The 53,587-nt window shown below is 69.4% G+C and carries 59 protein-coding genes (2 of these 59 cut by a window edge); 28 read left to right on the forward strand and 31 right to left on the reverse strand.

Going from position 1 to position 53,587, the window contains the following annotated elements; translation table 11 throughout:
- The 4 genes from AC07OQ_RS04355 to AC07OQ_RS04370 form a co-directional block, all read right to left on the reverse strand.
- Positions 1-1,155 carry the 5' portion of a TonB-dependent siderophore receptor gene (locus AC07OQ_RS04355; protein WP_495051864.1) on the reverse strand. It extends 1,020 nt beyond the left edge of the window, so the window shows 1,155 of its 2,175 coding nt (coding positions 1-1,155); it begins with the start codon at positions 1,153-1,155; the stop codon falls past the left edge of the window.
- A 201-nt stretch (positions 1,156-1,356) separates the two neighbouring features.
- A complete protein-coding gene (locus AC07OQ_RS04360; RefSeq protein WP_495051865.1) occupies positions 1,357-1,677 on the reverse strand; it encodes a hypothetical protein in 321 nt (106 codons plus the stop codon).
- 83 nt (positions 1,678-1,760) lie between these two features.
- A complete protein-coding gene (locus AC07OQ_RS04365) occupies positions 1,761-2,456 on the reverse strand; it encodes a dienelactone hydrolase family protein (protein ID WP_495051866.1) in 696 nt (231 codons plus the stop codon).
- 207 nt (positions 2,457-2,663) lie between these two features.
- A complete protein-coding gene (locus AC07OQ_RS04370) occupies positions 2,664-3,329 on the reverse strand; it encodes a hypothetical protein (RefSeq protein WP_495051867.1) in 666 nt (221 codons plus the stop codon).
- 172 nt (positions 3,330-3,501) lie between these two features.
- On the opposite strand from AC07OQ_RS04370, the gene AC07OQ_RS04375 reads away from it, so the two are divergent.
- The gene (locus AC07OQ_RS04375) at positions 3,502-3,939 is read left to right on the forward strand and encodes a hypothetical protein (protein WP_495051868.1); all 438 of its coding nucleotides are present in this window, start codon (positions 3,502-3,504) and stop codon (positions 3,937-3,939) included.
- 23 nt (positions 3,940-3,962) lie between these two features.
- Here the strand turns inward: AC07OQ_RS04375 and AC07OQ_RS04380 are convergent, their stop codons facing one another.
- The 4 genes from AC07OQ_RS04380 to AC07OQ_RS04395 all read right to left on the reverse strand — a co-directional run bounded on the left by AC07OQ_RS04380 (position 3,963) and on the right by AC07OQ_RS04395 (position 8,497).
- Positions 3,963-6,053, reverse strand: a complete 2,091-nt coding sequence (locus AC07OQ_RS04380) for an FUSC family protein (RefSeq protein WP_495051869.1) — start codon at positions 6,051-6,053, stop codon at positions 3,963-3,965.
- 81 nt (positions 6,054-6,134) lie between these two features.
- A complete protein-coding gene (locus AC07OQ_RS04385) occupies positions 6,135-7,463 on the reverse strand; it encodes an HD-GYP domain-containing protein (RefSeq protein WP_495051870.1) in 1,329 nt (442 codons plus the stop codon).
- A gap of 151 nt (positions 7,464-7,614) precedes the next feature.
- Positions 7,615-7,899, reverse strand: coding sequence for a LysR family transcriptional regulator (locus AC07OQ_RS04390; protein WP_495051871.1), 285 nt, complete (start codon positions 7,897-7,899; stop codon positions 7,615-7,617).
- Between the two features lie 94 nt (positions 7,900-7,993).
- Entirely contained in the window at positions 7,994-8,497 is a 504-nt protein-coding gene (locus AC07OQ_RS04395) for a DUF2306 domain-containing protein (RefSeq protein WP_495051872.1), read from the reverse strand.
- A 248-nt stretch (positions 8,498-8,745) separates the two neighbouring features.
- Here AC07OQ_RS04395 and AC07OQ_RS04400 point away from each other — a divergent pair, with 248 nt between their 5' ends.
- The 4 genes from AC07OQ_RS04400 to AC07OQ_RS04415 all read left to right on the forward strand — a co-directional run bounded on the left by AC07OQ_RS04400 (position 8,746) and on the right by AC07OQ_RS04415 (position 11,838).
- On the forward strand, positions 8,746-8,973 hold the full coding sequence (locus tag AC07OQ_RS04400; protein WP_495051873.1) for a YMGG-like glycine zipper-containing protein: 228 nt from the start codon (positions 8,746-8,748) through the stop codon (positions 8,971-8,973).
- A 24-nt stretch (positions 8,974-8,997) separates the two neighbouring features.
- Positions 8,998-9,177 carry a hypothetical protein gene (locus tag AC07OQ_RS04405; protein WP_495051874.1) on the forward strand — a complete coding sequence of 60 codons (180 nt, stop codon included), beginning with the start codon at positions 8,998-9,000 and terminating at the stop codon, positions 9,175-9,177.
- A gap of 47 nt (positions 9,178-9,224) precedes the next feature.
- Positions 9,225-11,159 (forward strand): AsmA family protein, encoded by a 1,935-nt coding sequence (locus AC07OQ_RS04410; protein WP_495051875.1) that lies wholly within the window; start codon positions 9,225-9,227, stop codon positions 11,157-11,159.
- A gap of 109 nt (positions 11,160-11,268) precedes the next feature.
- On the forward strand, positions 11,269-11,838 hold the full coding sequence (locus AC07OQ_RS04415) for a hypothetical protein (RefSeq protein ID WP_495051876.1): 570 nt from the start codon (positions 11,269-11,271) through the stop codon (positions 11,836-11,838).
- Positions 11,839-11,897: 59 nt separating this feature from the next.
- Here AC07OQ_RS04415 and AC07OQ_RS04420 read toward each other — a convergent pair whose 3' ends face one another.
- The 5 genes from AC07OQ_RS04420 to AC07OQ_RS04440 all read right to left on the reverse strand — a co-directional run bounded on the left by AC07OQ_RS04420 (position 11,898) and on the right by AC07OQ_RS04440 (position 14,558).
- The gene (locus AC07OQ_RS04420; protein WP_495051877.1) at positions 11,898-12,377 is read right to left on the reverse strand and encodes a YqcI/YcgG family protein; all 480 of its coding nucleotides are present in this window, start codon (positions 12,375-12,377) and stop codon (positions 11,898-11,900) included.
- Between the two features lie 23 nt (positions 12,378-12,400).
- Positions 12,401-12,556 (reverse strand): hypothetical protein, encoded by a 156-nt coding sequence (locus tag AC07OQ_RS04425; protein ID WP_495051878.1) that lies wholly within the window; start codon positions 12,554-12,556, stop codon positions 12,401-12,403.
- A gap of 61 nt (positions 12,557-12,617) precedes the next feature.
- Entirely contained in the window at positions 12,618-12,860 is a 243-nt protein-coding gene (locus AC07OQ_RS04430; protein ID WP_495051879.1) for a hypothetical protein, read from the reverse strand.
- 37 nt (positions 12,861-12,897) lie between these two features.
- Positions 12,898-13,062: a DUF1328 domain-containing protein gene (locus AC07OQ_RS04435; protein WP_495051933.1), complete on the reverse strand. Its 165-nt coding sequence runs from the start codon at positions 13,060-13,062 to the stop codon at positions 12,898-12,900.
- Between the two features lie 128 nt (positions 13,063-13,190).
- Positions 13,191-14,558: a CHASE3 domain-containing protein gene (locus AC07OQ_RS04440; RefSeq protein WP_495051880.1), complete on the reverse strand. Its 1,368-nt coding sequence runs from the start codon at positions 14,556-14,558 to the stop codon at positions 13,191-13,193.
- 39 nt (positions 14,559-14,597) lie between these two features.
- Here AC07OQ_RS04440 and AC07OQ_RS04445 point away from each other — a divergent pair, with 39 nt between their 5' ends.
- A complete protein-coding gene (locus AC07OQ_RS04445) occupies positions 14,598-15,230 on the forward strand; it encodes a response regulator (protein ID WP_495051881.1) in 633 nt (210 codons plus the stop codon).
- 2 nt (positions 15,231-15,232) lie between these two features.
- Here the strand turns inward: AC07OQ_RS04445 and AC07OQ_RS04450 are convergent, their stop codons facing one another.
- The 6 genes from AC07OQ_RS04450 to AC07OQ_RS04475 form a co-directional block, all read right to left on the reverse strand.
- The gene (locus tag AC07OQ_RS04450) at positions 15,233-15,616 is read right to left on the reverse strand and encodes a response regulator (RefSeq protein WP_495051882.1); all 384 of its coding nucleotides are present in this window, start codon (positions 15,614-15,616) and stop codon (positions 15,233-15,235) included.
- 213 nt (positions 15,617-15,829) lie between these two features.
- On the reverse strand, positions 15,830-16,909 hold the full coding sequence (locus tag AC07OQ_RS04455; protein WP_495051883.1) for a porin: 1,080 nt from the start codon (positions 16,907-16,909) through the stop codon (positions 15,830-15,832).
- Between the two features lie 232 nt (positions 16,910-17,141).
- Complete coding sequence (gene ribA / locus AC07OQ_RS04460) at positions 17,142-17,765, reverse strand: GTP cyclohydrolase II (protein WP_495051934.1); 624 nt, start codon at positions 17,763-17,765, stop codon at positions 17,142-17,144.
- Between the two features lie 151 nt (positions 17,766-17,916).
- On the reverse strand, positions 17,917-18,513 hold the full coding sequence (locus AC07OQ_RS04465; protein WP_495051884.1) for an RBBP9/YdeN family alpha/beta hydrolase: 597 nt from the start codon (positions 18,511-18,513) through the stop codon (positions 17,917-17,919).
- A 10-nt stretch (positions 18,514-18,523) separates the two neighbouring features.
- Entirely contained in the window at positions 18,524-18,742 is a 219-nt protein-coding gene (locus AC07OQ_RS04470; protein WP_495051885.1) for a TOBE domain-containing protein, read from the reverse strand.
- A gap of 83 nt (positions 18,743-18,825) precedes the next feature.
- Positions 18,826-19,779: a CysB family HTH-type transcriptional regulator gene (locus AC07OQ_RS04475; protein ID WP_495051886.1), complete on the reverse strand. Its 954-nt coding sequence runs from the start codon at positions 19,777-19,779 to the stop codon at positions 18,826-18,828.
- A 159-nt stretch (positions 19,780-19,938) separates the two neighbouring features.
- Between AC07OQ_RS04475 and AC07OQ_RS04480 the strand changes: the two genes are divergently transcribed.
- Positions 19,939-21,123 (forward strand): MFS transporter, encoded by a 1,185-nt coding sequence (locus AC07OQ_RS04480; protein ID WP_495051887.1) that lies wholly within the window; start codon positions 19,939-19,941, stop codon positions 21,121-21,123.
- On the opposite strand, the gene AC07OQ_RS04485 is transcribed toward AC07OQ_RS04480, so the two are convergent.
- From AC07OQ_RS04485 to AC07OQ_RS04495, 3 genes are all read right to left on the reverse strand, one after another.
- Positions 21,124-21,525, reverse strand: coding sequence for a DoxX family protein (locus AC07OQ_RS04485; RefSeq protein WP_495051888.1), 402 nt, complete (start codon positions 21,523-21,525; stop codon positions 21,124-21,126).
- 176 nt (positions 21,526-21,701) lie between these two features.
- A complete protein-coding gene (locus AC07OQ_RS04490) occupies positions 21,702-22,178 on the reverse strand; it encodes an outer membrane lipoprotein (protein ID WP_495051889.1) in 477 nt (158 codons plus the stop codon).
- Between the two features lie 114 nt (positions 22,179-22,292).
- The gene (locus AC07OQ_RS04495) at positions 22,293-22,850 is read right to left on the reverse strand and encodes an HNH endonuclease (protein WP_495051890.1); all 558 of its coding nucleotides are present in this window, start codon (positions 22,848-22,850) and stop codon (positions 22,293-22,295) included.
- 265 nt (positions 22,851-23,115) lie between these two features.
- On the opposite strand from AC07OQ_RS04495, the gene AC07OQ_RS04500 reads away from it, so the two are divergent.
- From AC07OQ_RS04500 to AC07OQ_RS04540, 9 genes are all read left to right on the forward strand, one after another.
- A complete protein-coding gene (locus AC07OQ_RS04500; RefSeq protein WP_495051891.1) occupies positions 23,116-23,850 on the forward strand; it encodes a TetR/AcrR family transcriptional regulator in 735 nt (244 codons plus the stop codon).
- A 21-nt stretch (positions 23,851-23,871) separates the two neighbouring features.
- Positions 23,872-25,662, forward strand: a complete 1,791-nt coding sequence (locus AC07OQ_RS04505) for an acyl-CoA dehydrogenase C-terminal domain-containing protein (RefSeq protein ID WP_495051892.1) — start codon at positions 23,872-23,874, stop codon at positions 25,660-25,662.
- A 51-nt stretch (positions 25,663-25,713) separates the two neighbouring features.
- The gene (locus tag AC07OQ_RS04510) at positions 25,714-26,154 is read left to right on the forward strand and encodes a DUF2147 domain-containing protein (protein ID WP_495051893.1); all 441 of its coding nucleotides are present in this window, start codon (positions 25,714-25,716) and stop codon (positions 26,152-26,154) included.
- Positions 26,155-26,177: 23 nt separating this feature from the next.
- Positions 26,178-26,987 carry an alpha/beta hydrolase family protein gene (locus tag AC07OQ_RS04515; protein ID WP_495051894.1) on the forward strand — a complete coding sequence of 270 codons (810 nt, stop codon included), beginning with the start codon at positions 26,178-26,180 and terminating at the stop codon, positions 26,985-26,987.
- 20 nt (positions 26,988-27,007) lie between these two features.
- Entirely contained in the window at positions 27,008-29,404 is a 2,397-nt protein-coding gene (locus AC07OQ_RS04520) for a 3-hydroxyacyl-CoA dehydrogenase/enoyl-CoA hydratase family protein (RefSeq protein ID WP_495051895.1), read from the forward strand.
- A gap of 24 nt (positions 29,405-29,428) precedes the next feature.
- On the forward strand, positions 29,429-30,643 hold the full coding sequence (locus AC07OQ_RS04525; protein ID WP_495051896.1) for an acetyl-CoA C-acyltransferase: 1,215 nt from the start codon (positions 29,429-29,431) through the stop codon (positions 30,641-30,643).
- A gap of 61 nt (positions 30,644-30,704) precedes the next feature.
- Complete coding sequence (locus AC07OQ_RS04530) at positions 30,705-31,562, forward strand: alpha/beta hydrolase family protein (RefSeq protein ID WP_495051897.1); 858 nt, start codon at positions 30,705-30,707, stop codon at positions 31,560-31,562.
- Between the two features lie 11 nt (positions 31,563-31,573).
- Positions 31,574-32,095, forward strand: a complete 522-nt coding sequence (locus AC07OQ_RS04535; RefSeq protein WP_495051898.1) for a DUF1569 domain-containing protein — start codon at positions 31,574-31,576, stop codon at positions 32,093-32,095.
- Between the two features lie 49 nt (positions 32,096-32,144).
- Positions 32,145-32,909 carry an enoyl-CoA hydratase gene (locus tag AC07OQ_RS04540; protein WP_495051899.1) on the forward strand — a complete coding sequence of 255 codons (765 nt, stop codon included), beginning with the start codon at positions 32,145-32,147 and terminating at the stop codon, positions 32,907-32,909.
- A gap of 18 nt (positions 32,910-32,927) precedes the next feature.
- On the opposite strand, the gene AC07OQ_RS04545 is transcribed toward AC07OQ_RS04540, so the two are convergent.
- Entirely contained in the window at positions 32,928-33,557 is a 630-nt protein-coding gene (locus AC07OQ_RS04545) for a phage tail protein (protein ID WP_495051900.1), read from the reverse strand.
- A gap of 6 nt (positions 33,558-33,563) precedes the next feature.
- Positions 33,564-34,394: a hypothetical protein gene (locus AC07OQ_RS04550; protein ID WP_495051901.1), complete on the reverse strand. Its 831-nt coding sequence runs from the start codon at positions 34,392-34,394 to the stop codon at positions 33,564-33,566.
- A gap of 150 nt (positions 34,395-34,544) precedes the next feature.
- On the opposite strand from AC07OQ_RS04550, the gene AC07OQ_RS04555 reads away from it, so the two are divergent.
- The gene (locus AC07OQ_RS04555) at positions 34,545-35,342 is read left to right on the forward strand and encodes an SGNH/GDSL hydrolase family protein (RefSeq protein ID WP_495051902.1); all 798 of its coding nucleotides are present in this window, start codon (positions 34,545-34,547) and stop codon (positions 35,340-35,342) included.
- On the opposite strand, the gene AC07OQ_RS04560 is transcribed toward AC07OQ_RS04555, so the two are convergent.
- The 4 genes from AC07OQ_RS04560 to pcaB all read right to left on the reverse strand — a co-directional run bounded on the left by AC07OQ_RS04560 (position 35,290) and on the right by pcaB (position 39,798).
- On the reverse strand, positions 35,290-35,688 hold the full coding sequence (locus tag AC07OQ_RS04560; protein ID WP_495051903.1) for a hypothetical protein: 399 nt from the start codon (positions 35,686-35,688) through the stop codon (positions 35,290-35,292). The genes AC07OQ_RS04555 and AC07OQ_RS04560 overlap by 53 nt on opposite strands.
- A gap of 179 nt (positions 35,689-35,867) precedes the next feature.
- Entirely contained in the window at positions 35,868-37,403 is a 1,536-nt protein-coding gene (locus AC07OQ_RS04565) for a fumarate hydratase (protein ID WP_495051904.1), read from the reverse strand.
- 7 nt (positions 37,404-37,410) lie between these two features.
- Positions 37,411-38,388, reverse strand: a complete 978-nt coding sequence (locus AC07OQ_RS04570) for a tripartite tricarboxylate transporter substrate-binding protein (RefSeq protein WP_495051905.1) — start codon at positions 38,386-38,388, stop codon at positions 37,411-37,413.
- Positions 38,389-38,421: 33 nt separating this feature from the next.
- Positions 38,422-39,798, reverse strand: a complete 1,377-nt coding sequence (pcaB, locus tag AC07OQ_RS04575) for a 3-carboxy-cis,cis-muconate cycloisomerase (protein WP_495051906.1) — start codon at positions 39,796-39,798, stop codon at positions 38,422-38,424.
- A gap of 118 nt (positions 39,799-39,916) precedes the next feature.
- Here pcaB and AC07OQ_RS04580 point away from each other — a divergent pair, with 118 nt between their 5' ends.
- A complete protein-coding gene (locus tag AC07OQ_RS04580; protein ID WP_495051907.1) occupies positions 39,917-40,642 on the forward strand; it encodes a GntR family transcriptional regulator in 726 nt (241 codons plus the stop codon).
- Between the two features lie 24 nt (positions 40,643-40,666).
- On the opposite strand, the gene AC07OQ_RS04585 is transcribed toward AC07OQ_RS04580, so the two are convergent.
- A complete protein-coding gene (locus AC07OQ_RS04585; RefSeq protein ID WP_495051908.1) occupies positions 40,667-41,809 on the reverse strand; it encodes an NAD(P)/FAD-dependent oxidoreductase in 1,143 nt (380 codons plus the stop codon).
- A gap of 9 nt (positions 41,810-41,818) precedes the next feature.
- Complete coding sequence (locus tag AC07OQ_RS04590) at positions 41,819-42,226, reverse strand: acyl-CoA thioesterase (RefSeq protein ID WP_495051909.1); 408 nt, start codon at positions 42,224-42,226, stop codon at positions 41,819-41,821.
- 130 nt (positions 42,227-42,356) lie between these two features.
- Here AC07OQ_RS04590 and AC07OQ_RS04595 point away from each other — a divergent pair, with 130 nt between their 5' ends.
- The 6 genes from AC07OQ_RS04595 to AC07OQ_RS04620 all read left to right on the forward strand — a co-directional run bounded on the left by AC07OQ_RS04595 (position 42,357) and on the right by AC07OQ_RS04620 (position 48,478).
- Positions 42,357-44,120 (forward strand): ABCB family ABC transporter ATP-binding protein/permease, encoded by a 1,764-nt coding sequence (locus AC07OQ_RS04595; RefSeq protein WP_495051935.1) that lies wholly within the window; start codon positions 42,357-42,359, stop codon positions 44,118-44,120.
- A 66-nt stretch (positions 44,121-44,186) separates the two neighbouring features.
- The gene (locus AC07OQ_RS04600) at positions 44,187-45,104 is read left to right on the forward strand and encodes a LysR substrate-binding domain-containing protein (RefSeq protein ID WP_495051910.1); all 918 of its coding nucleotides are present in this window, start codon (positions 44,187-44,189) and stop codon (positions 45,102-45,104) included.
- Positions 45,105-45,356: 252 nt separating this feature from the next.
- Positions 45,357-46,250, forward strand: a complete 894-nt coding sequence (locus AC07OQ_RS04605) for an amino acid ABC transporter substrate-binding protein (RefSeq protein ID WP_495051911.1) — start codon at positions 45,357-45,359, stop codon at positions 46,248-46,250.
- A 129-nt stretch (positions 46,251-46,379) separates the two neighbouring features.
- Complete coding sequence (locus AC07OQ_RS04610) at positions 46,380-47,069, forward strand: amino acid ABC transporter permease (RefSeq protein WP_495051936.1); 690 nt, start codon at positions 46,380-46,382, stop codon at positions 47,067-47,069.
- Positions 47,066-47,731 (forward strand): amino acid ABC transporter permease, encoded by a 666-nt coding sequence (locus AC07OQ_RS04615; protein ID WP_495051912.1) that lies wholly within the window; start codon positions 47,066-47,068, stop codon positions 47,729-47,731. Before AC07OQ_RS04610 ends, AC07OQ_RS04615 begins: the two co-directional genes overlap by 4 nt.
- A 12-nt stretch (positions 47,732-47,743) precedes the next feature.
- Entirely contained in the window at positions 47,744-48,478 is a 735-nt protein-coding gene (locus tag AC07OQ_RS04620; RefSeq protein ID WP_495051913.1) for an amino acid ABC transporter ATP-binding protein, read from the forward strand.
- A gap of 84 nt (positions 48,479-48,562) precedes the next feature.
- Here AC07OQ_RS04620 and AC07OQ_RS04625 read toward each other — a convergent pair whose 3' ends face one another.
- Positions 48,563-49,435, reverse strand: coding sequence for a DUF4394 domain-containing protein (locus tag AC07OQ_RS04625; protein ID WP_495051914.1), 873 nt, complete (start codon positions 49,433-49,435; stop codon positions 48,563-48,565).
- Between the two features lie 122 nt (positions 49,436-49,557).
- Here AC07OQ_RS04625 and pyrC point away from each other — a divergent pair, with 122 nt between their 5' ends.
- The 4 genes in view from pyrC to AC07OQ_RS04645 are tightly spaced (at most 31 nt apart) and all read left to right on the forward strand, a layout consistent with a single transcriptional unit that may run on beyond the window.
- Positions 49,558-50,601 carry a dihydroorotase gene (pyrC, locus tag AC07OQ_RS04630; protein ID WP_495051915.1) on the forward strand — a complete coding sequence of 348 codons (1,044 nt, stop codon included), beginning with the start codon at positions 49,558-49,560 and terminating at the stop codon, positions 50,599-50,601.
- On the forward strand, positions 50,586-51,311 hold the full coding sequence (locus AC07OQ_RS04635; protein WP_495051937.1) for a DUF3025 domain-containing protein: 726 nt from the start codon (positions 50,586-50,588) through the stop codon (positions 51,309-51,311). The genes pyrC and AC07OQ_RS04635 overlap by 16 nt, the downstream gene beginning before the upstream one ends.
- A 31-nt stretch (positions 51,312-51,342) precedes the next feature.
- Entirely contained in the window at positions 51,343-52,701 is a 1,359-nt protein-coding gene (locus tag AC07OQ_RS04640; protein WP_495051916.1) for a S1 family peptidase, read from the forward strand.
- Positions 52,677-53,587, forward strand: the 5' portion of a protein-coding gene (locus tag AC07OQ_RS04645; RefSeq protein WP_495051917.1) for an FHA domain-containing protein. The gene runs 73 nt beyond the window's last position; only the first 911 of its 984 coding nucleotides appear in the window; its start codon is at positions 52,677-52,679; its stop codon lies off the right edge, out of view. Before AC07OQ_RS04640 ends, AC07OQ_RS04645 begins: the two co-directional genes overlap by 25 nt.

Genomic DNA, 53,587 nt, shown 5'->3' on the forward strand with positions numbered 1-53,587 from the left:
GGTGTTGGTGATGCGGCCGGTGTCGTCGGTGGCGTACCAGATGCGGTTCATGTAGCGGCCGTTCGGGTCCGGCGCGCCGGTGGCGTCGGCGTAGCCCAGCCACCAGGCGGCATACATGGTGCGCATCCGGCCGTCGATGCGGTCGTGGCGCAGGCGGTGGCTCAGCTTCCACTGCTCGTTCAGGCGCTGTTCCCATTCATAGCCCAGGCGCTTGCGCTCGCCGCCGTAGCGGTCCCAGTCGGGCTCTCCGATGAAGGTGTGCGGCGACAGATAGCCGTGCGGGCCGGGGCGCAGCGTGCCCTCGATCGGGAAGAAGGCATTGGTATTGCCGGTCTCGTCCTTCTGGTATTCGCCGTAGACGGTCAGCTTGCTGCCGGCCGCCGGCTGCCAGCTCAGCGAGGGAGCCAGGAAGCGGCGCTTGTCGAAGGCATGCTCCACCTGGGTGTCGCTGTCCTTCACCAGGGCCACCAGCCGATAGGTCAGGCTGGCGTCGCTGTTCAGCGCGCCGCCCAGGTCGGTGTAGATCTGTTTGTGGCTGTCGCTGCCCAGCTGGATGCCCAGCTCGCGCAGGCTCTCCGCTTGCGGCCGCTTGGACACCAGATTGACCACGCCCCCGGGGCCGTTCTGGCCGGCCACCACCGAGGCCGGGCCGCGCAGCACCTCGATGCGTTCGAAGGCATAGGGCTCGTTGCGCACCACGCCGTACCAGCCGGTCAGCGGCAGGCGCAGGCCGTCCAGTAGCGTGGAGCCCTCGCTGCCGCCGCGCAGCGAGAACCAGTCGCCGCGGTTGTCCAGGCCATACATCTCGGAGCGCACGCCGGCGCTGTAGCGCAGCACCTCCTGCATGGTCTGCGCGTTCTGGTCGCGGATCTGGTCGGCCGTGATCACCGAGATGGATTGCGGCACCTCGTTGAGCGGCGTGTCGGTCTTGGTGGCGGTGGCGCTGCGCTTGGCGGCATAGCCGAGCACCGGGCCGGTGGCGCTCTCGGTCTCGGCGGCGGCCTTGGCGCGCACCACCGGCAGGGCATCGGCCATGGCGTCCTGGGCCTGGGGCGTTTGCTGCGCCCAGGGCGTCAGCGGGGTGCCGCACAGCAGCAGGGCGGCGGCAAGGGCGCGGGCGTGCGGGCGCGGCGCGGGCAGGGGGTAATTCGTCATCGTGAGGAGCTCCGGCATCAGGGCGGACGGCGCGGCAGCGCGGGGCTGCGGTGCCATGGCGACTTGGCTGGCGAAGAGCTGGCTCACGGCCCGGACGCGGGTCCGGGCTCGGCGCAGGATCTTATTTGAGAATGATTCCTATCACCTGTTTTGCGGCAAACAGGGTGGCGCGCGCCCAACAGTGGGGCGCGGGGCTTCGACTCAGCGGCGCGCGCGTTCGATCAGCTGCCGGGTCAGCAACTCGGCCTCGGTGGCCGCCTCCAGCGGCGAGCGGCACAGGCCGGCTTGTGCGTAGTTGAGGTTTTCGTACAACTCGGCGGTGGCCGGCGCGAGGGCCAGCAGCCGGTCCAGGTGCATGTCGGATTCGGCCAGTTCCAGCATCTGGCCGACGCGCAACGCCACCTCGCGGTACTGCGCCGCGCTGGCGTTGCCGGCCTGGCGGTCCAGTCGTTCCAGCAGCGCGGCCATCGCGGCCAGGCTGTGCAGCCGCTGCGGCAGTTTCAGTTGGCTTTGGGCTTGCATGATCGGTGACCTCTCTGTCACTCCACATGGGGCCGCCGCGCCGGGCTTCAAGGCTCCCCGGCCTGCGCCCGGCATTGCCCGGATCAAAGCAGGTGCTGCTGGAAAAAGCTCTGCGTGCGGGCATTGGCCAGCGCGGCCGCCTCGGCGTCGTAATGCTGGCCCTGGTTGCGCGCGAAGGCATGCTGGCAGCCGGGATAGGTGTGGATCTCGATATTGGGCTTGCCGCCCAGCGTGGCGCGGATCTGGGCCTGGGCCTCGGCGGACATGTACTCGTCCGCGCCGGCCAGGTGCATCAGCAGCGGGCTCTGCATGTCGCGGCCCTCCTCGACATAGCGTTCGGTGCCGCCGCCGTAATAGGCCACCGCCGCGTCCGGGGCGTGGCGCGCCGCGGTGCGGAAGCTCATCAGCCCGCCCAGGCAATAGCCGACGATGCCGACCTTGCCGGTGCTGCCGGGCAGGGTGCGCAGGAAGTCCAGGGTGGCGGCGGCATCGGTGACGCCGGCGTCGAAGTCGAAGGCCTGGTAGAGCGCGAAGCCCTTCTGCCATTCGGCCTCGCTGCCGTCGGTCAGCTCGACCCCGGGTTCGAGGCGCCAGAACAGGTCGGGGCAGGCGGCCAGGAAGCCCTGGGCCGCGAGCCGGTCGCAGGTCGCGCGCATGTCGGCGTTGATGCCGAAGATCTCCTGCATGACGGCGATGGCCGGCGCTCGCGCCGCGGCCGGACGGGCCAGGTAGGCGCCGAAATTGCCGGCCGGCGTGGTGATGGTGATGCGTTCGCCCATGGCTGTTTCCCCTTGCTCGCGGATGAGTAAAGGGCCCTAGCATGCCGCGAGTCGCCCGGGCGCGCCATCGGTACCGCGGGAGGGCCGGGCCTTGTCCCAAGGAGTGAGTCGCTGCTCGTCCGCATCGTGGCCGGGCCGCGGGCGACCATCATGTCCGCCGCTCCCGTTCCCGCCGCGGCCCGGCTTGGAAGCGCTCGCCTTCGCGCGCTAGCCCGCGGCCAGCGCGACCGGGCGGGTGCGCCAGCGCCGCGCATAGCACCACAGGCCGTAGGCTGCGATCAGCGGCAGGCTCATCTCCAGCGTTTCCTCCAGCGCGGAGACCAGCGCATGGATGCTCTCCGAGGTATGCACCCCCCAGTCCTCGGCCAGCAGGTTGATCGCGCGGTCCAGGACCTTGGAGACGATCAGCATGGCGAAGAAGACCTGGGCCACCGGCCCCAGCCAGGCCTGCAAGGGCTGGCGCAGCCAGTGCCAGGCGGCCAGCACGACCAGGGCCAGGATGGCCAGGGCGATCAGCTTGGGCAGCCAGGGACCGGGGTGCAGGTAGTAGCTCACCTTGAAGATGCTGACGCCGGTCCAATGCTTGTGCCAGTCCATCTCGCGCGCGGCGGCGGCCAGCAGCAGCACCGTGACGGCCAGCCAGCCGCGCCGCTCTTCGCGCGGCGGCGCTGCCAGCCACATGGCCGCGGCCAGCGCCATATAGCCCCATTCGCTGAGACGCTCCACCGGGCCGCCCTCGACCATCACCCGCATCACATCGGCGGGAGCCAGGGTCAGCCACAGCAGCAGCGAGGAGAGAATCGCGATCAGGGGCGGCAGCAGGGCCGGCCAGGCCTGTTGCAGTGAAAAGGGGGGCTTGCGGAGGGCGTGCATCGTGAGCATCTTTCTTGCGGGAGGGCATTGTCGGTAGAAACCGCCGTGCCCGCAGGCCCTGGGGTCTTGTTCCGATCTGCCTCCAATGGAGTAGCCATTGTCCGTCTCTTGGCGGACGTCGTCGGGTCGGCCGGCGCCCATAGTCGCTGCATCGCCCCGTCAGGAGTCTGCCATGCAGCATGCCGAAGCCCCTACCCCGGCCCATCGTCCCTTGGCGACGCCCTCGATCGCCCCGCTGGGCGAGGGTCGACGCCGCGGCGATGGCCGTGCCGGCGCGGTCAGCGACGCCGCCTTCGTGGCGCTGATGTGCGCGTTCCGCCGGACCGGCGGCCTGCTGCGCGAGCGCGAACTGGTCCGGGCGCCGGATTGGGCGCGCATGCTGTGGTTCGAATGGGAGGGGCAGCGCTGGCTGCCGATGTTCCAGTTCCGGCGTCCGAGCATGGAGCTGCGGCCCGAGCTGGAGGCGCTGCTGCAGGCCCTGCCGCCGGGTGCCTGGCCGCGCCTGAGCTGGTTCGCCGAGCCCAAGCCCTGGCTGGACGACGAACGCCCGGCCGACTGGCTGGGCCGCGCGCCCGAGCGCCTGCTGCACGGCGCGCGCGAGCTGCACTGAGCTAGGCTGAATGTCGATTCAGCCTAGTCGCGGCGCAGGGCCCGCTGTGCCGCGTGCGCCGCCGCCCGCACCTGGCGGCCGTCGTGCACGCTGACCTGCAGGCGGCGCAACAGCCAAGGCAGCAGGTCCTGGGCCGGCGGCCGCTGCGGCAGCAGCTCCAGGCCAGGGGCGGCCGGCGCGGCATCGGCGGCCGGCGGCGCGTCGCCCGCTAACGCCGCCTGCAGCGCGGCGTCGGCCTCGCGCAGCGCCAGCGCGGCCGCCGGATCGGCCAGCTCGGCGCCGCGCCGCGCCAGCATCAGCCGCACCATCGACAGATGCGCCATCAGGCGCTGGCCATGGTCCAGCAGGCCGGCGATCTCGCGCAGCGGCAAGCGCACATGCTCGGGTTCGGCCGCGCCGCGCTGCAGCGCCGCCCCCAGGGCACCGAGCGCGTCGTAGGCCTGGCGGCGCGCCAGACGCTGGCGGGCGGCGCCCTCGCTGGCCAGCGCCTGGTGCGCGTAGGCGCGCAGCGCCGCCAGCGCGCGCTCGATGACCCGCGGCAGCAGGCGGCGCTCCCAGGAGGGCAGGACGAAGCTGAAGGCCCAGGCCAGCAGAGCGCCCAGCAGGGTGTCGGCCAGGCGCTCGACCACGGGGAAGCCGGCCTCGGGATGCACCAGGTGCTGCTGCAGCAGGGCCATCACGGTGGCGGCCACCGCGGTGACCAGGTAGCGCTCGAGCGCGAAGCCATGCGCCAGACCCACCGCGGCCAGGAACACCAGGCTGGTCCAGGCATCGCTGGGCAGCTGGGCCAGCGCCAGCACCAGCAGGCAGCCCAGCAGCGTGCCGCCGACGCGGGCATTGCGCCGCGCCAGGGTCTGTTCCAGATTGCCGCGCAGCACCACGGCCACGCTCAGCACCAGCCATTGCGGATGCGAGGTCCAGGGCAGGGCCAGCGCGATCGCATAGGCGCTGCCCAGCGCCAGGCCGAAGCGCAGCGCATGGCGCAGCACCGGCGAGGCCTGGCTCAGGTGATCGCGCAGGGCCGACAGGGGCCAGCCCTCGGGCGCGACGAACAGGCGCAGCTCCTGGTCAGACAGCGGCAGCCTGGCCGGCGCGCCGTCCAGCAGGGCGTGGATCTGGCGCAGGTCATCGTCCAGATGGCGCAGCCGGTCGGCCAGCGCCGGCAGCAGGCGCGCGCGCGGGTCGGCAGCGTCCATGCTCAGCGCTGCCAGCAGCGGCGCCGGCTCGGTGTCGGCCGGATCGGCATGGCCTCCCTGCAGCCGCATGACCGCCCGCTCCAGCCGCTCGGCCAGCAGCGCCAGCCGTGCGGCGACGGCGGCGCGCACCTCGCGGGCCAGCGCGTCGCTGCCCAGCAGCTCCAGATCGAGCCGGCTGGCCAGCAGGATGTCGCGCAGGTCGATGACGCGCAGCAGCATCGCGCTCTCGCGGCGCGCGCGCGGCGTGTCCGGCGCGGCGAACAGCAGGTCGCGGGCGCTCTGCAGGCGCTCGGCGAGCTGGGCTTCTTCCCGCAGCCAGGTGGGCAACTCCCGGCCCTCGGCCGGCGAGGGCGCCAGGTCCAGCAGCGCGGCGCGCGCCCGCAGCAGGCGCGCCGTGGCCGCCAGCGCCGCCGCCAGGGCCAGCCGGCGGTAGCGGCGCTGCAGCAGCGCCAGCACGATCTGCGACCAGGCCAGATAGGCCAGCGCACCCAGGGCGTGCCATTGCGCCAGACGCAGCGCCTCGGCCAGCGGATCGGAAGCCGGTGGATGCGCCATCGTGAAGACGATGGACAGCACCGCCGCGAAGGACAGCGGCCCGGCCCGCGGTCCCCAGGCCAGGCTCAGCATCGAAACGAAGCCCAGCAGGGCGATCGCCAGGCCCACGGCCGCCGGCCAGGGCCGCAGCGCCGCGATCAGCAGCGCGGCCAGGGTGCCGGCCAGGCCAGCGGCCAGCACCCGGCCCCAGCTGCGCGACAGGGTGGTCGGCAGATCGGCCAGGCTGGCGAAGATCGCCCCGCTGACCGCCAGTTGGGCGATCTGCGCGCCGGCCAGGCCGGTGAACAGCAGCTGCAGCAGGCCGATGCCCAGGGCGACGGTGAGGCCGTTCAGGACATGGGCGGGCAGGCGCGGCGTGAGCATCGGGCGGGCGCGGGTGGCGGTGCCGCCAGCATAGCCCGGTCGGCGCCGCCGCTCGGCCGCTACTCGGGCGCTACTCGGGCGCTATTCGGCCGCGGGCGCAAGGCCCAGCGACCGCATCACCTCGGTCATCAGGGCCAGATCGGCGTCGCCCAGCAGGCCGGCCCGCAGCAGCGCCTCGCGCTCCAGCTCGCGCAGGCGCCAGCCGAATTCCCGCGCCAGCACCTGCAGCTCCAGATGCGCCTGCGGGTCGCGCAGGGCCTTCAGTTCGGCGACGATGCGCCGCGGGCTGGCGGCGAAGTCGAGCCCGCTGCTGGAGAACGCGGCCTGGATGCGCTGCATGCGCGCCACGGCCTGCTCGAAGATGCGGCGCAGCGCCGGGCTCGCGCCCTCCAGCCGGGCCGCGCCACCGGCGCGCAGCTCGCGAAAGCGCGCCAGCGTCTCCATCACCTGCTCCAGCTCGGCGAGCGCCTCGTCCAGGGCCTGCGGGGTGTCGGGCAGATCGCTGAACTGCTCGACGTCGGCCTGCGCGAGCACGGTCTGCAGCGGTACGCCGAACTCTCCGGGCATCAGCTTGCTGACCACGCTGGCGCGGGCCAGCGGCGCCTGACCGCTCTCGATCAGTCCCATCAGCCATTCGGAGGTGGCCAGGATCTGGCCGTCGAGCGTGAACTGCGCGTCGGCGATGCCGCGCGGATAGCCGAAGCCGTCGAGTCGCTCATGGTGGTTCAGCACCGCTTCCGCCACGACCCTGCCGGCGCCCTGCATCTCGCGCAGCACCCGGTAGCCGATGACCGGATGGCTGGCGATGTGGCGCCAGATCTCGGGGCGCATCGGCTGCTGGGCCCGCAGATGCTCCGGGTCGATGTAGAGCTCGCCGACATCGTGCAGCAGACCCGCGATCGCGAGCAGCCGGTGCTGCTCGAACTCGCCGGGCATCAGGCGGCGTGCCAGCGCCAGGCAGAGCATGGCCACGCCCACGCAGTGCGGCAGACGATCGCGCTGGAAGTCGGCATACAGGGTCAGCAACGACTGCACCGGCACGGACAGCGGCAGGCCGGCGAGGGTGGCCGCGACCGGCTCGGCGCGCTCGTGCCGGCAGATGCTGGCGAGCAGCGCGTGACGCTCCAGCAGGTCGGCCGCGATGGGCTCCAGGCTCTGCGGCATCACGCCGTCGACGATGCGCACGCAGTCCTCCAGCGGCTTGGCCAGCTTGTGCAGCAGCAGCTGTTCGCGCATGCGCGGGCCGATGCGGGCGCCCTTGGCCAGCAGCTTGACGCCGCTGCCGCTGAGGATGTCCTCGCTCGCCTGGACCTCGCGGTGCTCGGCGGTCTGCGCCATATGCTGCAGGTAATGGGGGTTGGCGCGGTCGCGCGCCAGCTCGAGGTCCTCCGGGATCGGCGTCGCGTCCATCCTCAGTCCCTTCTCGGTCCCTTGTCTCGCAGATCGTGTTCGTCCCCCGAGACCGCGGTGCGACGGCGCGGAGCGGGGTGTCTTGTCCTCAACGGCTTGTGTCCGCCCCGGCAGACCGATGCGGGTCCGCCTCGGGTCGCGCTCGCGGGCATCAGTGGGCGGAATCACCGCGCCGGGGATTTGATGGGCTCAGGCCGAGACCGATTCTCGCCGGAAAGCAGCGCTCGGTGGCCTTGCGGAGGATGCGTGCGCGCTCGTAGTAGATCGAACCCTCGCCGGTCACCATGACCTTGCGGGTGCTGCGGTTCAGCAGCCTGCTGCCCGGCTCCTGCTCCAGGGTCTGGATCGGCCGGGTCACGGTGGCCTTAGGCAGGTCCAGCGATTCCGCCGCGCGCACGAAGGTGCCGGCCTCCGCCACCCGCACGAAGGCGCGCATCGCGGCGCATGCGCGCCTCTTCCGAATGGACTTGCGAATGGAGCGCCCGGGGCCTGACATGCGATGGCGCCGAGCCGCCGGCCAGCGATCCGTTCTAGACGAAGGCCGTGCCCTGGCGGCGCGCGCGCTTCATGCGCAGCACCTGCAAGGTGGCGCCGACCAGGAACAGCAGGAACAGCCCGCCGGCGATCGGCTGCAGGCCGGGGTCGTCGGGGCCGCTGAACAGCGGCTTGCCGACCGGCAGCCGGATCGTCGTCTCGGTGACGCCGGGAATCATGTGGAAGAAGAAGGTGGCCGAGTAGCCCACCACCTCCACATAGGGTGCGGCGGCACCGAACAGACCCAGCCGGCCGGCGCTCCAGGCCGCGGCCAGCACGAGCAGCGTGACGATGCCCAGCACATGGGCCTTGCCGAAGCCGCCGTGGTTGAAGATGCCGAAGCCGGTCAGGCAGGTCAGCAGGGTGGCGATGACATAGATCCGGCCCAGGGTGTTGCCGGAAATGATCTGCCGGTCGCGCAGCAGCGCAATCAGGCCCGCCGCCACCGCGACCAGGCTGATGGCGGTGTGCAGGGTGCCCAGGGGGGACAGTCCGAACATGGCGCTCTCCTTTGAATTGAAGGTCCGGGCCGCAAAGCGCGGCGTGATTCGATGTGGCCGATTGTTGGGCAGGCCGGCCGTCCCGTCATGTGCCCCCTTGGGCTGTTCCGGCTCTCCCCGGCGAGAGAGAGGGTTAGCCCGGATTGTCTGTCGGCGCAGTCCGACAGCGCCCCGCGCCTTCGGCCGATTCCCGCCCTGCCGTCCGGCGGCCAGACTGCAGTCATCCCTTATCGGACCAGGAGTCCCTCATGAACAGCAAGCTCATTCGACTTCCCTTCGTCTGCAGCGTCGCCGTACTGACGCTGGGCCTGAGCGCCTGCGCCAGCATGAGCCAGCGCGAGGTCAGCACCGCGGTCGGAACCGCTGTGGGCGGCGTGGTCGGCGCGGCCGCCACCGGCGGCAGCACGGCCGGCACCGTCGGGGGGGCGGTGGTGGGCGGGGTCGTCGGCAACGAACTCGGCAAGAAGCGCCGCTGAATATCTGCCTGAATAGGAGTTGCCATGAACGCACCCGGCCCTCATTGGAACCCCTTGCAGTCCTGGCCCTTGGCCGAGCCGCCATCGTCCTGGTCCTTGCAGACCGATCCGGCGAGCTCCGATCCCCCGCTGGGCTACGAGGGGGCGTTTCCCTTCCTCGCCACCGCGGATGAGGCCGGCGGGGCCGCCGCATCCGGCGACTGAGCGCCGGCTCGCGGGCCGGCCGATGAGTCTCAGCCCCGACCGACGCCATGAAGCGCCTTGTCACCCTGGTGCTGCTGCCGGCCCTGCTGCTGGGCGCCGGCCTGGCCTTTGGCGAATGGCGCGGCTGGCCCTGGCTGGCCCAGCCACTGGCCGAGCAACTGGCAACACGTCTGGGCCGCGAGGTGCGGTTCCTGCCCGAGGGCGAAGCGGCGCCGCTGCGGCTGAGCCTGTGGCCCGGGGTGCGCTTGCGTGCCGGTCTGCTGCAGATCGGCGGCCCGTCCTGGCGGCCGGATCCTCCGACGCTGGAAGCCGAAGGCGTGGAACTGCAGTTGCGCTACAGCGACCTGTGGGACTGGCAGGGACGGGGCACGCTGACGGTGGCCGCCCTGGGTGCCCGCGAGCTGCGCGCCGATCTCTATCGCGACCCCGATGGCCGCGCCAGCTGGGAGCTGCAAAAGCCCGGTGAGGCGAGGCCGCCCGACCGCGCAGCCCCGCCCCTGCTGCGGCTTGAAAAGCTGGCGCTGGAGCATGGCCGGGTGCGTATCGACGACAAGCCCCTGGTGATGGCGGCCGGCATCGACTTCAGCGTGTCGGCGGCCGGCCTGACCGCGCGGGCCGAGGGTCGCTACCGCCACAAGCCGCTGACCGCGACCCTGACGAGCTCACGGCAGCTGCCCTGGGTGAATGGCGGCGAGGGGGCGGTTCCCGTGCAGCTGAGCCTGCGCACCGAGAGGGTTGCCTTCGATTTCGATGGCAGCCTGCGCGAACTGCCGGGACTGCAGGGGCTGAGCGGCAGCTACCGGCTGGACGGGCCGTCGCTGGCCGCGATCGGCGATCCGCTGGGCGTGACCCTGCCGAGCACCGCGCCCTTCCGCGCCCATGGGCTGCTGAGCCACGATGGCGAGCGCTGGCAGACCGACGTGGTGCAGGCGCTGCTGGGCCGCAGCCGGCTCAACGGCAGCTTCGTCTACCGCAGCGACGGGCCGCGGCCGCGGCTGAGCGGCCGGCTGGGCGGCGCCTCGCTGTGGTTTGCCGATCTGGGCCCCACCATCGGCGTGCCCGCCGAGGCCCCGCCCAAGCCGCCCGGTGCAAGGCTGCTGCCCGACCGGCACTTCGATCTGCCTGCGCTGCGCGCCATGGATGCCGACGTGGCGCTGGCATTGCAGCGCCTTGACCTGGGCCAGGCCTTTGCCGAGACGGTGGCGCCGGCGCGCGGCCGGCTGCGCCTGGAGGACGGGGTGCTGACCTTGGAGCAGCTCGACCTGCGCACCGCGCGCGGCCGCATCGGCGGGCGCATCGAGCTAGACGGGCGCGACGCAAGGCGCGCGCTGTGGCGCACCGAACTCGACTGGAGCGGGCTGCAGCTCGAGCGCTGGCTGCGCCAGCAGCGTCCGCGCAACCAGCCGCCCTATGTGGCCGGCGAGCTGAACGGCAGGCTGCGGCTCAGCGGCCAGGGCCGCTCCACCGCGGAGCTGCTGGCGTCGGCCGAGGGCCGGGTGCTGGCCTATCTGCCGGGCGGCACGCTCTCGCACCTGGCCATCGAGGCCGCGGGCATCGACGTGGCCGAAGGCCTGGGCGTCTGGTTGCGCGGTGACGACGCGCTGGCGCTGCAATGCGCGGTGGCCGATCTGCGCATCAGCCAGGGCCGGGTGCAGCCGCGCGTGCTGGTGCTGGACACGCCCGACTCGACGCTGTGGGCCGAGGGGCAGCTTTCGCTGGCCAGCGAGCAACTGGCGCTGCGCCTGCAAGTGGCGCCCAAGGACTTCTCGCCGCTGTCGCTGCGCAGCCCGATCCGGGTCGACGGCCCCTTAAGCGCGCCGCGTCTGGCGCTCGAGCCCGGCGGCGTGGCGCGTCGGCTGCTACCCGCGGCGGTGCTGGCCGCGGCGGTGAGCCCGCTGGCGGCGGTGCTGCCGCTGATGGACATGGGCAGCGGCGCCACCGAGCTGCAGCAGGCCTGCCGGCGTCTGCTGCCCCGCGGTTGAGGGGGATGGGATGCCGTCGGTCCAGTTTCACACGGTCATGCCTCCTGCGCCGCTGGTACCGCGAGACGGCGAGCGTTAAGCTTTCTGCATCGATTTCCGGACTGCCACCATGGACGTTCGCCCCGTCAAGCGCTATGTCGGATCCTGCCTTGTGGGACTGCTGGGTTGCGCTGGTGTGGCGCTCGGACAGGGCGCGGCCGACGATGCGCTCCCGCCCGTGACGCTGCAAGGCAGCGCGGCCTTGGCCGCGCAGACGCCGATGGCCGTGAATCTGCAACAGAGCTTGTGGGCGCGGCGCGGTGCGTTGTCGCTGGGTCTGCAGGCGCGCGGCCAGGCGAGGCGGGCCGAGAGCGATGCCGGCCCCGGTGCGCTACCGCCTCAGCCCTGGCACAGGCCGCCGACCAGCCTGCATATGGGCTTGGCCATGGACCTAAGTCGGCATGCCCGCATTGAGCTGACCACGCCGCTGGAATCGGCGCCCGTCGCGGCGGCGGCCCTGCCCGGCGCCGCCCAAGCCGAGGCGCAGGGCCTGCGGGTCAGCCTGCAGTTGCATCCCGCGCCCAATCCGACGGTCAGCGCGCTGCGAAGCGGGCTGCGGCTGGAGATCGACAGCCATAGCCGCTTCATGCTCAAGCCGCGTGGCGGCGGTCTCGCGCTGTACTACCACAGCTCGTTCTGAGAATTGGAAGCGCCCGCTGCCGCGGGCGCTTGGGGGTGGCGCGGGCCTGCAGCGCTTGCTCAGGCGTGCAGACGCTGGAACAGCAGCACCGGGCAGGGCAGCACGCGCGACAGGCGGCCGGCGTCGGGGTGCAGGGCGGTCAGGTGCAGTTCGTGATCGAGCACGCGCAGACGGAACTCATCGTCCTCTTCCGCCGCATCGCCCGCGGCAACCTGCAGCGTGCGGATGCGTGGCTCGATCTCGCTCATCAGCCCGAGATGCTGCTTGATCGTGCGCACAAAGCCGCGCTCGCTCGCTTGCGGCGGGCATTCAAACACCGCGGCAAAGGCCTGGGGCTGCTTGCTGCTGGCGAACTCCAGCAAATCCTCGGCCAGCGCGCGGGCGCTGCCGTCATCGCTGACGCATTGGTACAGGCGCATGCGGCAGGCCTCGGTATGGCCCGTGGCCAGACTGATGCGGTCATGCAGGTAGTGGCGCATCGCGGGGCTCAGCGCCTCGGTGCAGGTCGGCTGGCGCAGATCGTCCGGAATGACTGGCATGGCAAGGTCCTGGGCCGGGAGGGTCAGAATTCGGCGGCCACGGCCACCAGGGTCAGTTCGCTCAGATCGCCACTGAGCAGCACCGGCTCGGAACTCGGCTGCAGCGGCAGCAAGGCCAGGCTGATGGCGCAGACCAGCGGATAGATGCCCAGCTGAAGGCGGGGATGGGGGTGCTTCATGATCGGCTCCACGAAGGGTCCTGCGCTGCCGCCCGGCCGGGGCCGGGTGGGTCTTCCGAGCTCAGTGATGCAGACGCGAGCGCAGCACCAGCCCCAGTGCTGCACTCAACACGGCCCCGGCGGCGACGGCCAGCAATACCGACTTGACGGGTGCCCGCTCCACATAGGCCACGCCGCGCTGGCCGGCATGCTGGGCGCCCTGCAGCAAGGCTTCGGAGCGCTCGCGCATGCCGTTCAGACCGCGTTGAGCCAGATCATGCACCTTCTCGACGACAGCGGTTTGGGTATGGACATCGGTTTTCATGATTTTCCTTTCTTTACTGTTCGCTGTACGGACGGCGTCAGCCCCGGCGAACCAGGCCGACGATGAAGCTGACCAAGGCCATCAGCACGAACAGGAAAAACAGCACCTTGGCGATGCCGACGGCGCCGGCGGCGATGCCACCGAAGCCGAACACGGCCGCAACCAGGGCGATCAGGAAGAACACAAGGGCGTAGTGCAGCATGGTGAAGTCCTTGGTTGAAGGCGGCGGCGCCACCATGGTTCCACTCTAAGAGCCGGGCCCGGGTCGGTCCACCGGCCGGCGGCGCGCGCCGCTGTGAGGCGCGTCCGCCTGGCCGCGTAGGTGCGGGCCTACAGGGTTTTCAGGGGCAGCCGGGCGATCAGGCGGGTGCCTCGACCCGGCGCGCTCTCGACCCGGAAGCTGCCGCCCTCGGAGGCGACGCGATAGCGCATGCCCAGCAGGCCGTGACTGGAGTGGGGCTGCAGCGCGGGGTCGAAGCCGCGTCCGTTGTCGCTGACCTCGACCAGGGCCTGCGCGCCCTGCGCCTTCAGCAGTACCCGCACCTCGCTGGCCTGGGCGTACTTGGCGATGTTGGTGAAACCCTCCTGCACCAATCGGTAGACCGTCAGCTCGGCGCGCGGCGTCAGCGGCACGGCCTCCAGCTCGCTGTGCACCTGCACGTCCAGGCGCTCGGCGAACTCGCGCGCCTGAATCTCCAGCGCCGGCAGCAGGCCCAGGTTGGACAGCGAGGAAGGCCGCAGGTCCTCGATGATGCGGCGTTTCAGCGCGATGCCGCTGTTGAGCGTGTCGGTCAGGTGGGCCAGGCGTTCCAGCGCCTCTGGTCCCAGACCGACGAGCTTGGGCTTGATGCGGGCGGCGTCGAGCTTGGCGGCGGTCAGCAGCGCGCCCAGTTCGTCGTGCAGCTCGCGCGCCAGGCGCTGGCGCTCGTCCTCGCGTGCGCTCTGCAGATGCTCGGCCAGCTGGGTCAGCTCCTCGGTGCGGCGCCGTACCTCGACCTCCAGGTGGTCGCGCTCGGCCTCGATGGCGCGGGCCTGCTGTTCGCGCTGTTCGTCCAGGGTCCGGCCCTGGCGCACGTAGAGGGTCAGGCCCAGCAGGCTCAGCGCCGTCAGGGTGGCGACGCCGATGCGGCTGAGCAGCAGCGCGTCGATCACGGCCTGCAGGCCGTTGACGATGCGCTGGTTCTCCAGGTGCAGCAGCTGTTCGGCGCCCGCACGGATCAGCTCCATCTGGTCGCGGCCCAGGCCCGAGCCGATCAGGTCCAGCGCACTGTCGGCGCGGCCGGCGTCCTGGCGCTTCAGCACTTCGGCCAGCTCGCCCATCTTGGTGCCGACCGCCAGCTCCAGCTGCTGGTGCAGCTCCTTGGCATGGCGATCCTGCAGGCTCTCGTAATGCTGGCGCAGCGCCCGCAGCGAGCGGTTCAGGTCCTCGTTGGCCTCTTCGTAGGGCGCCAGATATTCGCGCCGGCGCGTCAGCAGGTAGCCGCGCTGGGCCGATTCGGCGTCGACGGTGCGCTGCTTGACGCTGAAGATCAGCAGCCGGGCGCGCCCCATCTGGGTCAGGTCATTGAGGGTGTCGCGGGCCCGCGTGTAGCTGCTTTCGCTGATGCTGAGCATCGCGGCTGCGGCCAGCACGGCGGCCGGAAAGATGTAGGCACTGCGTCGCAGCCGCTGGGACCAGTCGATTTCATTCCTGTTCATGGCCTAAACTTCCCCGATCCTGACTGAGTGACCCAATCCATGATTCGTGTCGCCATCGTTGATGACCACGCCATTGTGCGTGCCGGGTTGCGCCAGTATCTGGCGGAACAGGTGGATCTGCGAGTCACCGGCGAGGCGTCCAACGGGCGCGAAGCGCTGGAGCTGCTGCGCGGCGGCGATCTGGATGTGCTGGTGATGGATCTGTCGATGCCCGAGCATGGCGGGGTCGACGCGCTGGCCGCGATCAAGGCGCGCGCGCCCGATCTGCCGGTGCTGATCCTGTCCGGTTTTCCGGAGGCGCATTACGCGACGACCCTGCTGCGCCAGGGCGCGGCGGGCTATCTGAACAAGGAATGCGATCCCGAGGACATCCTGACGGCAATCCGCACGGTGGCGCGCGGGCGGCGCTACATCACGCCGGCGGTGGCCGAGCTGCTGGCCGAGGGGCTGAGCGGCGATACCGACAAGCTGCCGCACGAGCAGCTGTCCGAGCGCGAGCTGCAGGTCTTCCTGCGCCTGGCCAAGGGCGAGACGGTCAGCGCGATGGCCGACAGCATGTGCTTGAGCGTGAAGACCGTCAGCACCTATCGCAGCCGGGTGCTGGAGAAGATGAAGCTGGGTTCGAACAGCGACCTGACCTACTACGCGCTGAAGAACGGCCTGATCCAGTAGCCTCACTGCGTGGCGCTGCACAGGCCGCGACAGTAGTCCAGCAGTTCCTCGATCTCACTGGACTTGTCGAACACCTGGTCGGCGCCCATCGCCAGACAGCGCCGGCGCACGTCCGGTGTGGCGTAGTTGCTCAGCACCACCCGCTTGGCGCCATGCTGCTGCGTCGCCGCATGGGCGAGCACGCCCATGCCGGAGCCGCTCTTCAGGAACAGGTCGATCAGGACCAGCTCGCAGTCGTTGTCGGGCTGGGTCAGCCAGTCGCGAGCGCCCTGCTCGGTGTCGGCCCAGGCCAGCACCTTCAACGGCAGCATCTCTTCCAGAGCCGCGATCAATTCGGCCCTTATCGTGGGGCTGTCTTCGACCAGAAAACATCTCAGCGCGCACATGGCAATCTCGGCATCGCGCTGGAGCGCGCGTCTCGAACATTATCCGGAACTGCGGCGCCTTCGCCAGCGGGCGGCGCTGATGCGCCGGTAGGACGGCACCTACAGCGCGCCGCGGGCGGAAGAAAAAAACCCACCCCGTCAGGGGTGGGTTGGAAATGGATCGCGACCGCTCAGACCGCGAACCAAGGAGACTGCTCTCTGGTTGGCGGCCCGTCAGAAGCTGTGGCGGATACCGGCCACGACTTCGGTGAGGTTGCGGTCGGTGGCCGAGGTCAGGCCGGCCGGCAGGCTGCTGGCGGCACGGTTGCTGTAGCCGATGCCTTCGTTCTTGAAGCGCGTCAGCGAGGAGTACAGGTTGGTGCGCTTGGACAGGTCGTACTGGTAGCCGACGCCGAGGGCCTGGGTCTTGCCATCGGCCAGCTTGCCGTCGGTCTTGCTTTCGACGTACTGGGTCTTGAACAGGTGCGAGCCGAGGCGGTAGCTGGCGCCCAGCCAGTAGCCGGTGCCGTCCTTGTCGGCGGTGCCGCGGTCGTTGACCTGCAGCACGCCGCCGTTGAAGCGGTAGGCGCCCCAGTTGTAGGCGGCCGCGGCCGAGACCGTGCGGATGTCCTGGCCGATCACCTCGGCCTTGTCGTCCACCAGGGACAGCATCGCGTCGAAGCCACCCTGGGTGTAGCGGCCATAGATGTCGGCGACGCGGTTGTCGGTCGTGCCGCCGGCCACCTCGCCCATGCCCCACAAGGCACCGGCGCTGAAGCCGCTGTAGTTCTCGGATTCGAACTTGACCGAGTTGTTGACGCGGGCCGGACCGCCGTTGCCGGTGGCCGAGTTGGTGCTGCCGCGCACCGGCTCATAGCCGCCGAAGCCGCCGATCACGTTCGTGCTGGCGCCGAAGCTGTTGTTGGAGAACTGGCTGAAGTCGCTGGTCAGCGTGTAGACGCTGCCGTACTGGCGACCCAGCGAGACCTTGCCGTAAGGCGTGGCCAGGCCGACGAAGGCCTGGCGGCCCCAGAAGGCGCCTTGGCCGGTGGTGCCGTCGTCGAGGTTGATGCCCGACTCCAGCACGAAGAAGGCGCGCAAACCGCCGCCCAGATCTTCGCTGCCACGGATGCCGAAGCGCGAGCCCGACAGGCCGCCCGACTGCACGCGGGTCAGCTTGGAAGCGCCGTCCAGATACTGCACATTGGCGTCGACGACACCGTACAGCGTGACCTGGGTGCCCGAGGACTGGGCGACGGCGACGGAACTGGCTGCCAGAGCCAGCGCAGAGAGGGCGAAAGTCTTGTACTTCATGAGCTTGTCCTTCGATTTGTTGCGAGCCGCCGATGGGTCGGCTCTTGGCGCGCAGGTGTCCTCTGACCCCCGCGGCGCAAATTAGATCGCCTAGGGTTAACCCAGATAAGCCCGGAAATTCGGAATGCAGCGTTCCAAATTCAGAGTCAATAAAGAGGCTTGAAATGGAATAAGGCGTCCCATTGGAACGATATTCGCACACATTGCCCCAAAACGGGACATATTGGGCCGCTCAGGGCAGCATGTGCAGCTGGTGGCCCAGCTTCTCGCGCTTGGTCTTGAGGTAGCGGCCGCTTTCCTCGTTGGACTCGACCTCGTGGCGCTCCCGGGCCACCACCTCAATGCCCAGCTCGTGCAGCGCGGCGACCTTGAAGGGGTTGTTGCTCATCAGACGCACCGACCGCACCTCCAGATCGCGCAGGATGTCGGCGGCGGCGTCGAAGCGCCGGCTGTCGATCGGCAGGCCCAGGGCCAGATTGGCCTCGACCGTGTCCAGCCCCTTGTCCTGCAGCGCATAGGCACGCAGTTTCTGGCCCAGGCCGATGCCGCGTCCTTCGTGGCCGCGCAGATAGATCACGATGCCACCCTCGGCCTCGATGCGCTCCAGGGCCAGCGCCAACTGCTCGCCGCAGTCGCAGCGCAGCGAACCGAGGATGTCGCCGGTGAAGCATTCCGAATGCATGCGCAACAGCACCTCGGGGCGCGCCACCTCGCCCTTGACGATCACCACATGCTCGTCGGGATGGTCGGCCGCCTGATAGACATGAACCATGAACTCGCCATGCTTGGTGGGCAGGCGGGCCGTGGAGACGCGTTGCACGGAAGCGGGCGCGGCGGTGGTGGAGTCTGAGGGCAGGGTCACGCTGGGCAGGGTCTGGCAGTGGCGCGCCGACGCGGCGCGCAGGGCAGCTATGGTAGCGCCGCCCGCTGTTCCGTGCCCATGCTGCCCGATCCCGTGCCGGCCGGGTCCGAGCTCGGTCTGCCCGGCATCGTCGTCCGCTCCTTGCTCAGATGGCGAAAGACCATTCGAAGAAGCTGGCATGCGTGGGGCGGTGCTCGCGCGCATGGCGGGCGCGCGCGGCCTCCACCCAGCGCTTGGCCAGCGGGAAGGGGCCGAAGCCCGATTCCGCATTGATATGGCCCACCGGCCCCAGGTTGCTGAAGCCGGCGCCCCAGCGCTGGGCCCAGCGCTGCGCGCTGGCCGCCGTCATCCAGGGGTCGTTCTGGCTGGCGATCAAGGTGCTCGGCACCGGCAGGCGCTGGCGTGGCAGCAGTTCGGCCAGGCCGAACTTGTCGGGCTCGGCCGGCGCGACGAACAGCGCCAGCCTGATCGGCGAGTCGGGATGGTCGGCGTGGTCGGCCAGGTGCCGGGCCAGCGCCAAGCAACCGAAGCTGTGCGCCACCGCGATCCAGGGGCCGGCGGGCGCGGCATCCAGCGTGGTCTGGATGCGCTCGGCCCAGCGCGTCAGATCGGGCCGGCCGAAGTCGCGCTGCACGACGCGTCGCGCGTCGCGGTACTGCTGCTGCAGCCAGCTCTGCCAATGCGCCTCGCCGCTGTCGCGCAGGCCGGGGATGATCAGCAGACGGGGCGCCTGGTAGGCCATGGCTGCTGCCTCAGAGCGTGGCGATCGAGACCTCGGTCGACTTGACCAGGGCGATCACTTCCTTGCCGGGAACGAGCCCGAGTTCCCTGACTGAGCGGGTGGTGATGACCGAGGTGACGATCAGGCCGGCCGGCGTGATCACGTCGACCTCGGAGACCACCGGCCCCTCGATGATTTCCTTGACCGTGCCGCGGAACTGGTTGCGCACATTGATGGCGGTGATGCTCATGGATTGCCTTTTTCGTTGATGACAGCGGGAAGTTCAATGTAGGCCGGCGGCCAGCCGCGAAAAACGAAGGCTTTCGCGCGAGCTCATGCGAAATCCGCAGATGCGCCGGCGAGCCGGGCCTGCTGCACCGCGTCGCGCGTCAGCGGCGGCGCAAAGGTCTCGATGAAGCTGTAGATGTAGTCGCGCAGATAGGCGTCGCGCCGCACCGCCAGCCGTGTCATGTTGTCGGCAAACAGGTGGCGCGCGTCGATCGCGGCCAGGTGCTTGTCGCGCTCCTCGTCGTAAGCGATCGCGGCGACGATGCCGACACCCAGGCCCAGGTCCACATAGGTCTTGATCACGTCGGCATCCATCGCGACCAGCACCACGTTCAGCGCCAGCCCGGCGCGCCCGAAGGCCGCGTCGATGTGCGAGCGGCCGGTGTAGCCGCTCTCGTAGGTGATGATGGGGAACCGGGCCAGGCGCTCCAGGGTCAAGACCTGGCCCTGCGCGGCTTCCCGGGCCAGCGCGTGCTCGGGCGGCACGACGACGCTGTGGGTCCAGCGGTAGCAGGGCAGGGCCACCAGCTCCTCGTACTCGGCCAGCGCCTCGGTCGCCACGCCGACATCGGCCTCGCCGTCCAGCAGCAGCTTCGCCACCTGCTGCGGCGAGCCCTGCTGCAGGTGCAGCGTGACGTCGGGATGCGCGGCGCGGAAGTCGCGCACCACCGGCGGCAGCGCGTAGCGCGCCTGGCTGTGCGTGGCGGCGATGCGCAGGCTGCCGCTGCCGGCGCGGGCGAAGTCGTCGCCGGCGCGCTTCAGGTTGTCGGCCTCTTGCAGCAGGCGCTCGACGATGGGCAGCACATGGTGGCCCGGCTCGGTCAGGCCGGTCAGGCGCTTGCCGGTGCGCCTGAAGATCTCGATGCCCAGCTCGTCCTCCAGTTCGCGGATCTGGCGGCTCACGCCGGGCTGGGAGGTGTGCAGGGCCTGCGCCACCTCGGTCAGGTTGAAGCCGCGGCGCTGGGCCTCGCGGACGGATCGCAGTTGCTGGAAGTTCACGAGGAAGGACGTGGTTTGTTATGCGTTTTCCAATTATTGGAAGCCGCTCCCGCCTTGTCCTCGAAGGAATTCTGCAAACGATATGCGGGGATGCGCGGGCGCACTGCGCCCATGGCCCTGGATTCGCAAGGCATGCGCCGGCCCACTAGCATCGTGCGAATGAACCTGCCGCTGCCCCGCCGTGCCATCACCTGCCTGTCCTTCGCCGCCTTCGGCAGCGGTATCGCCCTGCGCATCAACGACGCGCTGCTGCCGCGGCTGGCCGGTGACTTCGGCATCGGCCTGGGGCAGGCGGCGCAGGTGATCAGCTGGTTCGCGATCGCCTATGGCCTGGCCCAGCTGCTGTTCGGCCCGCTGGGCGACCGCCTGGGCAAGTACCGCGTGATCGCCTGGGGCACGGCCGCCTGCGCCCTCAGCTCGGCGCTGTGCGCGCTGGCCGGCAGCTTCGAGATGCTGCGCCTGGCGCGCGTGCTGGCGGGCGCCACGGCGGCGGCCATCATCCCGCTGTCGATGGCCTGGATCGGCGATGTGGTGGACTACGACAGGCGCCAGCCGGTGCTGGCGCGCTTCCTGATCGGCCAGATCCTGGGCCTGACGGTGGGCGTCTGGTTTGGCGGCTTCGCGGCCGACCATCTGGGCTGGCGTACGCCGTTCTGGGGCCTCACGGGCCTGTTCGCGCTGATCGCGCTGCTGCTGCTGGACACCGAGCGCCGCCTGCCGCCCGAGGCCAAGCTGCGCCGCGTCGTCGCGGGCTCGGCGCTGAGCCGCATGCTGCGCGAGTTTGGCCAGATCCTGGCACTGCCCTGGGCGCGGCTGATCCTGGCCACGGTGTTCCTGGAGGGCCTGTTTCTCTACGGCCCCTTCGCCTTCATCGCCTCGCACCTGCACGGGCATTTCGGCCTCAGCCTGTCGCTGGCGGGCGGGCTGGTGATGCTGTTCGGCCTGGGCGGTTTCGTGTTCGCGATGGGCGCGGCACGCATCGTGCCGGCGCTCGGCGAGGTGGGGCTGGCCCGCTGGGGCGGGGCATTGCTGTTCCTGGCGCTGCTGAGCCTGGGCCTGAGCCCGGTCTGGTGGTGGGGCGGACCGGCCTGCCTGCTGGCAGGCCTGGGCTTCTACATGCTGCACAACACCTTGCAGCTGAACGCGACGCAGATGGCACCGGCCCAGCGCGGAGCGGCGGTGTCGGCCTTCGCGTCCTGCTTCTTTCTCGGCCAGTCGGCCGGGGTCGGCCTGGCCGGTCAGGCGGTGGGTTGGCTGGGCACCGGCTGGGTGATGGGGCTGGGCGCCACCGGCGTGCTGGCCGTGGCCCTGCACTTCGCCTGGCGGCGCCAGCACAAGGCCTAGCTATCGCTTGTCGAAGCTCCAGGCACCGGGCCCGAAGGCGGCCAGCAGCAGCAGGCCGCCGGTGACCGCGATGTTCTTCATGAACAGCAATTGCTGCACCATCTGCTGCTCGGGCGGCTTGGCCCAGTAGCCATGGAACAGGAAGCTGGCGGCCAGCGTGAACAGCGCCAGCGCCAGCGCGGCCCAGCGCGCCTTGAAGCCCACGATCAGCGCCAGGCCGGCCAGCAGCTCGAAGGCGCCGACCAGCATGGCCAGCGGCGGGCTGGCCGGCAGACCGGCGCTGGCCATGAAGGCGGCCGTGCCTTCGGCACCGGTGATCTTGCCGGGACCGGCCAGCACGAACATCAGGGCCAGCAGGATGCGGCCGAGCAGGCCGAACAAGGGGGTGAGCGATGCGGGCATGCCGTTTCCTCGATCGAGTGAAGGTGGCCCAGCATAGGCCAGCGGCCGGCAAGACGGTTCCGGGCTAACCCAAAGAAGAGAGGCTTGGCGGTGACGGATGCGAGGCACGGCATCGCGCCGCAGCGCTCAGGCATCCGCCGAGCCCGCTGTCCGATCGAAGCGCCGGACGGGGCGGATCAGTTCTTGTAGCCGGTGACGGCCGGGGCACGGCTGACGCGGGTCTTGCCGCCGGTGGTGACCAGGATCACGGCCTCGCCGGGGGCCAGATTCTCGTTGCCCTTGGCCTGCACGATGGCGCGCCGCTCGCCATTGCGCAACTGCACCATGATCTCGACCGCCTCTTCCTTGGTGACGCCACGCTCGATGGCATTGCCCAGGGCCGCGCCGGCCACGGCGCCCAGCACGCCGACCACCAGGTTCTCGCGATGGCCGCCGACGCTGGAGCCTGCGACCGCGCCGACCACGCCGCCGGTCACGCCGCCGATGCCGCTCTGCGAGCCGTCCACCGTCACCGGGCGCACCGACAGCACGGTGGCGTCCTGCACCTGGGACATGCGCTGCGCATCGCCGCGCTGGATCACGTCGGGGCTGGTGGTGGAGCAGGCGGCCAGGGCGGCCACGCTGGCGGCAATCAAAAGCTTTTTCATCATCATCAATTCACTCCTCGGGCGTACAGCATGCCCAACGAATTGGATTGTGACGCCGTTGACAGCGACCCGCTTGCGCGCAACAAGTCTTTACAGCCGGGCTTGGTGGCGCACTCCGGCTCAGGCGTGCAAGCGGCTGGAGCGCGGCACGCAGGCCAGCAGGAATTCCATCTGGTCGGCCAGGATGCGGCGACCGCGCAGGATCATGTCCTCGTGCAGGCTGGGCACATAGGGCAGGTAGAGCAGGCTCATATGAGCCTCCTCGGGCAGACGGCTGCCCTTGCGGCCGTTGCAGCCGCGACAGGCGGTGATGCAGTTCATCCAGCTGTCCAGGCCGCCGCGCGAGGTCGGCACGATATGTTCGCGGGTCAGATCATCGGCCGGATAGCTGTGGCCGCAGTAGGCGCAGACATGGCGGTCGCGCGCGAACAGCTTGGGATTGGAGAGTGCCGGCGTCAGGCGCCAGGCACGGCTGGGCACGGCGCCGCGTACCGCGATGATGGGGTGCACCTCGATGCGCGACTGCAGGCCGGTGCGGCGCTGCAGGCCGCCGCGCATCACATGGCAGGGGTTGCCCAAGGTCCAGGCCACGCCGTCGCTGGCGTAGATCACGGCGGCTTCCTTGGTCGTGATCCAGGCTTGCGGCCGGCCGGAGACATCCAGTTGAAGAACATCCACAGCATTGACCTCCAGCCCGCAGGGTACTGCATCAATGCGTGGGGACTCAAGCGGGTTAGCAGAATTCATGCCCGCTGTGCGACCGGCGCCACGCCGTCAACAGGCGGTCATGCGCCGCGGCCAGAGTGACCGCCCGAGCCCGGATTTCTAGGCGGGCACCCCTAGAAAAACCCCTGGTAGCTTGGTACGACTTTTCTCGGAAGTCTGCAAAATAGAACGACCGTTCGTTTTATTATTCGCTTCTCCAAGTCCGCCGAGTTCCATCGTGTCAGCCCTGCCCGATCCGTCGATCAAGACCCCTGTCGAGTCGCGCCGCAGCATCCGCACCCTGCAGAAAGGCCTGCAGACCCGTGCCGTGATCCTGGAGGCCGCGCTGGGCCTGGCCTCGCACATGGGGCTGGAAGGCTTGTCGATCGGCGCCCTGGCCGACGTGACGAAGATGAGCAAATCCGGCGTGTTCGCCCATTTCGGCTCGCGCGAGGAGTTGCAGATCGCCGTGGTGATGGAATACCACGCCAAGTTCGAGGAGGAAGTCTTCTTCCCCGCGATCCGCGAGCCGCGCGGCCTGCCGCGCCTGCTCGCGCTCTACGAACGCTGGGTGCGCCGCGTCTCGGTCGAGATCGACTCCGGCTGCATCTATATCAGCGGCGCGGTCGAGTTCGACGACCGGCCCGGCCCGGTGCGCGATGCCCTGGTGACCATGGTCAAGGCCTGGCATGCCGCGCTTGAGAAGGCGATCGTGCTGGCCAAGGATGCAGGCCACCTGCAAGCCGGTGCCGACGTGGACCAGATCCTGTTCGAGCTGCATGGGCTGATCCTGTCCCTGCACCATGACGCGCGCTTTCTGCGCCGCCCCGGGGCGCTGGCGCGCGCGGGCGTCGGCTTCGAGCGCATCGTGAGCTTCTACGCCACGCCCGCCGGCCTGCAGGCCGGTGCGGCCTTGCTCACCCAGAAACCCGCGGGCGGCGCTTCGGCTTCAAAGAAGCGCGCCCACCCCTGAAATCAAACCTAGGAGTAAGACATGCCCCAGTACAACCCGCCGCTGCGCGACATGAAGTTCGTGATGCACGAGCTGCTGAACGTGGTCGACGAGCTGAAGATGTTGCCCAAGCATGCGGACATCGACGAGGACACGATCAACGCGGTGCTGGAAGAGGGTGGCAAGTTCGCCGCGGAAGTGCTCGCGCCGCTGAACCTGTCGGGCGACGCCGAGGGCTGCACCTTGGACAAGAGCACGCATGAGGTGAAGACCCCCGCCGGCTTCAAGGCGGCCTACCAGCAATATGTGGAAGGCGGCTGGCCCGCGCTGTCCTGCGACCCGGCCTTCGGCGGCCAGGGCCTGCCGGTGATGCTGAACCAGGGCCTGTTCGAGATGCTGAACTCGGCCAACCAGGCCTGGACCATGTATCCGGGCCTGAGCCATGGCGCCTATGAGGCCCTACATGCCCATGGCACGCCGGAGCAGAAGGCGACCTACCTGCCCAAGCTGACCAGCGGCGAGTGGACCGGCACCATGTGCCTGACCGAGCCGCATTGCGGTACCGACCTGGGCCTGCTGCGCACCAAGGCCGAACCGCAGGCCGACGGCAGCTACCGGATCACCGGCCAGAAGATCTTCATCTCGGCCGGCGAGCACGATATGGCCGACAACATCATCCACCTGGTGCTGGCCCGCCTGCCGGACGCGCCCGAGGGTTCCAAGGGCATCTCGCTGTTCGTCGTGCCCAAGTTCCTGGTCAATGCCGACGGCTCGCTGGGCGCGCGCAACCCGCTGCATTGCGGCGGCCTGGAGCACAAGATGGGCATCCACGGCAACGCCACCGCGCAGATCGTGCTGGACGGCGCCGTCGGCACCCTGGTGGGCCAGCCGAACAAGGGCCTGGCCGCGATGTTCGTGATGATGAATGCCGCCCGCCTGGGCGTCGGCAACCAGTCGCTGGGTCTGACCGAGGTGGCCTACCAGAACGCCGTCGCCTACGCGAAGGACCGCATCCAGATGCGCGCGTTGTCGGGACCGAAGGCCCCTGACAAGCCGGCCGACCCGATCATCGTGCACCCCGATGTGCGCAAGATGCTGCTGACCGCGCGCGCCTATGCCGAGGGCGGCCGCGCGCTGGCCACCTATGTGGCCATGACCCTGGACAAGGCGCTGAGCTCGGACGACGAGGACGAGCGCCGGTCAGCCGATGCCGAGGTCGCGCTGCTGACCCCGATCATCAAGGCCTTCATCACCGACAACGGCTGGATCGCCACCTCGCACTGCATGCAGGTGTTCGGCGGCCATGGCTTCATCCACGAATGGGGCATGGAGCAATATGTGCGCGACGCGCGCATCAACATGATCTACGAGGGCACCAACACGATCCAGTCGCTGGACCTGCTGGGCCGCAAGATCCTGGCCAACAACGGTGCCACCCTGAAGAAGTTCGGCAAGAAGATCGCCGCCTTCGTTGAGGAAGAGGGCACGAACGAGGCGATGCAGGAGTTCGTCAACCCGCTGGCCGACATCGGCGACAAGGTCACCAAGCTGACCACCGAGATCGGCATGAAGGCCTTCCAGAATCCCGACGAGGTCGGCGCCGCGGCGGTGGACTATCTGCGCGTGGTGGGCCACCTGACCTTCGCCTACTTCTGGGCCCGCATGGCCAAGATCGCGCTGGAGAAGAAGGATTCCGGCGACCCCTTCTACACCGCCAAGCTCTCGACGGCGCGCTTCTATTTTGCGAAGCTGCTGCCCGAGACCGCCGGCCTGATCCGCAGCTGCCGCGCCGGCCTGGCGCCGCTGATGGAGATGGACGAAGCGCTGTTCTAACAAAAGCCCGATCCGCACCGCAGACCGACACAAGACCCAAGGAGACACCCGATGAAATCGCTGATTGCCGCCACGACTCTCGCGCTCTGCTCCGGCCTCGCGCTGGCCCAGGCCACGCCCGCCGGGCTGTGGAAGACCATCGACGACGAGAGCAAGACCGAGAAGTCGCTGGTGCGCGTCAGCGAGGCCGGCGGCGTCTTCAGCGCCAAGATCGAGAAGATCTTCGACCCCGCCAAGCAGGACGCCAAGTGCGACAAGTGCAGCGACGACCGCAAGGACCAGCCCATCGTGGGCCTGAACATCCTGCGCAACGTCAAGAAGAATGCCGGCGAGGCGGACCTCTGGGACGGCGGCGAAATCCTCGATCCCAACAACGGCAAGGTCTACAAGGTGCGGATGAAGCCGATCGAGGGCGGCAAGAAGCTGGAGGTGCGCGGCTATGTCGGCATGCCGATGCTGGGCCGCACCCAGACCTGGGTGCGCGTCGAGTAATCGCGCCAAGGCGGCCTGAAAGCATGCGCTGGTTCTGGCACAGGCAGCTGAAGAAGCCCTTCTTCGGCCGCTTCATGGACAAGCCCTGGCGCTGGCCCGGCGGCGTGGACGAGGCCGGCTGGCAGCGCCTGACGATCGCCAGCGGCAGCCATGCCGGCCTGGCCGCGCTGCTGCGCGAGAGCGATGCGGCGGTGCCGCGCGGCGTGGTGGTCTGCGCCCATCCGATGGGCCTGGCTGCCAAGGGCTTCTGGCTCAAGAACGGCCATGCTCGGGCGCTGCTGGCCGAGGGCTTCCATGTGCTGGCCTTCGACTACAACGGCTTCGGCGAGAGCGAGTCCACCAACTTCGACTGGCCGGCCGACAGCGTGGCCGCGGGCCTATGGGCGCGCCAGCGCTTCCCGGGCCTGCCGGTGCATGCGCTGACCGCCTCCTTCGGCGCGATGCACACGCTGAACGCGCTGCCGCGGGCCGACTTCCCCTTCGAGCGCATCGTCGCCGAGGGCTGTGCGCCGAACCTGCCGATGTTCTGGCAGGCCTATCCCTTCGCCCATGCCGTGCTGAGCGTGGGCCGCCATGTGGCGCCGGGCATCGAGCGCCGCCTGCGGCCCGAGGAAGCCATCGCTTCCTTGCCGGCGACGAGCCGGCTGCTGCTGATCCACAGCCATGGCGACCGCTGGACGCCGGTGGCCCATGGCGACCGCCTGGCGGCGGCGGCACCGGCCGGGGCGCGGTTTGCGCGCCTCACCCTCGATCGCGCCGATCACACGCACGGCCTGCGTGACGAGCCGCAGGCCTACTGGCCGGCGGTGCGCGATTTTCTGATTTCCGATTGATAGCTAGTCCTGGAGTAACCATGAGTCGATTCCAAGTTCGCAAAGTCGCCGTGCTCGGCGCTGGCGTGATGGGCGCGCAGATCGCTGCGCACCTGGTCAACGTCAAGGTGCCGGTGGTGCTGTTCGACCTTCCCGCCAAGGAAGGCGCCAAGAACGGCGTCGTCACCAAGGCCGTGGAGGGGCTCAAGAAGCTCAAGCCGGCGCCGCTGGCCGTGCCCGAGAACGCCGCGCTGATCCAGCAGGCCAACTATGAGGAACACCTCGAGCTGCTGAAGGACTGTGACCTGATCATCGAGGCCATCGCCGAGCGCATGGACTGGAAGCTCGATCTCTACACCAAGATCGCACCCTTCATCGCCCCGCATGCGATCGTCGCCTCCAACACCTCGGGCCTCAGCATCACCAAGCTCAGCGAGGTGCTGCCGGAAGAAATCAAGCCGCGCTTTTGCGGCATCCATTTCTTCAACCCGCCGCGCTATATGTACCTGGTCGAGCTGATCAACACGCCGACCACGAAGCCTGAAGTCATCGACCAGCTGGAAAGCTTCGTCACCAGCGCCGTGGGCAAGGGCGTGGTGCGCGCCAATGACACGCCGAACTTCGTCGCGAATCGCGTCGGCATCGCGGGCATGATGGCCACGATGATCGAGGCCGAGAAGTTCGGCCTGTCGGTCGACGTGGTCGACGACCTGACCGGCAAGAAGCTGGGCCGCGCTTCCAGCGGCACCTTCCGCACCGCCGACGTCGTGGGCCTGGACACGATGGCCCATGTCGTCAAGACCATGCAGGACAACCTGAAGGACGATCCGTTCTTCAGCACCTACGCCACGCCCAAGGTCTTGGCCGCGCTGATCGAAAAGGGGGCCCTCGGCCAGAAGACCGGCGCCGGCTTCTACAAGAAGGTCGGCAAGGACATCCAGCGCCTGGACTTCGCGACCGGCGAATACGTGGCCGGTGGCAAGAAGGCCGATGAGATCGTCGCCCGCATGCTGAAGAAGCCCGCCGCGGACCGCATCAAGCTGCTGCGCGAGTCGAGCAATCCGCAGGCCCAGTTCCTCTGGGCCATCCTGCGCGACAGCTTCCACTATGCCGCCGTGCACCTGAACACCGTGGCCGACACAGCGCGCGAGATCGACTTCGCGATGCGCTGGGGCTTCGGCAGCAGCCAAGGTCCGTTCGAGCTGTGGCAGGCCGCCGGCTGGAAGCAGGTGGCCGAATGGATTTCCGCCGACATCGCCGAGGGCAAGACCCTCAGCAGCGCCCCGCTGCCCGCCTGGGTGAGCGAAGGCCCGGTGGCCGAGAACGGCGGCGTGCACAGCACCGCTGGTTCCTGGAGCGCCGCGGAAGGCCAGTTCAAGCCGCGCGCCAAGCTGCCGGTCTATGAGCGCCAGGCCTTCCCCGAGTCCCTGGTGGGCGAGGGCGCGGCCGAGCCCTTGAAGGCCGGCACCGAGGAGTTCAAGAACGAAGAGATCCGCGTCTGGACCTTGGACGGCGAGGTGCTGATCGCCTCGATCACCGCCAAGCTGCACCTGATCAGCCCGACCGTGACCGAAGGCCTCTTGAAGGCCGTCGAGATCGCTGAAAGCCGTTACAAGGGCCTGGTGATCTGGAGCCCGGACGAGGTGTTCTCGGCCGGCGCCAATCTGGAAGCGCTGATGCCGGTCTTCATGAGCAAGGGCGCCAAGGGCATCGCCCCGGAGGAGAAGAAGCTGCAGGACATGATGCTGCGCATCCGCTACGCTGCCGTCCCGGTGGTCGCCGCGATGCGCGGCTTGGCCCTGGGCGGCGGTGCCGAGTTGGCCGTGCACTGCGCGCGCCGCGTCGCGCATATGGAAAGCTATGTCGGCCTGGTGGAAGTGGGCGTGGGCCTGATTCCCGGCGGCGGCGGTCTGACCTATATCGCGCGCCGCGCCGCCGAGATGGCGGCTGCGGGCAATGCCAACGCCGACATCTTTGCCTTCCTGAAGGACGGCTTCACGACCGCAGCCACCGCCAAGGTCGCGACCTCGGCGCTGGAGGCCAGGAAGAACGGCTTCCTGCTGGACAGCGACATCGTCGTGCCGAACAAGGACGAGCTGCTGTTCGTCGCCTCGGCTCAGGTCAAGGCCATGGCCGTTTCCGGCTATCGCCCGCCGCTGAAGGCGCTGTTTCCGGTGGCCGGCCGCTCCGGCATCGCGACCATCAAGGGCCAGCTGGCCAATATGCGCGACGGCGGCTTCATCAGCCAGCACGACTTCCATCTGGCGGCTCTGATCGCCGATGTGGTGTGCGGCGGCGAGGTGGAAGCCGGTTCGCTGGTGGACGAGGAATACCTGATGGCGCTGGAGCGCAAGCATTTCTGCAGCCTGCTGGAGCACCCGAAGACCCAAGAGCGGATCATGGGGATGCTGCAGACCGGCAAGCCCGTTCGCAACTGACAGGGCAACAAAGGATTACCGATCATGAGCAAGCAAGTTCAAGAAGCCTATATCTGCGCCGCCACCCGCCTGCCGATCGGCAAGTCGGGCCGTGGCTACTACAAGAACACCCGTCCGGACGAGATGCTGAGCCGCGCCATCCAGGCCGCGCTGGCCCAGGTGCCGGGTCTTGACCCCAAGGCAATCGAGGACGCCATCATCGGCTGCTCCTTCCCCGAGGGCGAGCAGGGCATGAACATCGCCCGCGTGGCGGCGGTGCTGAGCGGCCTGCCGAACACGGTCGGCGGCGTCACGGTCAACCGCTACTGCGCCTCGGGCATCACCGCCCTGGCGATGGCGGCCGATCGCATTCGCGTCGGCGAGTCGGAGGTGATGATCGCCGGTGGCGTCGAGTCGATGTCCATGGTGCCGATGGGCGGCAACAAGCCATCGCTGCCGCCCGCGATCTTCGAGCGCGACGAGAACATCGGCCTGGCCTACGGCATGGGCCTGACCGCCGAGAAGGTGGCCGCGCAGTGGAAGATCAGCCGCGAGGACCAGGACGCGTTTTCGCTGGAGTCGCACCGCCGCGCGCTGGCCGCCATCGAGGCCGGACACTTCAAGGACGAGATGACGCCCTTCGAGCTGATCGAGCGCACGCCCAATCTGGCCGACGGCTCCATCCAGTTGAAGAAGCGCATCGTCGACATCGACGAAGGCCCGCGCAAGGACACCTCGCTTGAGGGCCTGGCCAAGCTGAAGCCGGTGTTCGCCGCCAAGGGCAGCGTCACTGCCGGCAACAGCTCGCAGACCTCGGACGGTGCAGGCGCCCTGATCGTGGCCTCCGAGGCCGCGGTCAAGCGCTTCGGTCTGACCCCGCTGGCCCGCTTCGTCAGCTTCACCGTGCGCGGCGTGCCGCCCGAGATCATGGGCATCGGCCCGATCGAGGCGATTCCCGCGGCGCTGAAGCTGGCCGGCATCAAGGCCCAGGACTTGGGCTGGATCGAGCTGAACGAGGCCTTCGCCGCCCAGTCGCTGGCCGTGCTGAACGACCTGGACAGCAAGGGCATCGTGCTGGACCGCACGAAGGTGAACCCGAACGGCGGCGCGATCGCGCTGGGTCACCCGCTGGGCGCCACCGGCGCGATCCGCGCGGCCTCGGTGGTGCACGGCCTGCGCCGCACCGGCGCCAAGTACGGCATGGTGACCATGTGCGTCGGTGCCGGCCAGGGTGCCGCCGGCATCATCGAACGCCTCTAAGCGTTCCACGGCAAGCGCGGCCCCTTCCGGCCGCGCTTCTTCCTTCCGGAGGGCTCAGACCATGATCAGCTTCCATGCGGCCGACGGCTTCGAACTGAAGGGCCATCTCTACGGCGACGCGGCCGGGGCCAAGGCCGGCCTGCTGATCGCGCCGGCCATGGGCGTGGAGCAGCGCTATTACGCCGACTTCGCGCAGTGGATGGCGGCCCGGGGCTGGCTGGTCATGAGCTTCGACTACCGTGGCATGGGTGCCTCGCGCCCGGCCGCGATGCGGCGCTCGCTGAAGGGCCTGGATGCGGACATCCGCACCTGGGCCGAGCGCGACGCTGCGGCGGCGCTGGACGAGCTGTCGCGACGCTTGGAAGGCGGTGAAACAAGGCCGATCCACTGGCTGGGCCACAGCCTGGGCGGCCAGATCCTGGGCCTGCTGCCGAACCGCGAGCGCGTCGGCCGCGCCGTCACGGTCGGTTGCGGCAGCGGCTACTGGCGCGAGAACGCTGCCGGCCTGAGGCGCTATGTCTGGTGGCTCTGGTATGTGCTGGTGCCACTGAGCCTGCCGCTGTTCGGTTATTTCCCCGGCCGCAAGCTGCGCAAGGTGGGCGACCTGCCCAGGGGCGTGATGGCGCAGTGGCGGCGCTGGTGCCTGCATCCCGGCTACATGATGGGCGAGGGCGGCGAGACGCTGCGCACGCAGTATGCGGAGTTGCGCGCGCCGATGCTGTCGCTGGCCTTCACCGACGACGAGTTCATGTCCCGCCGCAACACCGAATCGCTGCACGGCTTCTATGCCGGCGCCAGGCCCGAACTGCGCCGCATCGCGCCCAGGGACGTGGGGGCGCGCCGCATCGGCCATTTCGGCTTCTTCCGCAAGAGTTTCGAGCCGACCCTGTGGCCGCAGGTCACGGCATGGCTCGCCTGAGGCTTGGTGACATGAAGCGCCGCCATCTGCTCCTTGCTTCGCCCTTGCTGCTGACGGCTTGCGAGGGCGCGCTGTCGCCCGGCTTTGCCAGCTGGCAGCAGGCACGCGAATCGGTGCTGGAGCTGATGTTCCGCCAGCACCATCTGGCGCACGAAAGCTGGAGCCTGCCACAGCTGCTGCAGCATCTGGCGCAGAGCATCGAGTTCTCGATCCAGGGCTACCCCGAGCCCAGGAGCGCGCTGTTCCAGCACACGCTGGGCAAGGCCGCGTTCGCGGTGTTCGATGCGCGCGGCAGGATGAACCACAACCTGGCCGAACCGATCCCCGGCGCGCCGGCGCTCGATCCCCAGCGGAGCCTGAAGACCTCGGTGCAGCGCCTGCTGGACGCGATGGAGGCCTTCGGCGCGCATCAGGGCGCGTTCAAGCCCCATTTCGCCTACGGCGCGCTGGACCGCAGCGAATACCAGCGCGCCCATCTGATGCACCTGGCCAACCACTGGACGCAGGTGCAGGCCCTCACCGCCACGGCCTGACCGGCCCGGCCCGAACGACCATCACATCCATACCCAAGGAGACCCCGATATGAGCATCAAGACCGCCATCGTCAACGGCGTGGCCAGCATCGAAATCGCCCGCCCCGAGAAGAAGAACGCGCTGACCGGCGACATGTACCAGCAGATGGCCGACGCCATCAACGCGGCCGCCGCTGCCGGCGAGGTGCGCGCCATCCTGATCTACGGCCAGCCCGGCATCTTTACCTCGGGCAACGACCTGGAGGATTTCATGGCCCGCCCGCGCAGCGGCGAGGACGCGCCGGTGTTCCAGTTCATGCGCGCGCTGCTGGGCTGCGACAAGCCGGTGATCGCCGCCGTCACCGGCGCCGCGATCGGCATCGGCACGACGATGCTCTTGCACTGCGATTTCGTATTCGTCGCCGACGATGCCCGCCTGGCCATGCCCTTCGTGGGCCTGGGCCTGGTGCCCGAGTTCGCGTCCAGCCTGCTGCTGCCGCAGCTGATGGGCCATCGCCGCGCCGCCGAGAAGCTGCTGCTGGGCGACCCCTTCACCGGCGAACAGGCGGTGGAATGCGGCATCGCCAATGCGGTGCTGCCGGCCGCCGAGGTCGTGAACCACGCCCGCCGCGTGGCCGAGCGCTTCAACAAGCTGGCGCCCAGCGCGGTGCGCGAGAGCAAGCGCCTGATGCGCGCGCCGCAGCGCGAGACCGTGCTGGCGACGATCAAGACCGAGGGCGAGATCTTCGGCGCCCGCCTGCGCAGCCCGGAGGCGACGGAGGCCTTCCAGGCCTTCTTCCAGAAGCGCCAGCCGGACTTCAGCAAGTTCGAGTAGGGAGAGCGCGGGGCGCGTTCAGTCGCGGGACGGGTAAATGCCTTGCATCGCGATGCAGTAGCGCAGGCCCAGATAGGGGTTGCGCACCGGGAAGGGCTGGCCGTTGCCGCTGCTGCCGATCACGACGGCATTGGCGCCCATATTGGTGTCGGCCGCGCCGCTGCTGTAGATGTTGGAGCGCGCCAGCTTGGCCGACACCGCAGCGGCCGGGCTGTCCGTGTTGCCGGCCGCGCTGCTGCCCCGCAGCTGGGCCCCGTGGGAATGGGCGGGCATCTGGGCGATCGTCAGCTGCGCGTTCTCCTGCCCGCCGACCTGGCCGATGTCGATCGTGCCCAGGCCCGGGCCGCTGCCCACGCCCACCGGCCCGCGCCCGCGCAGATCGGGCAGGGCAAAGGTGGTCTGACCGTTGCCGCCATAGGTGGTGCCCAGCAGCGAGAACAGGGCGGTGTTCTGGGCGATCGGCAGCAGTTGGCCGGATGCCTCGGCAAAACCGCGCGGGCAGAAGGTATAGGGCACGATGCAGATCGAGCCCAGCAGCGGCTCGCTGGAGCAGGCCTGCGCCGGCATGGCCGTGGCCAGCAGGGTCAGGCCGATGGCCAGGGTCTGCAGGGGGCGGGCGGAGAGGGGAGTCAGGGGCTTGATGTTCATGGCAGCTCACCTTTGGTTGACGACGCCGGGGAGGGTGGTGGCGGGACGGCGCAGCGCCCAGGCCCAGCTCAGCAGGGCCAGGGCCGCGAGAGACAGGCTGCCGGGCAGCGGCAACCCGTTGCCGGGGCCGCCGCTGCTGCGCACCTCATCCAGCTGGATATAGCTGTCCAGCGAGGCGCCGTAACTGCTGCCGATGCCGAAGGCGCCGCCGCGCTGGCGTTGCAGCGCGCTCAGCATCAGGCTCTGCCCGGGAGCCAGCACCACGGAGAAGTTGTCGTCGACGCTCTGCAGCTGCAGGTTCGAGCCGGGGTTGACGGTGTCGGCACGATAGTCCGAGAAGAACAGCTCGTTGAGCAGGGCATCGCGCACGCTGATGTCCGAATAGGCGAACGCATCCGGGCCGCTGGCCGCCACGCTGTTGCGCGCGCCGACCGTGAACAGCAGCGTGAAGGTCTCGGTGGCGGAGCCGTTGACCAGGTTCAGCAGATAGTCGGCAAACAGGCCGTCGGTCTGCGCATCGGCGGCGGCAGTGGCGGTGCCGGACATCGCGAAGGACACGCCAAGGCTGTCACCCGTCTGCAGCAGGCCGCCGCTCAGGCTGCTGGGCGACAGCGTGCCCGGCAGATTGCTGAAGCTGCTGCTGCTGGGGCTGCCGTTGACATGGAAGAAGGTGCCGGACTGGGTGCCGCCGCCGACCGGATCCAGCGAGTTGGCCGTGTCCAGCGTCACCGAGGCCGTGATGCTGAGGCCGGCGGGGACCGGACCGGCCGCCGAATTCGACAGCAGGCCCAGGGTCAAACCGATGCCGAGCAGTAAGCGAGAGAGCCTATGTTTCATGCAAGTCTCCTCCCAGACAGTGGTGCCGCAGCGCACCGCATAATGCATGCCACGAGGGAAATTCATCATGGAAACAAGGCATTGGCGGCGCCGGGGCGGGCCTTGTGGGGCCGGATGTAAAGCTCGCCGACAGCGCGCCTTGGCCGGGTCATGCTGATCGACACGGCCAAGCTGCTGCTCGCGCCCCTGCTGCTATGGCAGGGTGCATATGTGCGGCGCCAGGCGCTGCGCCTGCCGGAGCCCGTGGGGCAGCGTGCCGGCGTGGCGGGCGAGGGCGCGCTGGTGCTGCGCCTGCTGATCGTTGGCGACTCCTCGGGCGTCGGTGTCGGCGCCGCGTGCCAGGACGAGGCGCTGGCCGGTCACCTGAGCCGCGCGCTGGCCACGCGACTCTCGGGCATGGTGCGCTGGCAGGTGCTGGCCCGCACCGGCCACACCGCGCAGGATGCGCTGGAGCATCTGCGCGTCAGCGAGATCTTTCCGGCCGATGTGCTGGTGACGGCGCTGGGCGTCAACGACGTCACGGCCCAGGCCTCCGCGGCGCGCTGGCTGCATCAGCTGGACCAGATCCATGCGCTCGTGCGGGAGCGTGCGGGGGCACGCTACACCCTGCACAGCGCCGTGCCGCCGATGCAGCGCTTCCCGCTCCTGCCGCAACCGCTGCGCTGGCTCATGGGGGCCCAGGCCCTGCGACTGAACCGCGCATTGGCCCGGGCGTTGCTGCAGCAGCCGGATCGCGGCCTGCAGGCGCTGCCCGCGCATCTGCATCGCGGGAGCGAGGTCGGGCGCCTGATGGCGCCCGACGGTTTCCATCCCAGCCCGGCCGGCTATGCGCTCTGGGCCGAGACGCTGGCGGACCGCATCGCCCGGGAATGTGGCGGCTGGGTGCCCGCGGCCCTTACTGCAGGGACACCGGCTGTCCGACGAACAGCGAGGCCGACTGGCGCTTGATGGGCGCCAGGTGCGCATAGTCCGAGCGGTCGCCGTTCACGAGATCGAGCTGGCCCGCGGCGCGCGCACGCGCCAGCTCGGCCACCACCTCGCCGCGACTGCGGCTCGGCCCGCTCGCGACCAGCGGCCGATCCACCTCGCGGTCCAGCGCGTCGATCTCGCCCGCCTGGCGGGCCCGCTGCAGCTCCGCCACCACCGCGGCGCGGCTGGTCTGCGGCACCACGACCTTGACGGCCGAGCGGGCCGCGATCACGGCCTCGCGGCCCGTCTCGGCGGAACTCCCGCCATCGGCCAGCGCAGCGCCGGCGGCCAGCAGGGACAGGGCAACAACAGTCAGCTTCTTCATGATGGGTTCCTTTGGGGTTGAGTCGCTGGGCGCCGGGACCGGAGGTCCTCGTGCTGCGTCCATGGGCTCTACTGTGGAACCTCGGCGTCAATCAATAAATGAGCTGGCGTTCAATGCACCGTTGCTGTTTGCGAGATGGTGGCGCTGATCTCCCCGGGGCCGATCCGGTTCGGCGCCGCTCAGGACAGCTCGGTCGACGGATCCTGCGGTGCGTCGCCGGCGGCTGGCCGGAGGCGGTGCACGCTGCGGCCCCGTGCATCCACGGCCACCGTGACCGGGAAGTCGACCAGCTCGAACTCGTGGATCGCCTCCATGCCGAGGTCCTCGAAGGCCAGCACCCTGGCGCTGCGTATCGCCTTCGACAGCAGATAGGCCGCGCCGCCCACGGCGGCGAGATAGGGTGCGCCATGGCGCCGGATCGCGGCGATGGCGGCGGGTCCGCGCTCGGCCTTGCCGATCATCGCTAGCACGCCGGCGCGGCCCAGCATGGCCTCGGAGAACTTGTCCATGCGGGTGGCCGTCGTCGGGCCGGCCGGCCCGACCGCCTCGCCGGCCACGGCATCGACCGGGCCGACGTAATAGATCACGCGGCCCCGCAGCTCGAGCGGCAGCGGCCGGCCGGCATCGAGCAGATCGACCAGGCGCTTGTGCGCGGCGTCGCGCGCGGTCAGCACGCGACCCGAGAGCAGCAGGGTCTGGCCGATGCGCCATTGCGCGACCTGGGCCTTGCCGAGTCCGTCCAGGTTGACCTTGAGGGCCTCCGGCGCCTCGAAGCGATCTGGGATGCCGTCCCACGGTTCCGGCGTCGGCAGATCGAGCACGGCCGGCCCGCTGCCGTCCAGGGTGAAGCGCGTGTAGCGGGCTGCCGCACAGTTGGGTATCAAGGCCACCGGAATCGTGGCGGCATGGCAGGGCGCGGCCGCCACCTTGACGTCCAGCACCGTGGCCAGCCCGCCCAGGCCTTGCGCGCCGATGCCCAGGGCGTTGACGCGCTCGAACAGCGCCAGCCGCAGCGCCTGGGCCGCATCGGCCGGGCCTCGGGCGCGCAGCAGGTCGATGTCGATCGGCTCGAACAGCGCGGTCTTGGCCAGCAGCATGGCCTGCTCCGGGCTGCCACCGATGCCGATGCCGATCACGCCCGGCGGGCACCAGCCGGCGCCCATGCCAGGCAGCTGGGCCAGCACCCAGTCGGCCACGCTGTCGCTCGGGTTCAGCGTCGCGAAGCGTGCCTTGACGTCGCCGCCGCCGCCCTTGGCCACGACCAGCACCTCGACCCGATCGCCGTCAACGATCTCGGCCTGCACGATGGCCGGCGTGTTGTCGCGCGTGTTGATGCGCCGGCCCAGCGGATCGCCGACCATCGAGGCGCGCAGCGGGTTGGCCGGATCGCCGTAGGCACACCGCACCGCGGCATCGGCCACGCGCTGCAAGGCGCGGGGCGGCGCGCCGTCGCGGCGCAGGAACTGCACGCCCGCACCGACGCGCAGAAAGATCTGCGCGACGCCGGTGTCCTGGCACAGCGGCCGCCGTCCTTCGGCCGCGAGCCGGCTGTTGATCAGGATCTGCGCCATCGCCGCCTTGGCCGGCGCATGGGTCTCCGCGTCGTGGGCGCGGCGCAGCGCGCGCACGAAGTCGGCCGGATGGTGGTGGCTGATGAACTGCAGCGCCGCGGCGATGCCGTCCTCCAGGTCTTCCTGCGCGATCTGCCGGGCCATGGCGCGCTCAGTCGAGCGTGATCTTGGCGTCGGCCGCGACCTTGCGCCACTTCTCGACCTCGGCCGCGGTGTGCCTGGCGAAGGCCTCGGGCGCGTACTGCGCCTCGGGCAGCAGCTGGATGCCCAGTTCGGCCATCTTCTGCGTCCAGGCCTTGTCGGCCAGCGCCTTCAGATAGGCCTGGTGCAGCTTGGCGATCACCTCCTTGGGCGTGCCCTTGGGCGCATAGAGCCCGTACCAGGTGGCGGCCTCGAACCCGGGAATGGTCTTGGCGGCCAGCGGCTGCACATTGGGGAACTGCGCCATCGGCGTGGTCGAGGTCAGGGCCAGCGCGGTGATGCGGCCGCCGGCCACCTGGGGCAGGGCGGTGTTGGTCTGGTCGAACATCGCGTCCACCTGGCCGGCGATCAGGTCGTTCATCGCCGGGGCGGCGCCCTTGTAGGGCACCGATTCGGCCTCGATGCCGGCACGGCTCTCGAACAGCGCGGCGATCAGGTGCGAGGTGGAGCCCGCGCCGGCATTGCCGAAGTTCAGCTTGCCGGGGTTCTTCCTCGCGAAGGCGATCAGATCGGCCGCGCTCTTGTGCGGCGAGGACTTGGGCACCAGCAGCACCAGCGGCGTGTCGGGGAAGCGGAACACCGCCTCGAAGTCCTTCACCGGGTCGTAGGCGAGCTTCTTGTAGATCGAGGGCGCGGCGCCCATATAGCCGAGATGGCCGACCAGGAAGGTGTAGCCGTCGGCCGCGCTCTTGGCCGCCTTGGCCGCGCCGATGGTGCCGCCGGCACCGCCGAGGTTCTCGATGATGATCTGCTGGCCGATCTGCTTGGCCACCTTGTCGGCGATGTCGCGCGCCATCGCGTCTGTGGGCCCGCCGGCGGCGAAGGGCACGACCCAGGTCAGGGTGCGGGCGGGCCAGGCCTGGGCCTGGGCGGCGGTGGCGGACAACAGCAGGGTCAGGGCGGCCGCGGCCGTCTTCAATGCATGCACGGTTTGTCTCCTCGTGAGGGATGGTGGGGGAACTCAGGGGCGCGGCAAGGCGCGCGACAGCTCGATGGCTCGGTCGACCATCTGCGGCGCGAGGCCGAGGTAGTTGGCGGGGTCGGTCAGGCGCTCGATCGCGGAGCGGTCGAAATGCGCTGTGACCGCCGGCAGCGCGGCCAGCGCTTCGGCCAGGGTGCCGCCCCGTTCGTTGACCGTGCGGCAGGCGTCGTAGACCACGTCATGCGCCTGCTGGCGACCCATCGCGGGGGCCAGGCCCATCATCACGGCCTCGGCCACGATCAGGCCGCGGCTTAGCCCCAGGTTGTGGCGCATGCGCGGCGCATCGACGATCAGGCCGCCGAGCGCGAACTTGGCCTGGTGCAGCGCCCCGGCCGTCAGGATGAAGCTCTCGGGCAGCGCGACCCATTCGGCATGCCAGGGACCGGTGGCGCGTTCGAAGTCCTGCACCATCGCGTCCACCATCAGCCCGGCATGCTGGCGCACCGCCTTTGAGGCGGCCAGCATCAGCTCGCTGGAGATCGGGTTGCGCTTCTGCGGCATGGTGCTGCTGGCGCCGCGTCCCTTGACGAAGGGCTCGTAGACCTCGGCGAACTCGGTCGAGGCCATGATCATGATGTCCAGCGCGATCTTGCCCAGCGAGCCGGTGATCAGTGCCAGCAGATTCACACTCTCGGCGAAGCCGTCGCGCGCCACATGCCAGGTGGTGGCCGGCACGCCCAGCTTCAGTTCCTCGGCCAGCGCTTCCTGCACTGCGAAACCCTTGTCGCCCAGCGATGCCAGCGTGCCGGCCGCGCCGGCGAACTCGACCACCAGCACGCGCTCGCGCAGCTGGGCCAGGCGCTGCTGGTGCCGGTCGAACATCGCCAGCCAGATCGCGACCTTGTAGCCGAAGGTCACCGGCAGGGCCTGCTGCAGATGGGTGCGTCCGGCCATCGGCGTGCCGCGGTGCTTGCGCGCTAGCTCGGCGAGGATCTGGCGCAGTTCGCCGATGTCGGCCTCGACGATGTCCAGCGCGGCGCGCAACTGCAGCACATTGGCCGTGTCCATGATGTCCTGCGTGGTCGCGCCCCAGTGCACATAGCGACCGGCCTCGCCGCACATCGCGACCAGCTGGTGCACCAGGGGCAGGATCGGGTAGCCGACGATGTCGGTCTCGTGGCGCAGATGCTCGAAGTCCAGCCGGTCGCTGCGCGACTCGCGGGCGATCGCCTCGGCGGCCTCGGCCGGGATCACGCCGCAGCGCGCCTCGGCGCGGGCCAGTGCCACCTCCACCTCGATGTAACGTTGGATCAGCGCGCCGTCCGAGAAGACCTCGCGCATGCGCGGCGTGCCGAAGGCGTCACGAAACAGCACGGAGTCGATGACGGTGCTGGCCATGGGAAAGGAACTGGACATGCAAGAAGCCTCGATATGTTGACAAAAATCGAACATATTGTTATGTTCGAACAAATGAAGATTAATATGTTCGAACATAAAGACAACGCGGGTAAACCCTTGTTTTCGGAGGCGCCCGATGAGCAGGCATAGCGAGCTCGCCCGTGAACTGGCCGAGGGCATCGCGAGCGGCAGATTCCCTGTGGGCTCGCTGCTGCCGACCGAGCTGGAGCTGTGCGAACGCCATGGGGCCAGCCGCTATACGGTGCGCATGGCGCTGGCCGAACTGCAGGAGATGGGCCTGATCTCGCGGCGCAAGAACGTCGGTACGCGGGTCGAGGCGGCCACGCCCAGCGCCGGCTTCACGCAGGCGCTGGCCTCGGTCGAGGATCTGGCCCAGTTCGGCTCCGAGCATGTGCGCACCGTGCGCAAGGTCGAGGACGTGGTGGTCGACCTGGCCCTGGCCAAGGAGATGGGCTGCGCCGGCGGCACGCGCTGGCTGCGCATCTCCAGCCTGCGCATGGATGGCGGCCGGCCCAGCCGGCCGATGGGCTGGACCGATGTCTATGTGGACGAGAAGTACCGCGAGGTGGGCGAGATGGTGCGCAGCGCACCGGACACCCTGATCAGCTCATTGATCGAGACCCGCTTCGGGCGCCGCATCGCCCGCATCACCCAGGACATCCAGGCCATGGCCGTGCCGAAGGTGCTGGCGGAGGAGCTGATGGTCGAGGTGGGGTCGCCGGCGCTGCGCATCGTGCGGCATTACCTGGACGCGGCCGACGAGGTGTTCGAGATCTCGGTCACCGTGCACCCTGCGGAGCGCTTCACCTTCTCGATGCAGCTGCGAAGGGCGAAGGAGTAGGCGTGCGCACCTTGCTGCGGCGCCTCAGATCACATTGAGTTCGAGATAGGGCCGGTTTGCCGCAATGCGATTGGGCGTCAGCGGCGTCAGGTCCAGGCTGCGGTACTCGCCATGCGCGATCCACTCGGCCAGGCCGCGCCCGATGCCCGGCGCATGCTGCAAGCCATGACCGGAGAAGCCGCAGGCCAGCAGCAGATTGGGGCATGCGTCGAGCGCGCCGACCAGGCCGTTGTGGTCGAAGGCATTCATCTCGTAATAGCCGGCCCATGAGCGCTGCTGGCGCAGGCGCTCGAAGCCGGGCACGCGCGCGGCCAGCGCGGGCCAGAGCCGGTCCTCGAACAGGCCGGCCTCCGGGTCCAGCGGCAGATCGTCGGCATCCTCGCCCAGCGGCGGGCCGCCGCAGATGAACTGGCCTTCCCCCTCGGGCCGGAACCACAGCCCCGAGGGGTCGATCACCAGCGGGCAGCCGGCGGCCGGCTCGGGCGTGCGGAAGGCATAGACGCTGCGGCGCTTGCCGCTGACCGGCACCGCGAGGCCGGCGCTCGCGGCCAGCGCGCCGGACCAGGCGCCGCAGGCCAGCACATAGAGATCGGCCTGCAGCAGCAGGCCCTGGCGGGTCTGCACGCCGCTCAGGGCGCCGCCGGCATCGCGGCGCAAGGCCAGCGCTTCGTCGGCCAGATAGCGCGCGCCCGCGGCCTGGGCGCGCTGCTTGAAATGCTGCAGCAGTCCCCAGCCGTCGAACCAGCCTTCGCCGCTGCGGCCCCAGGCACCCAGAGCCAGGTCTTGCGTGGCCAGCCAGGGCCAGCGGGCGCGCAGCGCGGCCGGCGTCATCAGCTCGAGGTCGGCACCTTCGCGGGTCTGCAGCGCGTGCAGCGCGGCCAGCGGCCCGGCGCCGGCGTTGGTGGCCAGATAGAGATAGCCCTGTTCGACCAGGGCGGCCCGCGGGCCCAGGCCGCGCAGCACCCCCAGCCCGTAGCGCGACAGCGCGATATTCAGCGGCGTCGAGAACTGCTGGCGGATCGAGGCGGCCGAACGGGCCGATGAGGCCTGGGCATAGCCCGGGTCGCGCTCCAGCACGGTGACGGAGCAGGCGCCGGACTCGGCGGCCAGATGCGCCGCGACGGCGCTGCCGATTGCGCCGCCGCCGAGGATCAGGACCGAGGTCACCGCGCGGCTTCAGGCCTGTTCTGCGAACGGCCTGGATTTGCCCTCGCGGTCGATGGCCACATAGGTCAGATTGGCCTCGGTGACCTTGACCACATGCGGGTTGGCGGGGTTGCGTTCGGCCACCACCTCGACATGCACCGAGACGGAGGTGCGGCCCACGCGCGTCACCTGGGCATAGAAGCTCAGGAGGTCGCCGACCGAGACGGGCTGCTTGAAGATGAATTCGTTGACGGCCACGGTGGCGACGCGGCCGCGCGAGATGCGCGCCGGTAGCACCGAGCCGGCCAGGTCCACCTGGGCCATGATCCAGCCGCCGAAGATATCGCCGTTGGCATTGGCATCGGCGGGCATCGGCATCACGCGCAGCACCAGTTCGCGCGGCGCGGTCTGGGGCGGGCTTTGTTGTTGGTCGGACATGTGGAGGGGATCCCTGTGAGAATGGCTGATCGGCATTTTCCCTGATTGCCCCCGGACCCCAGCAAAATCCATGCAAGCCAGCCGTCGCGCCAGCCCCATCGCCTCCCTGCCGCCGAGCACCGCCCTGTCGATGGCGCCGCGCTCCGACTGGGCCACCATCGCCAAGCTGCTGCCCTATCTGTGGCGCTACCGCTGGCGGGTCGGCCTGGCGCTGGGCTTCATGCTCGGCGCCAAGCTCAGCAATGTGGGCGTGCCGGTGCTGCTGAAATCGCTGGTCGACAGCCTCAGCCTGAAGCCCGGCGATCCGCAGGCGCTGCTGGTCGTGCCGCTGGGCCTGCTGCTGGCCTATGGCGGCCTGCGCCTGACCACATCGCTGTGCACCGAGGCGCGCGAACTGATCTTCGCCAAGGCCACCGAGGGCACGGCGCGCAGCATCTCGCTGCAGGTGTTCCGCCATCTGCATGACCTGAGCCTGCGCTTCCACCTGGAGCGCCAGACCGGCGGCATGACGCGCGACATCGAGCGCGGCACCCGGGCGGTGCATTCGCTGATCTCCTATTCGCTCTACAGCATCGTGCCGACCCTGATCGAGGTGGCCCTGGTGCTGACCCTGCTGGCGGTCAAGTTCGACGCCTGGTTCGCCTGGATCACGCTGGGCGCGCTGGTGTTCTACATCGGCTTCACGGTGCTGGTCACCGAATGGCGCACCAAGTTCCGGAAGATCCTCAACGAGCTGGACTCGGTGGCGCACAGCAAGGCGATCGACTCGCTCTTGAACTACGAGACGGTCAAGTACTTCAACAACGAGGACTTCGAGGCGCACCGCTACGACGAAAGCCTGGAGAAGCTGCGCCGCGCCCAGCTGAGGTCGCAGACCACCTTGTCGCTGCTGAACAGCGGCCAGCAGCTGATCATCGCCGCCGCGCTGGTGGCGATGCTGTGGCGGGCCACACAGGGCGTGGCGACGGGAGCCATGACCCTCGGGGACCTGGTGATGGTCAATGCCTTCATGATCCAGCTCTACATCCCGCTGAACTTCCTCGGCGTGATCTACCGCGAGATCAAGCAGAGCCTGACCGACCTGGACAAGATGTTCGGCCTGCTGGAGCGCGAACGCGAGGTGGCCGACACGCCGGGCGCGGCCGAGCTGCGGGTGGACGGCGCGGCGGTGCGCTTCGAGCATGTCAGCTTCGCCTACGAGGCGGCGCGGCCGATCCTGAAGGAGCTGAGCTTCGAGATCCCGGCCGGCAAGAAGGTGGCGGTGGTGGGGCCCAGCGGCTCGGGCAAGAGCACGCTGGCGCGCCTGCTGTACCGCTTCTACGACGTGGACCAGGGCCTGATCACGATCGACGGCCGGGACATCCGCGGCGTGACCCAGGCATCGGTGCGGCGCGCCATCGGCATCGTGCCGCAGGACACCGTGCTGTTCAACGACACGGTGGCCTACAACATCGCCTACGGCCGGCCGGGCGCCTCGCAGGAGCAGATCGAGGCGGCGGCGCGCGCCGCCCATATCCACGACTTCATCATGTCCACGCCCAGGGGCTACGAGACCATGGTGGGCGAGCGCGGGCTCAAGCTCAGCGGCGGCGAGAAGCAGCGCGTCGCGATCGCCCGCACCCTGCTGAAGAACCCGCCGCTGCTGATCTTCGACGAGGCCACCTCGGCGCTCGACTCGCGCAACGAGCGCGCGATCCAGGCCGAGCTGGAGGCGGTGGGCCAGAACAAGACCGTGCTGGTGATCGCGCACCGGCTCTCGACCGTCGTCGATGCGCACGAGATCCTGGTGATGGAGCAGGGCCGCATCATCGAGCGCGGCCGCCACGAGGCGCTGCTGGCCCGGGCCGGGCGCTATGCGCAGATGTGGGCGTTGCAGCAGGCCGGCGACAAGTGACGCGGCCCGCCGCCCCTCGCGCTCCAGGCGGCAGGCTCGGGTCGAGGCGGCGGCTACACTGCCCGCGTGGAAACCAAATGGCTCGAAGATTTCGTCAGCCTGGCCGAGACGCGCAGTTTTTCGCGCTCCGCCCAGCTCAGGCATGTGACCCAGCCGGCGTTCTCGCGCCGCATCCAGGCGCTGGAGGCCTGGGCCGGAGTGGACCTGGTGGACCGCAGCTCCTATCCGACCCGCCTGACCGCCGCCGGCGAGACCCTGCTGGAGCAGGCGGTCGAGATGCTGGGCAATCTGCAGGCCACGCGCAATATGCTGCGCAGCCACCAGGCGGCCGGGCAGGACATGATCGAGTTCGCGATGCCGCATTCGCTGGCCTTCAGTTTTTTCCCGCATTGGCTGATGGACCTGCGCCAGCGCTTCGGTCCGCTGAAGAGCCGGCTCAATGCGCTGAACGTGCATGACGCGGCGCTGCAGCTCAGCGAGGGCAACTGCGATCTGCTGATCGCCTACCATCATCCGAGCCAGCCCTTGCAGCTGGATCCGGAACGCTATCAGATGGCCTCGCTGGGCTTCGAGACCCTGGCCGCCTATGCCAAGGGCGACGCCCAGGGGCTGCCGCTGTTCGGCCTGCCGGGGCATCCGGGCCAGAAGATCCCCTTTCTCAGCTATGCCTCGGGCGCCTACCTGGGGCGCCTGGTTGAGGTGATCGTCAAGGACTCGCCGTCGGCGCTGAACCTGGATGCGATCTACGAGACCGACATGGCCGAGGGGCTGAAGGCCATGGCCCTGGAGGGGCATGGCGTGGCGTTCCTGCCGGCCAGCTCGGTCAAGAAGGAGCTGAGGTCGCGGCGCCTGGTGCAGGCCACGGCGCCGGGCGAGTTCGAGCTGAGCATGGAATTGCGCATCTACCGCGAGCGCCCCGAAGCGGCGCGGCGCAACAAGCCGGTGGCCCAGGCCCTGTGGGACTTTTTGGCCCAGCGCGGCTGAGGGGCTCGAAAACAGGGGTTTACCCGCGGTACCCATGTCGGTGCTGCATAAGCGCGGCCAGAATAGGCATTGGGCGAGACCCGCCCGGGCGGCTAGAGTCCGCGCTCGTTGAAGCGGGGGCCGGGCGCAAATCTTGCACACTGCGTGGCTGGAGGACGGACGCGGATGCGTAAGTGAAACTCCGTACGACGCGGGGAGCCGGCCCATGGTCTGCTTCGCGCTCTAAGAATCGATCTTGAACCAGGAGCTCTTATGAAGAAGACATTGCTTGTGTTGGCCGTCGCGGCTGCCGCCGGGATGGCGCATGCCGACGACACGCTGAAGAAGATCAAGGACAGCGGTGCGGTCACCATGGGCGTGCGTGAGTCTTCCGGCGCCCTGTCCTATACGCTGGGCGACGGCAAGTATGTCGGCTATCACGTCGAGATCTGCCAGAAGGTGCTGGCCGACGTGCAGAAGCAGCTGGGCCTGGCCAAGCTGGACATCAAGTACCAGCCGGTGACCTCGCAGAACCGCATCCCGCTGGTGCAGAACGGCACCGTGGACATCGAGTGCGGTTCCACCACCAACAACGCCGCCCGCCAGAAGGATGTGGCCTTCGCCGTCACCACCTTCGTCGAGGAAGTGCGCATCGCGGTCAAGGCCAACTCCGGCATCAACGGCATCGGCCAGCTGAACGGCAAGACCATCGCCACCACCACCGGCACGACCTCGGTGCAGACCCTGCGCAAGCATGAGCGCGCCACCGGCGTGGACTTCAAGGAAGTGTTCGGCAAGGACCATGCCGACAGCTTCCTGCTGCTGGAGTCGGGCCGCGCCGACGCCTTCGTGATGGACGGCGCCATCCTGGCCGGCAATATCGCCAAGGCCAAGAACCCGGCCGAGTTCAAGCTGGTGGGCGAGGTGCTGTCGGTCGAGCCGATCGCGATCATGATCCGCAAGGACGACCCCGCCTTCAAGAAGGCCGTGGACGACAGCATCAAGGCCCAGATGAAATCCGGCGACATCGCCAAGCTGTGGGGCAAGTGGTTCGAGCAGCCCATCCCGCCGGCCAACACCAAGGTCGGCATGCCGGCGAACGACAACACCAAGGCGGCCTGGGCCAACCCGAACGACAAGCCGATGGAAGAGTACGCCAAGAAGTAAAGCCGGGCGCTTGACTGAAGGCTAAGGGGCCGCCCGGCCAGTTTCGGGCGGCCTCGTTTTTTGAGAGGGGATCGCGTGGCGACATGGGATTGGCAGGTGTTCTGCAAGAACACCATCGATGGCGAGGTGATGCCGCGTTGCTTGGGCAACGGCGGCGAGATCACCTATTTGGACTGGATGCTTTCGGCCTGGGGCTGGACCCTGAGCGTGGCCGTGCTGGCCCTGCTCGTGGCCCTGCTCGTCGGCGCGCTGATGGGCATCTTGCGCACCACGCCCAGCAAGGGCCTGGTGGCGCTGGGCAATGCCTGGACCGAGCTGTTCCGCAACATCCCGCTGCTGGTCCAGGTCTTCCTCTGGTACCACGTGCTGCCGTCGCTGATTCCGCCGCTGAAGACTTTCCCCAGCTTCATCCTGGTGGTGTTCGCCTTGGGCTTCTTTACCTCGGCGCGCATCGCCGAGCAGGTCAAGGCCGGCATCCAGAGCCTGCCCAAGGGCCAGCGCTACGCGGGGCTGGCGATGGGCTTCACCCTGCCGCAGACCTACCGCTATGTGCTGCTGCCGATGGCCTTCCGCATCGTGATCCCGCCGCTGACCAGCGAGAGCATGAACATCATCAAGAACTCCTCGGTGGCCTTCGCCGTGTCGATCGCCGAGCTGACCATGTTCGCGATGCAGGCGCAGGAGGAAACCTCGCGCGGCATCGAGGTCTACCTGGCCGTCACCGGGCTGTACTTCGTCTCCGCCTTCGTGATCAACCGCATCGCCCTGTTCATCGAGAACCGCGTGCAGGTCCCCGGCATGATCGGAGGTGGCAAATGAATCTCAACTTCGCCTTCCTGGACTGGAGCGTCGTCTCCAGCTTCATCCTCAAGGGCCTGATCTTCAGCGTGCAGCTGACCGTGATCGCGATGCTGGGCGGCATTGCGCTGGGCACCCTGCTGGCGCTGATGCGCCTGTCGGGCAAGAAGTGGCTGGTGCTGCCGGCGGCCTTCTATGTCAACACGCTGCGCTCCATCCCGCTGGTGATGGTGATCCTGTGGTTCTTCCTGCTGATTCCGCTGCTGATCGGCCGCCCGATGGGCGCCGAGCTGTCGGCCATCATCACCTTCACGGTGTTCGAGGCGGCCTACTACTCGGAGATCATGCGCGCCGGCATCCAGAGCGTGCCCAAGGGCCAGGTCTATGCCGGCTATGCGGTCGGCATGAGCTACCGCCAGACCATGCAGCTCGTCGTGCTGCCGCAGGCCTTCCGCAATATGCTGCCGGTGCTGCTGACCCAGACCGTCATCCTGTTCCAGGACACCTCGCTGGTCTATGCGATCGGCGCCTACGACCTGCTGAAGGGCTTCGAGGTCGCGGGCAAGAACTTCAACCGTCCGGTCGAGACCTATCTGGTCGCGGCCCTGGTCTATTTCGTGATCTGTTTCAGCCTGTCGATGCTGGTGCGTCGGCTGCAGCAGAAGATCCAAATCATCCGCTAAGGACTGCTGGCCATGATTGACATCAAGAACATCTCCAAGTGGTACGGCCCCTTCCAGGTGCTGACCGACTGCACCACCAGCATCGCCAAGGGCGAGGTGGTGGTGGTCTGCGGCCCCTCGGGCTCCGGCAAATCCACCCTGATCAAGACCGTCAACGCGCTGGAGCCGATCCAGAAGGGCGACATCGTGGTCGATGGCATCTCGATCGCCAACCCGAAGACCGACCTGCCGCGCCTGCGCTCGCGCGTCGGCATGGTGTTCCAGCATTTCGAGCTGTTCCCGCACCTCTCGGTCACGGAGAACCTGACCATCGCCCAGGTCAAGGTGCTGGGCCGCAATATGGACGACGCCAAGGCGCGCGGCCTGAAGATGCTGGACCGCGTCGGCCTGATGGCCCACAAGGACAAGTTCCCCGGCCAGCTCTCCGGCGGCCAGCAGCAGCGCGTGGCGATCGCCCGTGCGCTGTCGATGGACCCGATCGTGATGCTGTTCGACGAGCCCACCTCGGCGCTGGATCCCGAGATGGTCGGCGAGGTGCTGGACGTGATGGTGCAGCTGGCCCATGAGGGCATGACCATGATGTGCGTGACCCACGAGATGGGCTTTGCCAAGAAGGTCAGCAACCGCGTGATCTTCATGGACGAGGGCAGGATCGTCGAGGACTGCACGAAGGAAGAGTTCTTCGGCAATCCCGATGCCCGGGCGCCGCGCGCCAAGGACTTCCTGGCCAAGATCCTGCAACATTAACCCACCCCCTACGCGCTTCGCGCGCCCCCTCAAGGGGGCGAGCCCGGCGGACCGGCAAAGCCGGATCCGCGGGCTCCGCTGGGTTTACGGCTCGATCGCGGCGCCGACCACGGCCTCGCCGCCGGCGATCGGGCCGATCAGCGTCGCCTTGCCGGTGCTCAGGTCGAGGCGGTACCAGCTCGACACCGCGCCGCGGCTGATCGAGGCATAGGCCGCGTTCGAGACATCCGAGATGTCCAGCGTCGCGCGCTCGAAGCTGCCGATGCCCAGCGAACCCACCGTGTAGAGCCGCCCCGTGTTGGGCGAGACCGGCGGCGTCACAGCTTCCTTCGTGCCCTGGTGCACCAGGCTGCCCAGCTTGCCGTCCAGCGCGTAGTTGGTGGTGATCTTGTCGTTGTCCCTGTTGTAGGTGTAGCCGGCCGCGACGATGGCCGGCGCCTTGCCGGCATGAGCGTCGGCCGCGTCGTAGGCCAGGCGACCGTCGAGCTGCAGGCCCGGCTGGTCGGCATTGCCGTCCACCACGGCACCGGTGTCGGGATGCAGGCGCAGGTTGAAGCCGGCGTCGTTGACCACGCGGATGCGGTCGACCGTCGGGTTGAAGTCGAAGCCCCATTCCGTCGCGCCCTCGCGCGGCAGCATGGCCGGCGTGCCGAGCGCGCTGGCGCTGCCATCGGCGGTGTCGATGCGGTAGAGCTGGCCGCTGGTGCCCAGCGCGAACAGCTGGCCCTTGGCCACGCGGTAGTCGATGCCCAGCAGGGTCTCGCCGGCGGCCAAGCCGCTCAGGGGCCGGCTGGCCAGGATCTTCTGGGGCTGGCCGGCATTGAAGCGGATCAGCCGGTTGCCGGCGGTGACGGCGTGGATCGTCTCCTTGGCGGGCGGCCCCAGAGCTTCGGTGCTGGTGGCGCAGGCGGCGAGCAGGGCGCTGCCCGCGAGGAGGGTCAGGACTTGACGTGGCATCAGAGGTATCGCTCGTGGGGCTTGGGTGGCCGATTGTTGGCCGGCCCGCGCCCGCTTGTCAGCCCAAACACCGGTGGACCGCGGGGCTTTGGCCCCCGGGACCGGATGCGACAATCGGGGCCATGAGTACCGCCGTTCCCCAAGAGCTGATCCTGACCCGACCCGACGACTGGCATGTGCACCTGCGCGACGAGACCGCGCTGCAGAGCGTCGTGGCGCATACCGCACGCCAGTTCGCGCGCGCCATCGTGATGCCCAATCTGCGCCCGCCGATCACCACGGCCGCACAGGCCGGCGCCTACCGCGAGCGCATCCTGGCCGCGCTGCCGGAGGGCGCCGACTTCCAGCCGCTGATGACGCTCTATCTCACCGACAACACCCCGGTCGACGAGATCAGGCGCGCCAAGGAGGCCGGCGTCGTGGCGCTCAAGCTCTACCCGGCCGGCGCCACCACCAACAGCGATGCCGGCGTCACCGACATCAGGAAGACCTACAAGACCCTGGAGGCGATGCAGCGCGAGGGTCTGCTGCTGCTGGTGCATGGCGAGGTCACCGACCCGGCCATCGACGTGTTCGACCGCGAGGCCGTCTTCATCGATCAGGTGATGACGCCGCTGCGCGCCGACATGCCGGAGCTGAAGGTGGTGTTCGAGCACATCACCACCAAGGAGGCCGCGCAGTACGTGGCCGCCAGCGACGCCTACACCGCCGCGACCTTGACGCCCCAGCACCTGCTCTACAACCGCAACGCCATCTTCACCGGCGGCCTGCGCCCGCATTACTACTGCCTGCCCGTGCTCAAGCGCGAGGAGCATCGCCTGGCCCTGCTGCGGGCCGCCACCTCCGGATCGGCCAAGTTCTTCCTCGGCACCGACAGCGCACCCCATGCCTCGGTGATGAAGGAGAACTCGGTCTGCGGCGCCGGTTGCTTCACGGCGCTCTCCGCGCTGGAGCTGTATGCCGAGGCCTTCGAGCTGGCCGGCGCGCTGGACAAGCTGGAGGCCTTCGCCAGCTTCAACGGGCCGGATTTCTACGGCCTGCCGCGCAACCGCGGCACGGTCACGCTGAAGCGCCAGGGCTGGACCCTGCCGGACAGCGTGCCCTTCGGCGAGGCGCGCCTGAAGCCGCTGCGCGGCGGCGAGGCCCTGGGCTGGCAGCTGGTCTGAGGGCAGGGCCGACGGTCGAGGTCGACTGGTCGGCACCCTGGCTGGCGCCGTACCGCGCGCGGGGCCAGGTCTTGTGGGAGCGCTGGCGCGCGGGCGCGCCGCTCGCCGAGGTGCTGAACACGCAGGCGGCGCCGGTGCGCTTCGTGCCGCAGGCCGCATTGCCGGCGGGCGAGGGCTACGAGGCCTTCATCCGCCGCAGCGGCCGCGTGCCCACGCGCGACGACCTGCACGACTTCTTCAACGGCCTGGTCTGGCTGCACCGGCCCGCGCTGAAGGCGCGGCTCAATGCCTGGCATGGGCTGGAGACGCGGGAGGCGCCGCTGCCGAGCCCGCAGCGCGGGCCGCTGCGCGATGCGCTGACCCTGCTGGACGAGAACGGCGCGCTGCTGCACGGCGCGCCGCCGCCGCTGGTCGAGGCCCTGGTCGAGCGCGACTGGTCGCGCCTTTTCGTCGGCCTGCGCCCGCTGTGGGCCGGCGTGCGACTGGAACTGGTCGGCCATGCGCTGCTGGAGAAGCTGCTGCAGCCGCGCAAGCCGATCTGCGCTCATGTGCTGCTGGCCGAACCGCAGGACCCCGAGGTGCTGGCGGCCAAGCCCTTCCATCCCCTGCCGGTGCTGGGCGTGCCGGGCTGGTGGGCCAGCAACGAGGGCGCGGACTTTTATCGGGACCCGGCGGTGTTTCGCCCGCGGCGTCCGGCGCAAGCCGGTTAGCATGGCCGCACAACATCAAGGAGTACCGTTCTTGTTGCGCCCATTCCCGATCCTGGCGGCCTGGCTGCTGGCGCTGCCGGTGCTGGCCCAGCCCGTGCCGCCGCCGGCCGCGCCTGCGCCCTCGCAGCCGGCCAGCGCCGCGGCGACCGTGCCGCAGCCGGTGTCGGCCACCGCCCGCCGGCTCTACGAGCGCGCCCGCGGCCAACTGCTGCAGATCCGCACCCTCTTGAAGAACCAGGACAGCCAGGCCTCGGTGGGTTCGGGCTTCTTGGTCAGCGAGCAGGGCCATGTGATCACCAACTACCACGTGATCAGCCAGGCCGCGCTGGAGCCCGAGAGCTACCGCCTGCGCTATGCCAGCACCGACGGGCACGGCGGCGAGCTGGAGCTGCTGGACTTCGACGTGCGCCGCGATCTGGCCCTGCTGCGCGTGGTGGGCGAGGGACTGAAGGGCGCCGGCGCGCTGCAGTTCCGGGCGCCGGAGCAGCCGCTGTCCAAGGGCGACCGCATCTACTCGATGGGCAATCCGCACGACGTGGCCTTCGCGGTGGTGGAGGGCACCTACAACGGCCTGGTCGAGCGCAGTTTCGACCCGCTGATCTACTACTCCGGCAGCATCAACTCGGGCATGAGCGGCGGGCCGGTGGTGGACGAGGAGGGCCGCGTCGTCGGCATCAATGTCTCGGCCATGTTCTTCGCGCAGCAGATGAGCTTTCTGGTGCCGGCCGAGTTCGCCCTGGCGCTGTTCCAGCGCAGCCGGGCGGCCAGGCCGCTGGCCGGACCGGCCTGGCCGCGCCTGCGCGAACAGCTGCTGGCCTACCAGGAGGCGCTGACCAGTGCCTTCGTGGCCCAGCCCTGGCGCAGCGCCGGCCAGGGGCGCTACCGCCTGCCGGTGCCGCAGGAGGACTTCATGCGCTGCTGGGGCCGTGGCACGCCGGCCGACAGCAAGGGCCTGGCGTTCCAGCGCTCGCAATGCCGCATGGAGCATGCGGTCTTCATCAGCGGCAATCTGCAGACCGGCTATCTGGACATCTCGCACGAGGCCTATGACGGCCGCAATCTCGGCGCGCTGCGCTTCTCCAAGCAGTATTCGGGCAGCTTCCGCAACGAGAACCTGGGCCGCGCCAACAAGCAGCGCACCGCGCCCTACTGCCGCGAGGAGTTCATCCAGGGCGAGGCCGGCCCGCCGCTGCGCGCCGTGATCTGCCTGACCGCCTACCGCAAGCTGCGCGGCCTGCACGACCTGAGCGTGCTGGTCACCACCGTGGACGCCGCCGCCGAGGGGGCCCTGGGCCGCTTCGATGCGCGCGGCGTCAGCTTCGACAATGCGCTCCGCCTGAGCGCCCATTACCTGGGAGGGTTCGGATGGACGGCAGCGCGGCCGCAGTGATCGAGGTGCTGGGCCGCGATGGCCAGGTGCGCGCGGTGCATCGCATCCGGGCCTGGCCCGTGTCGATCGGCCGCTCGCCGGCCTGCGACCTGGTGCTGGACGACAGCCATCTGGCCGGCGCCCATGCCCGGCTGGCCCTGGACGAGGCCGGCCCGCAGCTGACCCTGCTGGACAGCCTGAACGGCGGCTGGCTGGGGCGGCGGCGGTTGCGCGGCGGCGAATCGGTGGCCCTGGCGGCCGGCGCGCTGTTCCAGCTCGGGGCCACCCAGCTGCGCCTGCGCCGCGCCGCCGATCCGCTGGCGCCCGAGCAGCCGCTGCTGGTCGCCGCCGGCGCGCCGCGCCTGCGCTGGCTCTACGGCGCGCTGGCGCTCTGGCTGGCCCTGCTGTGGCTCGAGCAGTGGAGCAGCGTGGACCCGGGCTCGCCCTGGGTGGACTATGCCGGAGCGGTGCTGGCGCCGCTGGGCCTGCTGCTGGGCTGGGCCGCGCTGTGGGCCTTGGTCACGCAGCTGTTCCAGCATCGCTTCCCTTTCTTCACCCATCTGTGGCGCGCCCTGCTGGTGGCCGGCGGGCTTTACCTGCTGTCGCTGCTGCTGCCGCTGGCGGCCTATGCCTTCTCGCTGCGTGCGCTGCTGAGCCTGGAGGCGCTGGCGACGCCGGTGGCACTGACGGGGCTGCTGTGGTGGCATGCCGTGCTGGTGTGGCCGCGCGGCCGCCGGGCGCTGGGCTGGGCCCTGGGCGGCCTGCTGCTGGGCGGGCTGCTGCTGCTGGTGGCCAAGCGCCAGGAGCAGCAGTACTGGTTCGGCCCGCCCTACCTGAGCAGCCTGCCGCCGCCGGCCGCGCGCCTGGCCACACCCAAGCCGCCGCAGGCCCTGGTCGAGTCGCTGCG

The organism is Roseateles sp. GW821-FHT09B06 (assembly GCF_059418245.1).

Excerpts from the sequence above, each read along its gene's own strand:
- AC07OQ_RS04360 (WP_495051865.1), bottom strand. The coding sequence starts at position 1,677 with ATGCAAGCCCAAAGCCAACTGAAACTGCCGCAGCGGCTGCACAGCCTG.
- AC07OQ_RS04365 (WP_495051866.1), bottom strand. The coding sequence starts at position 2,456 with ATGGGCGAACGCATCACCATCACCACGCCGGCCGGCAATTTCGGCGCC.
- AC07OQ_RS04370 (WP_495051867.1), bottom strand. The coding sequence starts at position 3,329 with ATGCACGCCCTCCGCAAGCCCCCCTTTTCACTGCAACAGGCCTGGCCG.
- AC07OQ_RS04375 (WP_495051868.1), top strand. The coding sequence starts at position 3,502 with ATGCAGCATGCCGAAGCCCCTACCCCGGCCCATCGTCCCTTGGCGACG.
- AC07OQ_RS04380 (WP_495051869.1), bottom strand. The coding sequence starts at position 6,053 with ATGCTCACGCCGCGCCTGCCCGCCCATGTCCTGAACGGCCTCACCGTC.
- AC07OQ_RS04385 (WP_495051870.1), bottom strand. The coding sequence starts at position 7,463 with ATGGACGCGACGCCGATCCCGGAGGACCTCGAGCTGGCGCGCGACCGC.
- AC07OQ_RS04390 (WP_495051871.1), bottom strand. The coding sequence starts at position 7,899 with ATGCGCGCCTTCGTGCGGGTGGCGGAGGCCGGCACCTTCGTGCGCGCG.
- AC07OQ_RS04395 (WP_495051872.1), bottom strand. The coding sequence starts at position 8,497 with ATGTTCGGACTGTCCCCCCTGGGCACCCTGCACACCGCCATCAGCCTG.
- AC07OQ_RS04400 (WP_495051873.1), top strand. The coding sequence starts at position 8,746 with ATGAACAGCAAGCTCATTCGACTTCCCTTCGTCTGCAGCGTCGCCGTA.
- AC07OQ_RS04405 (WP_495051874.1), top strand. The coding sequence starts at position 8,998 with ATGAACGCACCCGGCCCTCATTGGAACCCCTTGCAGTCCTGGCCCTTG.
- AC07OQ_RS04410 (WP_495051875.1), top strand. The coding sequence starts at position 9,225 with ATGAAGCGCCTTGTCACCCTGGTGCTGCTGCCGGCCCTGCTGCTGGGC.
- AC07OQ_RS04415 (WP_495051876.1), top strand. The coding sequence starts at position 11,269 with ATGGACGTTCGCCCCGTCAAGCGCTATGTCGGATCCTGCCTTGTGGGA.
- AC07OQ_RS04420 (WP_495051877.1), bottom strand. The coding sequence starts at position 12,377 with ATGCCAGTCATTCCGGACGATCTGCGCCAGCCGACCTGCACCGAGGCG.
- AC07OQ_RS04425 (WP_495051878.1), bottom strand. The coding sequence starts at position 12,556 with ATGAAGCACCCCCATCCCCGCCTTCAGCTGGGCATCTATCCGCTGGTC.
- AC07OQ_RS04430 (WP_495051879.1), bottom strand. The coding sequence starts at position 12,860 with ATGAAAACCGATGTCCATACCCAAACCGCTGTCGTCGAGAAGGTGCAT.
- AC07OQ_RS04435 (WP_495051933.1), bottom strand. The coding sequence starts at position 13,062 with ATGCTGCACTACGCCCTTGTGTTCTTCCTGATCGCCCTGGTTGCGGCC.
- AC07OQ_RS04440 (WP_495051880.1), bottom strand. The coding sequence starts at position 14,558 with ATGAACAGGAATGAAATCGACTGGTCCCAGCGGCTGCGACGCAGTGCC.
- AC07OQ_RS04445 (WP_495051881.1), top strand. The coding sequence starts at position 14,598 with ATGATTCGTGTCGCCATCGTTGATGACCACGCCATTGTGCGTGCCGGG.
- AC07OQ_RS04450 (WP_495051882.1), bottom strand. The coding sequence starts at position 15,616 with ATGTGCGCGCTGAGATGTTTTCTGGTCGAAGACAGCCCCACGATAAGG.
- AC07OQ_RS04455 (WP_495051883.1), bottom strand. The coding sequence starts at position 16,909 with ATGAAGTACAAGACTTTCGCCCTCTCTGCGCTGGCTCTGGCAGCCAGT.
- AC07OQ_RS04465 (WP_495051884.1), bottom strand. The coding sequence starts at position 18,513 with ATGGCCTACCAGGCGCCCCGTCTGCTGATCATCCCCGGCCTGCGCGAC.
- AC07OQ_RS04470 (WP_495051885.1), bottom strand. The coding sequence starts at position 18,742 with ATGAGCATCACCGCCATCAATGTGCGCAACCAGTTCCGCGGCACGGTC.
- AC07OQ_RS04480 (WP_495051887.1), top strand. The coding sequence starts at position 19,939 with ATGAACCTGCCGCTGCCCCGCCGTGCCATCACCTGCCTGTCCTTCGCC.
- AC07OQ_RS04485 (WP_495051888.1), bottom strand. The coding sequence starts at position 21,525 with ATGCCCGCATCGCTCACCCCCTTGTTCGGCCTGCTCGGCCGCATCCTG.
- AC07OQ_RS04490 (WP_495051889.1), bottom strand. The coding sequence starts at position 22,178 with ATGATGATGAAAAAGCTTTTGATTGCCGCCAGCGTGGCCGCCCTGGCC.
- AC07OQ_RS04505 (WP_495051892.1), top strand. The coding sequence starts at position 23,872 with ATGCCCCAGTACAACCCGCCGCTGCGCGACATGAAGTTCGTGATGCAC.
- AC07OQ_RS04510 (WP_495051893.1), top strand. The coding sequence starts at position 25,714 with ATGAAATCGCTGATTGCCGCCACGACTCTCGCGCTCTGCTCCGGCCTC.
- AC07OQ_RS04515 (WP_495051894.1), top strand. The coding sequence starts at position 26,178 with ATGCGCTGGTTCTGGCACAGGCAGCTGAAGAAGCCCTTCTTCGGCCGC.
- AC07OQ_RS04520 (WP_495051895.1), top strand. The coding sequence starts at position 27,008 with ATGAGTCGATTCCAAGTTCGCAAAGTCGCCGTGCTCGGCGCTGGCGTG.
- AC07OQ_RS04525 (WP_495051896.1), top strand. The coding sequence starts at position 29,429 with ATGAGCAAGCAAGTTCAAGAAGCCTATATCTGCGCCGCCACCCGCCTG.
- AC07OQ_RS04530 (WP_495051897.1), top strand. The coding sequence starts at position 30,705 with ATGATCAGCTTCCATGCGGCCGACGGCTTCGAACTGAAGGGCCATCTC.
- AC07OQ_RS04535 (WP_495051898.1), top strand. The coding sequence starts at position 31,574 with ATGAAGCGCCGCCATCTGCTCCTTGCTTCGCCCTTGCTGCTGACGGCT.
- AC07OQ_RS04540 (WP_495051899.1), top strand. The coding sequence starts at position 32,145 with ATGAGCATCAAGACCGCCATCGTCAACGGCGTGGCCAGCATCGAAATC.
- AC07OQ_RS04545 (WP_495051900.1), bottom strand. The coding sequence starts at position 33,557 with ATGAACATCAAGCCCCTGACTCCCCTCTCCGCCCGCCCCCTGCAGACC.
- AC07OQ_RS04550 (WP_495051901.1), bottom strand. The coding sequence starts at position 34,394 with ATGAAACATAGGCTCTCTCGCTTACTGCTCGGCATCGGTTTGACCCTG.
- AC07OQ_RS04555 (WP_495051902.1), top strand. The coding sequence starts at position 34,545 with ATGCTGATCGACACGGCCAAGCTGCTGCTCGCGCCCCTGCTGCTATGG.
- AC07OQ_RS04560 (WP_495051903.1), bottom strand. The coding sequence starts at position 35,688 with ATGAAGAAGCTGACTGTTGTTGCCCTGTCCCTGCTGGCCGCCGGCGCT.
- AC07OQ_RS04565 (WP_495051904.1), bottom strand. The coding sequence starts at position 37,403 with ATGGCCCGGCAGATCGCGCAGGAAGACCTGGAGGACGGCATCGCCGCG.
- pcaB (WP_495051906.1), bottom strand. The coding sequence starts at position 39,798 with ATGTCCAGTTCCTTTCCCATGGCCAGCACCGTCATCGACTCCGTGCTG.
- AC07OQ_RS04580 (WP_495051907.1), top strand. The coding sequence starts at position 39,917 with ATGAGCAGGCATAGCGAGCTCGCCCGTGAACTGGCCGAGGGCATCGCG.
- AC07OQ_RS04590 (WP_495051909.1), bottom strand. The coding sequence starts at position 42,226 with ATGTCCGACCAACAACAAAGCCCGCCCCAGACCGCGCCGCGCGAACTG.
- AC07OQ_RS04595 (WP_495051935.1), top strand. The coding sequence starts at position 42,357 with ATGGCGCCGCGCTCCGACTGGGCCACCATCGCCAAGCTGCTGCCCTAT.
- AC07OQ_RS04605 (WP_495051911.1), top strand. The coding sequence starts at position 45,357 with ATGAAGAAGACATTGCTTGTGTTGGCCGTCGCGGCTGCCGCCGGGATG.
- AC07OQ_RS04610 (WP_495051936.1), top strand. The coding sequence starts at position 46,380 with ATGCCGCGTTGCTTGGGCAACGGCGGCGAGATCACCTATTTGGACTGG.
- AC07OQ_RS04615 (WP_495051912.1), top strand. The coding sequence starts at position 47,066 with ATGAATCTCAACTTCGCCTTCCTGGACTGGAGCGTCGTCTCCAGCTTC.
- AC07OQ_RS04620 (WP_495051913.1), top strand. The coding sequence starts at position 47,744 with ATGATTGACATCAAGAACATCTCCAAGTGGTACGGCCCCTTCCAGGTG.
- AC07OQ_RS04625 (WP_495051914.1), bottom strand. The coding sequence starts at position 49,435 with ATGCCACGTCAAGTCCTGACCCTCCTCGCGGGCAGCGCCCTGCTCGCC.
- pyrC (WP_495051915.1), top strand. The coding sequence starts at position 49,558 with ATGAGTACCGCCGTTCCCCAAGAGCTGATCCTGACCCGACCCGACGAC.